Raw genomic sequence first — 57671 nt, 5'->3', positions numbered from 1 at the left:
GTGCCGGGACGTTGGTATCGACATAGTTTTTCAATTCCTCGACCGTCAGCACTCGCTCGGCCACGGTCGCGGCGTCGAACCAGTAAATGTGCTGGCTGCGATACAACTGGTCGAACGCCTGCAGATACTCGCCACGTTGCAGCGCCAGAATCGCGCTTTCACCCTCGACCCGGCACTTGGGCTGCATGCTTTCGAGATTCCAGTCGGCAGTGCGCCGCTCGCCCCAGGACTCGCCCTGCGGGAACGCTTGCGCAGCTTTCGCATAGGCCGCAGCCGCCGCGTTCTTGTCTCCGTCACGCACCGCCAGTTTCGCCCGCAGCCACCACGCCAGACCGCTGTCGCCAGCGTGTTCGAGGAACGCCTTGGCACTGGCGTAATCGCCCTGTTGATAATTCATCGCCGCCAGTCGATCGGCGTTATCGAGGCTGCCGCGCGTGCTCGCTTGCAGGGCCTTGACCAGCTTCTTCTCGTTCGGCGGTTCATCGCCGAACGACCAGCCGATCCGGCTGATCAGCGAGGCGGTCACCAGTTGCTGAACGGCTTTGCCGCGCAGCAACTTCTCCAGTCGATCCTCGGGCTCTTCGGCCAGATCGTTCATCAACAGCTTCAGCGAGGTGTAGCCGACGTTCGAGCCATGCAGGTTTTGCGTGGCATAGAGTTCGATGGCTTTGTCCCAACTGCCCGCCGTGCGCAGCGCTCGCGCCTCTTCGCCGAGGCTGGCCACGCCGAGTTCCAGCGGATCGCTGAAACCGTCGATGCTCAGTTGCCGCGTCTGGCGGAAGGCTTCGATGGCGTTTTCCAATGCTTCAAGCGCATCGCCTGCTTCGCTGCTCATGGCAAAGAACGCCCGGCCCAGCGAATAAGCAGCCCAGGTGCTGCGCAACGCACGTTGATCGGCCGGCAGCGCCAGCAACTGACGGAAATACTCGACAGCCAGTTGATGATCACCGGCACCGAACGCCACGGCGCCCGCCACATACAGACGCAGTTCCGCCGGCAGGCTCACGCCCTGCACCTCGACCTGACGCGCATCGGTCAGGCTGCGCAATTGTTTGACCAGCGCTTGCTGTTCAGGCGTCAGGCCGATCTGCTCGGCCTTGGCGCGCACCTCGGCGGGTTCTGGCGCCTCGGCGTAGATGTCATCCGGATTGTGGGTGGCGGTAGTGACGTTCTTCAGCCCGGCAATGGTTTTGCCGAGGCGACTGATCTCGAACCTGAAGTTGCCCTCCGGCAGTTCCGCCAGCGATTGCCCGCGATCGTCGAGCAGACGCATCGGAAAATCCGGGCCGCAGGCCAGCGCCGAACCCAGCGGCAGGCTGAGGCTCAGGCAAAGCAGATGGCGGGGCCAGTTACGGGTCAACATGCGAACCTCCTTGATCAATATTTGCGCAGCGTGCCCAACCGATCGCACGTTGCCCGCCCGCCGGCAATCGGCCGTCGCGCAGGCGGGTGAAGGTAAGCAGATCCGCCGTCTGTTGCAACGCATAACCGGCGAGCGCATCGGCGCCTTCGCAGCCCCGGGCCTTGAGGGTGATGCGGGCGGGCCAGGCGCTGTCGAGGTTGCCGACGTTACGCAGGGCGATGTCTTGCAGGCCGTTCTGTTCGGTAAACGTCAGGCCAAGCTGGCTGCTCAATGCATCGCCTCGGGCGACCGCGCGCAGCGTACTCAGGCTCCAGGCTCTGCGGTCGTTGGCCAACGGCAGCCGAAACCAGATCAGACCGGCCAGGTGCGCCGGGCGATCCTCGCGTAACTCATTGGCCAACCGGCCCAGTTGTTGCGGATCGGCGAGCAATTCGCGTCGCTGGCCACCCCGTTCGAGTGGCACTTCGCTTTCCACCACCGGAGCGCCATCGGCATCCGCCAACAACGCCACGCCGTAGGCCGGCAGCGCCAGATAAAACGGTTTGTCGGTCACCCGCCCCCAGGCCTTGGCCCAGCGCTGCGCCTGCTCGGGATCGAACAGACCGCGACGCGGATCGCTGACGGCATGGACCTGCAACACACTGCTATCGACGGTCGCCAGCAGCGCCGGCAATTGCGGGCTATCGAGCCAGGCAGGCAGCGCGGTGATGCTCAGGGGCAGATTGGCCGGCAAGGCGCCGCGCAAATGAGCGAGGAATTCGGTATAGGCCGACAGTCGGGCACTGCCGGCGTCATGGTCGATCTCGACGCCGCTCAGGGTCAGTCCCTGGCCTTGCCAGTCAGCGAGCACTTGAAGGATTTGCGCCGTGACCGCTTGCGGGTCGAGCGCCTTGAGCTGGCCGTCGAGGCGAATTACCGCGATCAGCGGCCGGGCATCGCGTTTCAACAACGCAGAATCGACGCGTGCCCGACTCCATCCGGCATTCGGGAAAGCCTGCAACGCCAATACCCGCAACGTCGAAAAGTCGTTGCGACTGTCGTTCAGGGCAAGCTCATGGGCCGGCGTCCATTGCCGTTGCCAGACGTAAAGCTGCTGATCGAGCGGCACTGTGTCCTGTCGTTCACAAGCACACAGCAACAACACAGCCACCAGGGCTGACCACCCGATGATAAAGCGCATACCTTGCAGATCCCTGAGACATCAGGCTGCAAGGTTACACAAAAGCGCTCAGGGCTTGCGGGCAATGATGACCTGACTTTTCGCCACCACCGCATCCAGCGCCTGCTTGATCTGCGCGCCGCGCGGCGAGTCGAGCACCGCTTGCCAGGTATCGGCCCAATGGTTGAGCAGCGGATGATCCGGGTTGCTGAATTCGACCTTGGCTTCCCAGAACAGCATCATCCACATCGACCAGTAAAAGCCGTACTGGCTATGGCTGATGATCTCGAGTCCCGCCTCGCTGACCATCGCCTTGAACTGCTCTTCGCTGATGATGCGAATGTGGTTGGGCTTCTGGAAATACTCCGGCGCGGCAATGTCCTTTTGCAGGTCTTCGGAGCTGGGGTGCGGCACGCTCAGCAAATACAACGCGCCCGACTGGCCGACACGCACCAGTTCGGCAAGGAACTGCGCCGGATCGTCGACGTGCTCGATGACTTCAGTGGACACCACGCGAGTGGCGGTGCCATCGGCGATCGGCAGCGGATTGCAGTCGGTCACATGGCATTCGACGCCACGCGCCGGCGTATCGCTCAGGCGCTGGCGAGTCGCTTCGACCTTGGCGCCGTCGATGTCGGCAATGATGATCTTCGCCCCGCGCATGCCGCAGAAATGCACGTTGCCACCGTCGCCGCAGCCAACGTCGAGCAAGGTGTCATCAGCGGTCACCGGGAAGCCTTTGAACAGCTCACCGGTTTCCTGGTTGAACCAGCCGCTGAGCATCGCGTCGTGCAGGCCGAGCATGTAAGGGTCCACCTTGTCGGCGACCGGTGCGACAGCTTGTGCGGGGGCCGGAGCCGCCGTGAGTTTTTTCAGAAGGCTCAGCATGAGGTGGCTCCAGAGGACGAGACGACGGTTCGCGAGGTGGCGAGGCGTTTCACCAGCGTGGCGCCTCGATTGCGCATGGGCATTTCGATCAAGCGGTAATTGAGTTCGCTGAGCAGCACGATCAGGCCACCGGCTATCAGCAGCGTCACGATCGGATGCCCGGCCGGGTTCGGCAGACCGGCGCCCTGCAAACGGAAGATCAGTTCCCGTACCAGTTGATAGGCCGGGATGTGGATCAGGTAAATGCCGTAGGAGCGGCTGCCGATCCATGCCATCAGTCGTTGCAGGCCACCGGCCGGCAGCAGGTAATTGCGGTCGTACGAAGCAATCCACACCAGTACGGCGCTGAGCACGGCGATAGACCCGATGCGGTAACCGGCAAAAGTGAAACGGTCGGTGGCCATGAAACTCAGCAGCGCTCCGAGGCCGACCAGCGCGAACACTCCGGCCCATGGCCGCCGCAGGAATACCGGCTCCCAACGGCGATAACCCGGCTGCACGCTCCACATGGCCAACAGCACACCCAGCGCCAGCGCATCGGTACGAATCACCATCAGCAGCGGCGTGCGCACGGTGCACAATTGCACCGCCACCAGCGCCAGCAATGCCCACACCAGATGCTTGCGGCACAGCATGATCAATAGCGGGAACAACAGGTAGAACTGCTCCTCCAGCGCCAGGCTCCAGTAGACGAAACTGCTGCCGTATTCGTAATGAAAGAACGCATCGGCAAAGCGGAAATTGGCGTACTGCAGCACCCCGGCCAGGGTGGCCTGGACGTTGGCGGACCACGTGCCGAACGCGCCTGATCGATTCAGAAACACGCACGCCAGCAGCATCAGCGCCAGCCACAGCCAGGCCGACGGCAGAAGACGAAACGCCCGGCGCAGCCAGAAATTGCGCGTCTGCTCCCAGTACTCCTGGCGATTGCTGCAGCCGCGCAGAGCCGGGATCAGGCTGCGGGCGATGACAAACCCGGAGATCGCAAAAAACAGGTCGACACCCCACCACGGCTGCGCCCAGGCATGGATCCTTTCAAGCAGCGGCACCGTGTCGGTGAACAGGCTGCCCTGCAAGTGATGAAACAGCACGCCGAGTACCGCAACAGCGCGCAGGACTTCGATGTCCATGATCCGCTTGCCGCTCATGACACACGTCCTGCATCGAGCGGTTTGCGGGCGATGATCACCTGACTCTTGGGCATGAAACGGTCGAGCATCTGTTTGATCGCCAAGCCATCGGGCTGCGCCAGCAAGTCCTGCCAGGTTCTGGCCCAACTCTCCATCAACGGTGGATACGGCGCCTGGATCCGGTCGCGCACGGCCCCGCCGAGGTCACGTCCGGCAGCCCGTTCGCTGGCCCAGAAAAAGATCATGCCCATGACCCAGAAAAACCCCGTGGCCTGGCGATGCTCGATCACCAGGCCGGCATCCTCCACCAGTGCCGCGAAGCGTTCCGGGGTAAAGATCTGCACATGGTTGGGTGACTGGTAATAACCCGCCGGGGCAATGCCCTGCTGCAAATGCTCGCCCACCGGCGCCGGCACACTGAGCAGGTACAGCGCACCGGGACGGCCCATGCGCACCAGCTCGGCCATGAACGGCTCGGGCTGATCGATGTGCTCCAGCACTTCCATGCACACGACCTTGCTCGCACAGCCGTCGCTCAGCGGCAGTGGCAGACTGTTGCTGACCAGACCGAGGCTGGCCTTGCGGCTCTGCGCTTCGACTTGCCGGGCGAGGTCGCGCACCTTGTCGTGTTCGCTGTCGGTGAAGATCACCGAGGCGCCCTGGCGTACGGCGAACAATGTCGCCACGCCCTCACCGCAACCCACGTCGAGCAGGGTGTCGTCCGCGTCAATGGCAAAGCCCTTGAGCAACTCGCCACTGTCGCCGTGAAACCAGCCGTCGAGCATGGCGTCGTGCAGGCCGACGTCCCGCGGCGACACGCCAGCAGCCAGCGGTTCAGGCGCAGCAACCGGCAAAGCGACCGGCACCGATCGCGCCACCGGACGCAAACGCCTCAGCAATGCGCGGATCATGTGCCCGTGGCTTCCGTTGCAGCGACAGCGCGAGATTCCTGCACTTGAGCGAGGAAATCACGCAAACGCTGCTCGGCCACCGCCTGACTGCAGAACGCCTGGAGACTGGCAACGGCTTGCGCCGACATTTGCGCATAACGCCCGGGATCGTTCTTCGCCACTGCATAGCTGTCGCGATAGGCCACACAGACCGACGCCCAATTAGTCATGTAGCGCAATGTGCGGAACGCCTTGCGCGGGTCGTGAGGCCAGGCGGTGAGTTCATCGGTGGACTCGACCAGGAACGCGTTGTCGGTGCTCAGGTAATCGATCATCGCCGTGGTGCGCGGCGCCACGGCCGGTTTGCCGCAGGACATGAACTCCATCAGCGGCAGGCACTGACCCTCACCGTAGGAAGTGTTCACCACGTAACGGGTGGCCTGCACCAGACGCTCGTAGTCCGCGTCCGCGAGGTAGCCATAAATCAGCACGATGCGGCAGCGGTAGGACTGGTTTTTGTACAGGTGATGAAGAATGTCGCCGAGCGCTTCTTCGGCATCGTGGTGCGTGAGCTTGAGCACCAGCGTCGCGTCTTCGACGTCGCGGAATGTCACGCAGAAAGCGCTGAGCATGTCTTCCCAGTTCTTGCGCCCGTCACCGGGATTGAACACCGATGTGTAGACGACACCGTCCAGCAGCAGCTCCTGCTCGCGCACCGGTGCCTGGAAATCGATGCCCTCGCCACGGCGCAGGTGTTTCGGACCGAACGCGTCGAGATCGAGCTGACGGCTGTCGGCGACCAGCCCCTTGATCGTCAGGCGCACCGGACCTGTCGAGGGCTGCCCCTGAAGCTGTGCGCCCCGGGCCGCAAAACGATCCCACACCGGCGCGGGCACCGCGACAATCGGGTAATCGGCGCCCATGGCTTCGCGCACGGCATTGACCGTGTAGGTGGAATGGGTGATCGCCGCGCCGCAGGCCCGGAGCACTGTGCGCCAGTCATTGCGCGGCTCGTTGTCGAAGGGTTCGTTGGGGATGGTGCTGAATTCCCAGGCGAACACCGGCAGCGTCGGACATGCCAGGTGGATCGGCGTGCGGTGCGGCGGCGAGAACGACAGGAACACGCAGGGCTCGCCACGGGACAGGCATTCCAGATACAGCGCATCGACTTCGCGCGCCGGATCGACGACTTCCACCACACGCCCAAGGCGTTCGAGCACCGGGCGGTACTCCTTGAGCACGAAGTAATAGCTGTACTCCGAACGCCCCAGGTTCTGCGCGATGGTGTGCTGGTTGGTTTCCGAATGAATGATGATCAGCATGAGGCGTTGTCCGTCACGGGGGCGGCATCGGCAGCCAGCGGCACGAGGCCGAAAAAGTCCGCCATGCGCCGCTGCACCGGAGCGAACGCGCAGTAGTCGTGCATGCGTTCGACAGCGGCGGCAGACATGCGCGCGTATTCCTGCGGCTGCGCCTTGGCCATCCGGTAGCTGTGCTCATAGGCGCTTTTGAGCGAAGCCCAGTCCGGCCGATAGCGCAGGGTGCGGTAGAGGATGCGGGTGTCCTGGGGCCAGATCGTCAGCTCTTCGCTGGACTGCACGACGAAGGCCACCGTGTCGTCGATGTAATCTTCCATGGCCGTGTGGTCCGGGGCGATCACCGGTTTGCCGCTGGACATGAACTCCATCAATGGCAGGCACAGGCCTTCGCAACGTGAGGCGTTCACGTAGAAACTCGCAGCCTGGTAGAGCCGCGCGTATTGCGCATCGTCCAGATAACCGTGCATCACCAGCACCCGGCAGGCGAACGGTGTCAGTTGCGCGAGCAGGGTCATCAGTTCGCTGTAGTAGGAGGCCAGATCGTTCTGGGTAATCTTCAGCACCAGCGTCGCGTCAGGCGTTTCGCGAAAGGCCCAGCAGAACGCGGTGATCAGGTGGTGCCAGTTCTTGCGACCGTCCTTGGGGTTGAACACGGTGACGTAGATCACGCCTTCCACCGCGGTCTCGACCACCGAGGAGGTGTCCGGCAGATCCAGCGGGGGTGGCTCGACCACAGCCACCGCAGGCGGAGCGGCGATGGCCGGGAAACGTTTTTCAAGCCAGGCGTGTGCGCTGTCCGACAGCAGATCCTGCACACCTTCCCAGTACCAGTGGTGCAGGAATTCCACCCGTTCTTCACCCGCGCCCAGCATCCACAGACGCAGATAATGGCGGGCAATGACCAGGCGTCGTTTGACCGTCAGCGGTGGCGGGCGCAGTGCCTCGATTTCAGCCAATTGTTCGGCGGTCAGCGGTTTGGGCAGCAAATCGTCGGCAGACAGTCCCAGCGTGCGGCTGTCGAAAATGCAGCCCTTGATCGCCAGGGTCGCGCCTGGATTGATCGGCGCACTGACGTGCTGCTCACGAATGGCGGCGAAGTTTTCCCACAAGGGCGTCGGCAGCACGAGTACCGGAAAGTCCTCGCCCATGGCGCGACGAATCGCGCGGGCGGTGTGGCTCGACAGCGTGATGACCCGTCCCTGTCGTGCGAGCATCTGCGTCCAGTCGTGGCGCGGATCATCGTCCCACGACTCGTCGGGAATCGAATCGAACTCCCATGCGATCACGCAGATCGTCGGGCATTCAAGGTCGGTCGGCGTGTTTTGTGGCGGCGTGAATGACAGGAAAACGCTGCTTTCACCGGCACCGAGCAGTGCTCGATAGAGTGGATCGACTTCGGCGCGGCTGGATACCACATGCACCCGACCCAGGCTTTCCAGCACCGGGCGATAGGCCTTGAGCACGAAGTAGTAGCTGTATTCGGGACGCCCGAGACTCTGGCTGATGGAGCGGTCGTTGACGTCCGAGTAGAGAATGAAATTCATGGCATCCCACGGTGAAACCGCCATCCCGGCAACTTCACGCTATGACGGCCGGGCGTCGGATCGAACCGGTATCAGCGGTGTTCGTCCTGCGTCATCGGGCACGTCTCTGTTCTTGTTTTAATGTTCGGTTTGACCCTGTCGCACGATCCTTGCGAAATGCCGCCGGGGATCGCGACGAGGGGCATTCTAAACACATCCGCCGAGGATTCGGGAACCGCCCGGCGAGAAAAACCCGACTACTCTGACGAGAACTGACCAGTCACGGTTTGGCCGGTTGAAATTGCTGCGCAATTGGCACAGATTGGCAACCAAACAACTACAACAACGACTTCACCCGTCGTTCTGCCGGATTTTTCTCTCGGTCTGACAGACATTCCCTTAAAGCCTGTGGGAAGTGGTGAAAGTTAAAGACCAAGGGGTCGCTGTTTGAAAAAAAGTCTGTTCATCACGGGTCTCAGTGGATTCGTGGGACAACACATCCAGTCACGTCTGCAAGGGGAAGACGCGTCGTGGGAGCTGCTGCCTGCCGCCTCACCCTACGACCTGACAAAACCGGCCAGCCTCATCGACCTGTGGCCTCAGTTGCCCGATGCGGTCATTCACCTGGCTGGCCAGACCTTCGTTCCCGAAGCCTTTCGCGATCCGGCACGTACCTTCGATATCAATCTGCACGGCACCTTGAACCTGTTGCAGGCACTCAAGGCCCGGGGCTTCAAGGGTACGTTCCTGTATGTCAGCTCGGGCGACGTCTACGGCCAGGTTGAAGAACCCGCACTGCCGATCACCGAACAACAACCACCCTGCCCGCGCAATCCTTATGCAGTGAGCAAACTGTCGGCCGAATTTCTCAGCCTGCAATGGGGGTTGAGCGAAGGCTGGCCGGTGCTGGTGGCGCGCCCGTTCAACCACATCGGCACCGGGCAGAAAGAAAGCTTCGTCATCGCCAGCGCCGCGCGACAGATCAATCGCATCAAGCAAGGGCTGCAGGCGCCGCAACTGGAAGTCGGCGACATCGATGTCACCCGCGATTTCCTTGATGTCGGCGACGTGGTTTCGGCCTACTTCGCGTTGCTGGAAAAAGGCACGCCGGGACAGGTCTACAACATTTGCTCAGGTCGTGAGCAAAGCATCCGCAGCCTCATCGAACAGATGGGCGACCTGGCCGAGGTCGAGCTGCAACTGGTTCAGGACCCGGCGCGCATGCGCCGCGCAGATCAGCGTCGCGTTTGTGGCAGCCATCAACGGCTGGCCCGAACCACAGGATGGACGCCGAAAATCACTACACAACAATCCCTGCGGGCGATCCTGTCCGACTGGGAGACGCGAGTACGACAAGAATGACAAAAAGTGCATTGATCACAGGGATCACCGGCCAGGACGGCGCCTATCTGGCCAGACTGTTGCTCGACAAGGGTTACAAGGTTCACGGCCTGGTGGCACGACGCAGCAGCGACTCGCGATGGCGCCTGCGCGAGATGGGCGTTGAAGCCGACATCGTTTACCTGGACGGCGACATGGCCGACGCCTGCTCGGTGCAGCGCGCGGTGATCAAGTCGGCACCGGACGAGGTGTATAACCTGGCGGCCCAAAGCTTCGTCGCGGCTTCCTGGGACCAACCGGTGACCACCGGCATCGTCGATGGCCTGGGCGTGACTCACCTGCTCGAAGCGATCCGTCAGTTCAGCCCGCACACACGTTTCTATCAGGCATCCACCAGCGAAATGTTCGGCCTGATCCAGGCCGAGCAGCAGGACGAGAACACCCCGTTCTACCCGCGCAGCCCTTACGGCGTGGCCAAGCTCTATGGCCACTGGATCACCGTCAACTACCGTGAAAGCTTCAACCTGCACGCCAGCAGCGGCATTCTGTTCAACCATGAATCGCCACTGCGCGGCATCGAGTTCGTGACCCGCAAGGTCACCGATGCGGCGGCCCGGATCAAGCAGGGCAAACAGCAGGAGCTGGCCCTGGGCAACATCGACGCCAAGCGCGACTGGGGCTTCGCTGGTGACTACGTCGAGGCCATGTGGCTGATGCTGCAACAGGACAAGCCTGACGATTTCGTGGTCGCCACCGGCGTCACCACCACCGTGCGCGAGATGTGCCGCATCGCCTTCGATCATGTCGGTCTCAACTACCGCGACTACGTGAAGATCGATCCGGCGTTCTTCCGCCCGGCTGAAGTCGAAGTGCTGCTCGGCAACCCGGCCAAGGCCCAGCGTGTGCTCGGCTGGAAACCCAAGACCGACCTCGACACCCTGATCCGCATGATGATGGATGCGGACATGAAACGCGTCGCCAAGGAGTAGGCCATGCTGATCCCCGTGATTCTGTCCGGCGGTGCCGGCACCCGTTTGTGGCCGGTGTCCCGCGAGGGCCACCCGAAGCCGTTCATGACCCTGCCCGACGGCCAGTCGCTGTTGGGCAAGACCTACCGCCGCGCCGCCGCGCTGCTGGACGGCTGGGGCGACATCGTCACGGTGACCAACCGCGAGTACTACTTCCAGAGCAAGGATCACTATCAGGCCGCGCGCCTGTCCCGGCATCGCGGGCACTTCCTGCTCGAGCCCACCGGACGCAACACCGCGCCGGCCATCGCGGCGGCAGCACTGTCGCTGCAAGCCCTGCACGGTGATGCAGCGATCATGGTGGTAATGCCCGCCGACCATCTGATCGTCAATGAAGACGCGCTCAAAAGCGCGGTCGAACACGCGGTCAATCTGGCGAAGGACGGTTATCTGGTGACCTTCGGCGTAGTGCCAACTACCCCGGAAACCGGCTTCGGCTACATCGAGACCGGCGCCCCGCTGGATGCAAAAGGCGCTGCCAAGGTGCAGCGTTTCGTGGAAAAACCCGATCTGCAAACCGCCACCCATTACCTGGAAAGCGGTAACTTCCTGTGGAACTCGGGGATGTTCTGCTTCACCACCGCGACCCTGATCGCCGAGCTGGAGCTGCACACCCCCGAGCTGCTGGAGCAGACCCGCGCCTGCATGGCCGCCAGCGAACCGCTGGAAACCACGGGTTATCTGCAACAGGAACTGTCGCCGCAGCTGTTCGCCGAGATCACCGACATCTCCATCGACTACGCGTTGATGGAGCGTTCGGAGAAAGTCGTGGTGGTGCCCGCCGGTTTCGACTGGAGCGACATCGGTTCGTGGGGCGCAGTCGCCGCGCTGGTGCCGGCCGACGCGGATAACAACCGTGCGAGCGGCGAAGCGATCTTCATCGACAGCCGCAATAACTTCGTTCAAAGCGAAGGCCGGCTGGTGGCCGCTGTGGGTGTGGAAGACCTGATCGTCATCGACACCGCCGACGCCGTGCTGGTGGCCCATGCCGACCGTGCGCAGGATGTGCGGCGGGTGGCCAAGCAGCTCAAGGACAAATCCCACGAAGCCTATCGCCTGCATCGTACGGTCAGCCGTCCGTGGGGCACCTACACCGTGCTCGAGGAAGGCCCGCGCTTCAAGATCAAACGCATCGTGGTCAAACCCGGCGGCAAGCTGTCGTTGCAGATGCACCATCACCGCAATGAACACTGGGTGGTAGTCGAAGGCATGGCCAAGGTCACCAACAACGGCAGCGGTACGACCCTGGTGGCGAAGAACGAATCAACGTTCATCGCCGCCGGTCACAAGCACCGTCTGGAAAACCCCGGCGTGATCGACCTGGTGATCATCGAAGTGCAAAGTGGCGAATACCTGGGAGAGGACGACATCGTCCGCTTCGAAGACCAATACGGCAGGACGGTGTGAATGCTGCTTTCCCTGTACCGCTCGCTGCACGACTACCGGGGTTTCATCCTCGGTAGCGTCAAGCGGGAGTTTCAAGCGCGGTATCGCAATTCGCTGTTCGGCGCGCTGTGGACGGTACTCAACCCGCTGTCGATGATCATCGTGTACACGGTGATCTTTTCCCACATCATGCGCGCCCGTCTGCCCGGCGTGGACGACGGCATGGCCTACAGCGTCTACCTGTGCGCCGGGCTGCTGACCTGGGGCCTGTTCTCGGAAATCACCCTGCGCAGCCAGAACATGTTTCTGGAAAACGCCAACCTGCTGAAGAAAATCAGCTTCCCGCGTCTCTGCCTGCCGGTGATCGTGTTGCTCAATGCCGGCATCAACTTCGCGATCATCATCGGCCTGTTCCTCGGCTTTCTGTTGATCACCGGACGCTGGCCGGGGATGGCACTGCTGGCGCTGCTACCGCTTCTCGCGCTGCAAGTGCTGTTCTGCGCCGGGCTGGGGATGATCCTCGGCGTGCTTAACGTGTTCTTTCGCGATGTCGGGCAATTGTTCGCCATCTGCCTGCAATTCTGGTTCTGGCTGACGCCGATCGTGTACCCGCTGAGCATCCTGCCCGAGTGGGTGCAGCGCCTGTTGCAGCTCAATCCGCTGACCAACCTGATCGGCAGTTACCAGAACCTGTTTCTCTACGGTCAGTGGCCGGTGTGGAGTTCGCTGGTGCCGATCTTCGTGATCGGCCTGCTGTTGTGCGCGGTCGGCCTGCGCCTGTTCCGCCGCCGGGTCGGTGAAATGGTGGATGAACTCTGATGGGGCACATACGCGTCACCGGCCTGGGCAAGGCCTACAAGCAGTACCCCACTCGCTGGAGCCGTCTGGCCGAATGGCTGATTCCGTTTTCGCCCATGCGCCATCGCCAGCACTGGGTGCTGCAGGATGTGAATTTCGAAATCGCCCCCGGTGAAGCGGTGGGCATTGTCGGGGTCAACGGCGCCGGCAAAAGCACCCTGCTCAAGATGATCACCGGCACCACTCAACCCACCTGCGGCCAGATCCAGCTCGAGGGCCGGGTCGCGGCGCTGCTGGAACTGGGCATGGGTTTTCACCCGGACTTCACCGGCCGGCAGAACGCCGTGATGGCCGGGCAACTGCTGGGCATGCAGGTCGAAGACATCGAAGCACTGATGCCGGACATCGAACGCTTTGCGGAAATCGGCGAGGCCATCGATCACCCGGTGCGCACCTATTCCAGCGGCATGCAGATGCGCCTGGCCTTCAGCGTCGCCACCGCGCGCCGCCCCGACATCCTGATCGTCGACGAAGCGCTGTCGGTGGGCGATGCCTACTTTCAGCACAAGAGTTTCGACCGCATTCGCAGCTTCCGAAAAGCCGGTACCACGCTGCTGATCGTGTCCCATGACCGTTCCGCGATCCAGTCGATCTGCGACTCGGCGATCCTGCTCGAAGGCGGCCACATGGTCATGCACGACAAGCCCGAAGCGGTCATGGATTACTACAACGCCCTGCTCGCCGAACGCGAAGGCCAGACCGTGCGCCAGGAGCTGCTCGACGGCGGCCAGGTGCGGACCGTGTCCGGCACCGGCGAGGCCGGGATCCTCAGCGTGCGCCTGCTCGATGAACGCGAGCGTTCGATCGAAGCCGCCGAAGTCGGTCAGCCAGTCACACTCGAAGTTGAAGTGGAGATTCGCCAGGACATCGAACGGCTGGTGCTCGGCTTCATGATCAAGGATCGCCTGGGCCAGGCCATGTACGGCATCAACACCCACCGCCAGAATCAGGCGCTGGAGGACCTGCGCGCAGGCGAGCGCATCACCTATCGCTTCGCTTTCGTCATGGGCCTGGGCAAGGGCAACTATTCAATCGCCCTGAGCCTGTCGCGGCTGGATTCGCACTTGGACCGCAACTTCGAATGGCGTGACTACGGCCTGGTGTTCCACGTGATCAACAACCGTCGAGAAGATTTCGTCGGCTGTTCCTGGCTGGGCGCCAGCACCTCGATCACCCGCCATGCGGACAGTCTCGCGGAGCGCGCGCCATGACCCGCCTGCTGGTCGAATGCACCCACGTGTTCAAACACCCGAAGGTCAATTCGGGGATCCAGCGGGTGGTGCGCAATGTCATCAAACAGTTGCCGCCGAGCGCCGAAGGCGTCGAATGCGTACCGGTGGTCCTGCTCAAGGGCCAGCTATACCGTGTGAAGCGTCTGGCCCCGCTGGATTCGCCGCTGTTCAATGCCATCGTCACGTTTGGCGAACGCCTGGAACGCCTGGCGCATCGCTTCTGGCAACTGCATCAGCGGCTCGACTCCCGTTGCCGCACAAAACTGGCAAGACGCCTGCTGTACGTCGGCTATCGCCTGACCTCGTTCGGCGCATTCGGGATACCGCTGCGGCTGGTCGGGCAGGTCAATCGCTATCAAATGCCTCAACGCTGCGAGCCGCTGCAACACCAGCCGGGCGATCAACTGGTGCTGCTGGATTCGTCCTGGCACTCGGACTTTTTCCTGCATGCCGAGCGCCTCAAACAGGAAGGCCTGGGCATCGTTGCGGTGATCTACGACCTGATTCCCCTGTCCCACCCGCAGTTCTACGACACGCGACTGGTCGAGGTGTACAGCGAGTGGTTCGACTGGATCGCCCGCAATGCCGACGGCTTCATGGCGATTTCCGCCACAGTGCGCGATCAGGTGCGTGCAGAACTGCAACGTCGTCTCGGATCGGCCCAAGCTGACAAACGCTGGTTCGACTATTTTCACCTCGGTTCGGAGCTGGATCTGCAAAGCGTCGAAGCCGTCGTCGAACCGCGTCTGCAACAGCTGTTCGCCACGCCAGAGCCGGTGTTCCTGATGGTCAGCACCATCGAGCCGCGCAAGAACCACGATTATCTGCTGGATGCCTTCGACCATGCCTGGGCGAATGGCTCAAAAGCCCGTTTGTGCATTGCCGGGCGCATTGGCTGGAAGTGCGACGCACTGCTTGCCCGGATTCGCAGTCATCCCGAGCTGAACCGATGCCTGTTCATGTTCAACGACTTGAGCGACACCAGCCTCGAACACGCCTACGCCCATGCCAGCGCACTGGTGTTTCCGTCGTTCGTCGAAGGTTTCGGCCTGCCGCTGGTGGAAGCCATGCAGCGCGGGCTGCCAGCGATGGGCAGCGACATCCCGGTATTTCGGGAGATCGGCGGCAAGTTCATGGCGTATTTCGATCTGCAATCGCCGCAAAGTCTCGCCGAACTGGTGCAGACCTTTGAGCGCAGCGGTCGATTCCCCGCTGCCCGCGATGTCAGCGACTGGCAATGGATCGGCTGGCGTGAAGCCGCCGTGCAACTGGCCGAGCGTACCGCGCGCCATGTGCTGGAGGCGCCTCAGGTGCCAGCGAGGCAACATGCGCATAGCCCTTAACGCCCGAATCCTCCAGGCGCCGCGCACCGGCATTGGCCATTACGTGGCCGAACTGGTGAATGCCTTGCACGCTGAAACCGATATCGAGATGGCGCTGTTCCATGGCTGGGGCTGGAGCTCGCAACTGCCGGAAGCGGCGATGCCCGGTTATTCGCGCCTGACGCCATTGCTGCGGCAGATCCCCGGCGCCTATCAGGCGCGCCGCTGGCTGGAGCAGAAACGCTTCGATCAGGGCCCTGCGCAACCGGTCGATCTGTATCACGAACCGAGTCTGTGGCCGCTGGCCTTCAACGGCCCGACCGTGATTACCCTGCACGATCTCACGCACCTGCATTTCCCCGAGACTCAGCCGCCGGCGCGGCTGCGGGAAATCGAACGGCGGCTCGCCGACGGCGTACGCCAGGCGCGGATCATTCTGACCGACTCACAAGCCATCGCTGACGAGGCCCGGGAGTATTTCGGATTGCCCGCCGAGCGCTTTGTGGTCGCGCCGCTGGGGGTCGCCGAGCGTTTCCATCCCAGAGAGCCCCAAGACATCGATGCGGTGCTCAAGGCCCATGCGGTCGAGTTCCGGGAGTATTTCCTCTGCGTCGGCACCCTGGAGCCGCGCAAGAACCTGAACCTGGCCCTGCGCGCCCACGCGCTGTTGCCAGACCTGGTGCGCCAGCGTTTCCCGCTGTTGATCGTCGGCATGGCCGGCTGGCAGCGCGACCAGTTCAGTGAAGAATTGCAGCAAGCGCTGGCTTGCGGGCACGTGTGCCTGCTCGGCTACTTGCCCGATGAGCAAGTCGCGCAATTGCTGGCCGGCGCCAGGGCGCTGATTTTTCCGTCGCTGTATGAAGGTTTCGGCCTGCCGGTGCTGGAAGCGATGGCCAGCGGCACACCGGTGGTACTCACCCGCTCTTCGGCCATGCCGGAAGTGGCGGGGGACGCCGGCAACTATATTGAAGCTGACGATGCAGACGGCTTGCGTGATGCGATGAGCCGACTGATCGATGATCGAGCGCACTGGCAGGCATGCCGGGAAGCCGGATTGCAGCAGGCACGGCTTTTTTCCTGGAAGCGTTGCGCGCAGGCCACGGCCGGCGCCTACCACCAGGCCATGGGAGGTTGAATGCGAGTTCTGCATTTTTTCAAAACGTACCTGCCTGACTCGGTCGGCGGTATCGAGCAAGTCATCTTTCAACTCTGCGAGAGTGGCGCCCAGCACGGCATCGACGGCCAGGTGCTGACTCTCAGCGCCAATCCCGAACCAGCCGTGGTACGCCTCGGCCAGCACGAAGTGCATCGGGCCAGACTGGATATCCAGTTCGCCTCCACGGGTTTTTCCTGGAGCGTGTTCAAGCAGTTTCGCGAACTGGCCGCCGAAGCCGACGTGATCAACTATCACTTCCCTTGGCCATTCATGGATCTGGTGCACTTCGCCAGCGGCGTGAACAAACCGACGGTGGTGACGTACCACTCGGACATCATTCGCCAGAAGCACCTGCTCAAACTCTATCGCCCGCTGATGAACCGCTTCCTCGCCAGTGCCGACCGGATTGTCGCGGCTTCGCCGAACTACCTGCACACCAGCGATGTATTGCAGCAATTCCAGGACAAGACCCGCGTCATCCCGTATGGCTTGAACAAGGCCGGTTATCCACAGCCCGACGTCGAGCGCATGAACCGCTGGCGCCAGCAGCTTGGGGATAAGTTTTTCCTGTTTGTCGGGGTGATGCGCTATTACAAAGGCCTGCACATCCTGCTCGATGCATTGAAGGATGTGGACTACCCGGTGGTGATCGTCGGTGCCGGCCCATTGGAACAGGAACTGCACGCCCAGGCCGCCGCGCTGGGCCTGCGCAACATTCACTTCCTCGGCCGTTTGAGCGATGAAGACAAGGTCGCCCTGCTGCAACTGAGCTACGCGATCGTCTTCCCGTCGCACCTGCGCTCGGAAGCGTTCGGCATTTCGCTGCTGGAAGGCGCGATGTACGGCAAACCGATGATCTCCAGCGAGATCGGCACCGGCACCAGCTACATCAATATCCACAACGAGACGGGACTGGTGGTGCCACCGAGTCATCCACAGGCGTTTCGCGAAGCGATGCGCACCCTGTGGGAAAACCCGGCCCGCGCCGCCGAAATGGGCCTCAAGGCTGAGGCCCGCTATCGGCATTTATTCACAGCCGACGAAATGGGCCGCAAGTGGACCGAGTTGTATCAGGAGCTGCTGGAGGAAAAGGCGTTGTCCTACGCCTGATCCGTTACAGATCCAGCACCAGCGGCTGGGCACTCTGCGCCGGCACCGCGCAGCAAATCAGTACCTGCCCCTCCTCCGGCACTTCCGCCGGAGGCTGTGGATAATTCACCGCGCCGCTGATCAGCCGCGTCTTGCAGGTGCCGCACGAACCACCGCGGCAACTGAATTCCGGGCGCAGGCCGCGGCTTTCCGCCAATTCCAGCAAACTGCCGCCGTCGGGCTGCCAACGCGCTTCCTTGGCCGAACGCTCGAACAGCACCGGCACCGACGTGGTCGCGGCGGGCAATTGCTCGATCACGATCGCATCCGGATCGGGCTGGCGCTTGAGGGTCGAAGGGCCAAAGGTTTCCGCATGGATCTGTCCATCCCGCACATCCAGTTCACGCAACGTGTCGTAGAGACCCTGGGTAAAACCGCCGGGGCCACAGAGCACGAAGTCGACCTGATCAAAATCTTCCAGCGTCAGCAGGTTTCGCAACAGGTCGCCATCAATGCGACCACGAATATCGTAATCCTCGCCTTGCACCAGATCGTCCTCCGGCTGGCTGAGCACTCGCAGCACCTTCACGGCGTCACCGGCATCTTCCAGCAACCGGTCCAGCTCCGCGCGAAACGGCTGATCGGCGAGGCTGCGGGAACTCTGAACAAACAATGTCGGACGAATCCGCCGTGTCCGCAGGCCCTGATACACCACCTCACGCAGCATCGACAGCAACGGCGTGATGCCGACGCCGGCGGCGAGCAGCACCAATGGCTTGCGCTCCAGCGCGGCCACGGTGAAATGCCCCTGGGGCGATCGCGCCTCCAGCACATCACCGACGCTAATCTCCTCATGAAGGTGCGTCGATACCCGCCCTTCGCGTTTCACGCTGATCCGGAAGAAATCATCCGACGGCGCGCCCGACAAGCTGTAAGTGCGGATGTGCATCTCGCCATCGAGGTTGAACCGCAGCGGCAGATGCTGCCCGGCCAGAAACACCGGAAGACCCGCGCCATCGTCCGGCTCCAGATAAATCGAGCGGATGTGGCGGCTTTCTTTTTCAATCCGTGTCACGCGCATCGGACGCCAGGCATCGCCCAGCGCCTGCGCCTGTAACCGTGCATCGGCCTGGGCCCAGGTGCCGGTCAGCAGGCTGGTGGGCGACATACCGTCGAAGCGCCAGCGCAGAGCCAGTGCCGCCGGACGTCGAACCAGTTTCTCCACTTCAAATGTCCACAACCGTTCGGCGCCCTGGAAGGCTTCGATTTGCGGCCCCTCGAGAATCACCTCGGTACGGCCGCTGAGCTGCAACACGTCGCCTGTGGAAAAGTCGATGAACAGCAACCCGGCCAAGGGGTTGAGCAACAAATTGCCGAGGGTATTGAAGTGCAGGTTGCCGGCAAAATCCGGGATCGTCAGGCGATTGCCTTCGATCCGCACAAAACCGGGCTGACCGCCACGGTGGGAAACATCGACTGAACGCTCACCGTCGACATCAACATAACTGGCGACGAAGAAGGTGTCGGCGCTTTCGATCATCGCAATGGCGGCGTCATCGAGGCTGTCACGGTGTTCGGCCTTTCGGGTCTGCGGATCCGTCAGAGGCACCCGCTGAAACTGGCGCAGCTGAATGTACTGCGGGCAGTTGCCGAACGACTGATCCACTGTCAGCGAAAAACCGTCCGCCCCAAGGCTGCCGATGTGGCCATTGAGCCGATTGCGCCGGCGGGTGTGCAGCTCGATGCCAAGCAAACCGATCGCGGCACCGGCCTGCAACTGCGCCGGGTCATCGGCAGCCGGCAGGCTTGCGAACTGCAATTGCGTCGGCTCGGGAGAGTGGGCGAACCCCGGTTCGCCCTCCAGCATACTGGCCCAGGGACGACCCTCGGCATCCACCGCGCCGTACAGCATGAACGGCAATTGCTGATAGAACTGACGGTGCTGATCCGGCATCCAGGTGCGAATCACCTTACGCCCGAATTCCGCCATTCGTTCGGCAACGCCGACATGGGCCTGCAACTGTTGCTCGCCAGCGTGCCACGGTGAACGTTCCATCTCGGCCTCTCCCCTGCACCGTCGGCGCAGTGTGGATGATCAAAGTCAGGCAGTGGTTTGCAGGCCGGCGACGGTGCGCGGCATGCCGACAAAACCGGGCAACGCTTCGATGCGCGCCAGCCAGGCGCGAACGTTGGCGTAGTCGTCCAGCGACACATTGCCTTCCGGCGCATGGGCGATGTAACTGTAGGCCGAGACATCGGCGATGGTGGGCTCAGTGCCGGTCAGGTACGGGGTTTTGCCCAGTTCCGCATCCATCACCTTGAGAAAGTTGTGCGCACGGGTGATGACTTCTTCGGCGTTGAACTTCGCCCCGAACACCGTGATCAGGCGTGCGGCGGCGGGCCCGAAAGCAATCGGCCCGGCAGCCGCCGACAACCAGCGCTGCACGTGCGCTGCGCCGACCGGATCGGTCGGCAACCAGCGACCGTTGCCGTATTTCTGAGCCAGGTAGACGAGAATTGCATTGGAGTCGGCCAGCACCACGCCGTTGTCATCGATGGCCGGCACTTGCCCGAAGCTGTTGATGGCCAGGTAACCGGGCTGTTTGTGCTCGCCTTTGGCGAGATCGACAAACACCAGCTCGGTCGGCAATTGCAGCAGGGACAGCATCAGTTCGACGCGATGGGCGTGGCCGGAACGCGGGAAGTTGTAGAGTTTGATCGCTTGCATGGTCGACTCCGCTGAACGAATGCGCCGTTCAGGATGGACGGCGGCCGTGGCAGCCATCTTCTACCCATCGCGAAAACAACAGAATCACCAGCAAATGCAATCCATTATTTCTTGGTATGAAATAAAGCTGCATTTTTCAGCGCTGGATGCTCACGCAATGCGTTCGCCATGAAGTCTACGAAACTGCGCACCCGCGCCGGTGCCTTGCGCCCGCCCTGATACACCACGTGGATCGGCAGCGCAGGCAGTTCGAATTCGGCGAGGACGATTTCCAGCTCGCCGCAAGCCACCTTGCTGGCCACCTGATAAGACAGCACCCGGGTCAGCCCCAGGCCCAGAGACGCCGCAGTGATTGCAGCCTGATTGGCCGTGACCACCAGACGCGGCTCCGGTTTTACGCCAATCAGTTCACCGTGTTCCATGAACGGCCAACTGCGCTGCTGGCCGATGGCCGACGTCGCCACCACCGGCGCCCCGGCCAGGGCCTGTGGATGAGTCGGGCGGCCATGAACCGCAAAGTATTCCGGCGAGCCGCAAATCACCCGCCGCACCTCACCGACCCGGATCGCATGCTGATTGCTGTCCGGCAACTCGCCGATACGCACCGCGACATCGACGCCCTCCTCGACCATGTTAACCACCCGGTCGAGCAACAGGGCATTGATGGAAACGTCCGGGTATTGCGTCAGATAACGCGCCATCACCGGCGTGACAAACTGTTCTCCGAATAAAACCGGCGCCGTCACCGTCAACTGCCCACGGGGCTGGGTATGACTGCCGGCAGCGGAATCTTCCGCTTCCTGCACTTCGGCGAGAATTCTCCGACAGTCTTCCAGATAACGCAAACCCGCTTCGCTCAAATGCACGCTGCGGGTGGTACGGATCAACAACTGCGTACCGATCCGCTGCTCCAGCGCCGCCACCGCCCGGGTCACGCTGGCTGCCGACAAACCCAGACGCCGCGCCGCAGCGGAGAAGCCCTGCTCCTGGGCGACGATGGCGAAAACCTGCATTTCCTGGAAGCGATCCACTTTTCAACTCCTAAACCGCGGCGTTCATCCGCTGATGCAAGTCCAGTCCAAGCAGAATCACGGATTTTTCCGCGGATTCAAGGCTACGTTCGAAGCCTTTAGTTACCTGGCTTTGAGTGCCGTAAGGAATTCAATTATCAGGCGTAGTTCGCGGATTTTTATGAGGACCGTTGAAGACCAAACGACTCTGCGATGCGACTGATAATGGTCGGAAGATCGCCCCGCATCTTCAGTGTTTTGAGGTCGATGTTTTCAGCTGCCATAAGCTCAAGGAACTGTGCCATATCTACGGTGAGGCTTTCGGGCAACTCGAACACCTCGCCGGTCAGTAGGCCGGAAAGGCGCAGGGCATCGTTTCGGTGCTTTTTAATGTCCCGGCTATCGATCCCACTTTCTCCGCTTTCTTTGCGCTGAGAAAGGTCGAGCCAGGCTTTGGCCTTGAAGGGGATGAGCCGATCAGCGCTGATGTAGGTAAGCTCCTTGCTCTGCTGGCGGCCCGCTAGAAGGAAAGTGTAGTAGTCCTGATTTAGAAGGATGGCACTCAAGCTCGAAACCGACTCACCTGCGGGGATCGGAGTCAGCGTTGCGTTCTCCTCGTGCTCCAAACCTTCAGGTGCACGCGAAAAGAGTTCGATCATGACCGGGTACGCTTCGTCTTTCGGGCCCTGGAATCGATAAAAAACAGGGTTAGGACGATCGCCGCCTCTCTGCCTGATCTCATAACCGCCCGCTTTGATGAAGTCCCAGAAATGCGCGACGAATTCAGCATCCAGGGCTTCGATCACCAGGACGATGTCCAAGTCCTTGGTGGCCCTGAAGCTTTCACCCGCGTCTTCCATTGCCAGAGCGGAGGCAACGCCACCGATCAGGACGTAGCGATCGCGGTATTCGCTAAAATGCCGACCGAATACGTCTAGACCTCTCACGCTAACCATTCAACTTGCTCCTTGAGTTCATCCAACGCAATCTGAATGCGTTCGTCAGGATTATCTTCCAAGCTCAAAAGCAGCGACGCTGCATCTGCTATGTAGCGTCTTTCAGTGAGCGACGGATACGCCCAAATCTCCACCCATTCCTTGATCGCATCCACCGACTCGACTACCTCGAACGCATCAAGCGCCAGCATGTCGTCAAACACTTTCTTGGTCATGCCCCATACGGCCTGCTCGGGCTCCGCCAGCATCGTGCACTTCGCCAGAGCAGTTTCTCCTGCGAGACATACACCGGGCGCCATGGGAATAGTGTTGCGAGTGATGCCAACTCTTTTTTTGACGGGTGAGCGCAGGTATTGCTTGGCTTTTCGGAACACCTCAGAAGGAGATCCGCTGAAAGCGTAGGTTCTCCAGTGCAGTTGGCTTTTCACTGGGATAATCACCTCCAGCGAGGTCAGTTGCTCCACTGCTTTCGACAAGGTCACACGGCTGTATCCCAGATCACCCAGCAAAGCGTTGGTCGTGAAGTAGGTTTTGTCGGGGATGCCCGCATAAAGGCACGACAGAAGCATGGCTTGGGCGGCGGGAAGGAGGGCAATAACCTCGCTTCGCTCTCGCCGCTGGCGGAAACTTTCGCGTAGGTCTAGCGCCATCTCCGGTATGAACATCTGGAAGCCGGGCTGGATAAAATTGATCTGATGCGTGATCAGGCTGCGCCGGTCTTGGATCGTCAGAGATCTGCAGACGAAAGCTATTACCTGGTTGGTAGCTTTGCGCACAAGCTCGACGTGCTTCTGCAGCTTCACGATGCCTGGGTAATCAACGTCGTCACGGGTGACTAGCAGCATCATGGTAAGCGCTGAGAGATGCCCCATAGGGATGCTCAGTTCGTAGGTTTTGTAGTTATCCCGGATGTTGAAAGGAACGCTAGGATGCGCCAGCTCAAGTCGCGCAGTCACGCCGAGCACAGACTCGATGTAGGCCTTGGCTTCGTCTTGTAAATTCGGCATGTCCTGGCTTCTTGTTAACCATATTTTTCAAATGTAAACCACAGTAGTTTACACGTCAAAAAAATGGTTAACAGCGCAGTATTTACCGGAAGAAAATGGATAATGTGCCATCTATAGGGAATTTGAGGCAGCGCGCATCTCAGCATGCACGCTGGGTGCACGGCCCCCTACTAGAGGCCGTGGTCACGCATGACAGGTTTTATTGCCGCAATACCGCTTGTTTCGGAAACCCAAATCAACCGCAGTACAACCTCAATCACTCCACCGTCACCGACTTCGCCAGGTTACGCGGCTGGTCAACGTCAGTGCCCTTGAGCACAGCAACGTAGTACGAGAGCAATTGCAGCGGAATGGTGTAAAGGATCGGTGACAGGATGTCGTGGATGTGCGGCATCTGCACCACGTGGGTACCTTCGCCGTTGGTCATACCGGCCTTCTCGTCAGCGAATACGATCAACTCGCCGCCACGTGCACGGACTTCCTGCAGGTTGGACTTGAGCTTCTCCAGCAGTTCGTTGTTCGGAGCCACGGTCACGACCGGCATGTCGTTATCCACAAGCGCCAGCGGGCCGTGTTTCAGTTCGCCAGCCGGGTAGGCTTCGGCGTGGATGTACGAGATTTCCTTGAGCTTCAACGCCCCTTCCATCGCCACCGGGAATTGCGCGCCACGGCCCAGGAACAGCGTGTGGTTCTTCTCGGCGAACAGCTCTGCGATTTTTTCGACTGTGCTGTCCATGGCCAGCGCTTCGCCCAGACGGGTTGGCAGACGACGCAGTTCTTCGACCAGCGTGGCTTCGACGCCATCGGCCAGAGTGCCGCGTACCTGGCCCAGAGACAGAGTCAGTAGCAGCAGACCGACCAGTTGCGTAGTGAAAGCTTTGGTCGAAGCCACGCCGATTTCACGACCGGCCTGGGTCAGCAGAGTCAGGTCGGATTCGCGTACCAGCGAACTGATGCCGACGTTGCAGATCGCCAGGCTTCCCAGGAAACCCAACTCCTTGGCGTTGCGCAGGGCGGCCAGGGTGTCGGCGGTTTCACCGGACTGGGAGATGGTGACGAACAGGGTGTCCGGCTGCACCACCACCTTGCGGTAGCGGAACTCGCTGGCGACTTCGACCTGGCAAGGAATGCCGGCCAGCTCTTCGAGCCAGTAACGGGCAACCATGCCGGCGTGGTAGCTGGTGCCGCACGCCACGATCTGCACGTTGCGCACTTTGGCGAACAGTTCGGCCGCTTGCGGGCCAAACGCCTGCACCAGCACCTGATCCGAACTCAATCGACCTTCCAGGGTGCGCTGCACCACGGATGGCTGCTCGTGGATTTCCTTGAGCATGTAGTGACGGAACTCGCCTTTGTCGGCGGCTTCGGCGCCATCGGTGTACTGAACGGTCTGGCGCTCGACGGCTTTGCCGGTCACGTCCCAGATCTGCACCTTGTCACGCTGGATTTCGGCGATATCGCCCTCTTCCAGGTACATGAAACGGTCGGTGACCTGACGCAGGGCCAGTTGGTCGGAAGCGAGGAAGTTTTCGCCCAGGCCCAGACCGATCACCAGCGGGCTGCCGCTGCGAGCAGCAACCAGGCGATCCGGCTGTTGCGCGTGGATAATTGCCAGACCGTAAGCGCCATGCAGTTCCTTGACCGCGGCCTTCAGAGCGTCGGTCAGGTCAGGCAACGCCTTGAGTTTTTCAGTCAACAGGTGGGCGATGACTTCAGTGTCGGTATCGGAACTGAACACGTAGCCCAGCGCCTTGAGTTGTTCACGCAGCGCCTCATGGTTTTCGATGATGCCGTTGTGCACGACGGCAACGTCACCGGAGAAATGCGGGTGGGCATTGCGTTCGCTCGGCGCACCGTGCGTGGCCCAGCGGGTGTGGGCAATACCGAGACGGCCGACCAGCGGATGTTCGGCGAGCGCCGCGTCGAGTTCGCTGACCTTGCCGACACGACGGGTGCGCTCCAGAGTGCCGTCATTGGTGTACACCGCCACACCGGCACTGTCATAACCCCGGTATTCCAGGCGCTTGAGGCCTTCGACCAGAATGGCGGTGATGTTACGTTCAGCTACCGCGCCGACAATTCCACACATGCTTATTTCTCCTGACTGACAGTCGCGCAAATCAAGTTGATACCGCGAGCCTGAATCTGAGCGCGTGCCTCAAGGGGCAGGCGATCATCGGTAATTAGGGTATGGACGCTGCTCCATGGCAGCTCCAGGTTGGGAATCTTGCGGCCGATCTTGTCGGCCTCGACCATGACGATCACTTCCCGCGCCACTTCCGCCATCACCCGGCTCAGGCCGAGCAATTCATTGAATGTGGTGGTACCACGCACCAGGTCGATGCCATCGGCACCGATAAACAACTGGTCGAAGTCGTAAGAGCGTAGTACCTGCTCGGCGACCTGGCCCTGAAAGGATTCCGAATGCGGATCCCAGGTGCCGCCAGTCATCAGCAGCACAGGCTCGTGTTCGAGTTCGCTCAGGGCGTTGGCCACGTGCAGGGAGTTGGTCATCACCACCAGTCCCGGCTGTTGGCCAAGCTCGGGGATCATGGCGGCAGTGGTGCTGCCGCTGTCGATGATGATGCGGGCATGCTCGCGGATGCGTGAGACGGCAGCGCGGGCGATCGCCTGTTTGTATTTGGAAACGTTGAGGCTGGTGTCTGCCACCAGCTCATGCGGCATGGTGATGGCTCCGCCGTAGCGACGCAGCAGCAAGCCATGACTTTCCAGAGCAGCGAGATCCTTGCGAATCGTAACTTCCGAAGTTTCGAAGCGCTTGGCCAGTTCATCCACACTCACTTCGCCCTGCTCATTGAGCAAAGCCAGAATGTTATGACGGCGCTGAGGTGTGTTGCGTTTCGACATGGCTGATTAAGTTTCGGTTCGAAAGATAACGGAAGCAATCAAAACCTATCAGCTGCAAATCGTCAAGCTGTGCCCAATAAAAAAGACCGCCGGCGGCGGTCTCTTTCATACTTCGAGCACTGTGGATAACTCAGCTCTTCTTGATCTTCTCCGGCCGCTTCCAGCCGTCGATGTTCTTCTGCCGCGCACGGCCAACGGCCAACTGGGCGTTATCCACATTCTGGGTAATGGTCGACCCGGCTGCAGTGGTTGCACCGGCGGAGATATCCACAGGCGCCACCAGCGAGTTGTTGGAGCCGATGAACACGTCCTCTCCCAACACGGTTTTCCACTTGTTGGCGCCGTCGTAGTTGCAGGTGATGGTGCCGGCGCCGATGTTGGTGCGGGCACCGATCTCGGCGTCGCCCAGGTAAGTCAGGTGTCCAGCCTTGGCGCCCTCGCCCATGCGCGCGTTTTTCAGTTCAACGAAGTTACCCACATGGGCGCGGGCCTCCAGCACAGTGCCCGGACGCAGACGGGCAAACGGGCCGGCATCGCTGCCTTCACCCAACACCGCACCTTCGATGTGGCTGTTGGCCTTGACCACCACGCCTTTGCGCAGGGTGCTGTCCTTGATCACGCAGTTCGGGCCGATCACTACATCGTCTTCGATGACGACTTTGCCTTCGAGAATTACGTTGATGTCGATCAGCACGTCGCGACCCACGGTCACTTCGCCACGTACATCAAACCGGGCCGGATCGCGCAGAGTCACACCCTGAGCCATCAAGCGACGGCCAGCGCGCAACTGATAGTGGCGCTCCAGTTCGGACAGTTGCTTGCGATCGTTGGCGCCCTGCACTTCCATCGGATCATGGGGTTGTTCGGTCGCAACTACCAGGCCATCACCGACCGCCATTTCAATCACGTCGGTCAGGTAATACTCACCCTGGGCGTTATTGTTCGACAGACGACTCATCCAGTCAGCCAGATGGCTGGCAGGCACGGCGAGAATGCCGGTATTGCCCTCGGTGATCGCACGTTGCGCTTCGCTGGCGTCCTTGTGCTCGACGATCGCGGCGACCTTGCCGCTGGCGTCACGCACGATGCGGCCGTAGCCGGTCGGGTCGTCCAGTTCGACGGTGAGCAATCCCATTTGGCCGGGCACGACGTGCTTGAGCAGACGCTGCAGGGTCTCGACTTCGATAAGCGGCACGTCACCGTAGAGAATCAGAACGGTATCGGCGGTGATGAACGGCACAGCCTGGGCAGTCGCATGACCGGTGCCCAGCTGCTTGTCCTGCAATACGAAATTGAGATCATCGGCGGCCAGACGTTCGCGCACGACATCGGCACCATGGCCGATGACGACGTGAATGCGCTGGGGATCAAGTTGGCGGGCACTGTGGATAACATGGCCGAGCATGGAGTCGCCGGCAATCGGGTGCAGCACTTTTGGCAGCGCGGAACGCATGCGGGTGCCTTGACCGGCCGCGAGGATAACGATTTCAAGAGACATGACTGGCTACCAATCCTGGGTGGTCAGCAACTGCGACCGGGTTTCGGGAATTCTGAAAAGAAAAAAGGGTAGCCGAGGCTACCCTTTTTTATCAATCGCACAACAAGTGGCTGACGGATTAACCGCCAAACTTCTTGCGGATCTGCTGGACGGTGCGCAGCTGAGCTGCAGCCTCGGCCAGACGTGCGGACGCAGCTCCGTAGTCGAAATCTGCGCTCTTCTCATGCAGAGCAGCTTCGGCAGCCTTGAGAGCTGCTTGAGCCTGAGCTTCATCCAGGTCGGCGGCACGTTGCACGGTATCGGCAAGCACCTTGACCATGTTCGGCTGAACCTCGAGGAAACCACCGGAGATGTAGAACACCTCGGCTTCCCCGCCTTGCTTGATCAGGCGGATCGGACCTGGCTTCAGATTAGTGATCAGCGGCGCGTGGCCCAGAGCGATACCAAGATCACCCAGAGCACCGTGCGCAATCACCATCTCGACCAGGCCGGAAAAGATTTCTCCTTCCGCGCTGACGATGTCGCAATGGACTGTCATAGCCATCTGATTGCCTCAACCTAAATTAGCGCCCGTTGCCGGGCGCCTGGATTACAGTTTCTTGGCTTTCTCGATCGCTTCTTCGATGCCGCCGACCATGTAGAACGCTTGTTCTGGCAGGTGGTCGTAGTCACCGTTGAGGATGCCTTTGAAGCCAGCAATGGTGTCTTTCAGGGAAACGTATTTACCCGAAGCACCGGTGAAGACTTCAGCCACGAAGAACGGCTGCGACAAGAAGCGCTGGATCTTACGAGCACGGTTTACCAACTGCTTGTCGGCTTCCGACAGCTCGTCCATACCCAGGATCGCGATGATGTCCTTCAGCTCTTTGTAACGCTGCAGCACGTACTGAACACCACGAGCGGTCTCGTAGTGATCGTTGCCGATCACGTTCGGGTCCAGCTGACGCGAAGTCGAGTCCAGTGGGTCTACCGCCGGGTAGATACCCAGGGAAGCGATGTCACGGGACAGAACGACGGTGGCGTCCAGGTGAGCAAACGTGGTCGCTGGCGACGGGTCAGTCAAGTCGTCCGCTGGTACGTATACGGCCTGGATCGAAGTGATCGAACCTTGCTTGGTCGAAGTGATGCGCTCTTGCAGCACGCCCATCTCTTCAGCCAGGGTCGGCTGGTAACCTACTGCCGAAGGCATACGGCCCAGCAGTGCGGATACTTCGGTACCGGCCAGGGTGTAACGATAGATGTTGTCGACGAACAGCAGAACGTCGTTACCTTCGTCACGGAACTTCTCGGCCATGGTCAGACCGGTCAGCGCTACGCGCAGACGGTTTCCCGGTGGCTCGTTCATCTGACCGTAGACCAGGGCTACCTTGTCGAGAACGTTGGAGTCCTTCATCTCGTGGTAGAAGTCGTTACCCTCACGAGTACGCTCACCCACACCGGCGAACACGGAATAACCGCTGTGCTCGATGGCGATGTTACGGATCAGTTCCATCATGTTTACGGTCTTGCCTACACCGGCACCACCGAACAGACCGACTTTACCGCCCTTGGCGAACGGGCAAACCAGGTCGATAACCTTGATGCCTGTTTCCAGCAGCTCGTTGCCACCGGCCTGTTCAGCGAAGGAAGGAGCGGCGCGGTGGATACCCCAGCGCTCTTCTTCGCCGATCGGGCCAGCTTCGTCGATCGGGTTGCCCAGTACGTCCATGATTCGGCCCAGAGTCGCTTTACCGACCGGTACGGAGATGGCTGCGCCAGTGTTGTTGACGTCCAGACCGCGCTTCAAGCCTTCGGTGGAGCCCATCGCAATGGTACGAACCACGCCGTCGCCCAGCTGCTGCTGAACTTCCAGAGTGGTTTCGGCGCCTTGAACCTTCAAGGCGTCGTAGATGCTCGGTACGCTGTCGCGTGGAAATTCCACGTCGATAACGGCGCCGATGATTTGAACGATACGTCCGCTACTCATAGCTGGATCCTCTGAATATTTGAACCGTTAAACCGCGGCAGCGCCGCCGACGATTTCCGAGATCTCTTGGGTGATCGCAGCCTGACGCGCCTTGTTGTAGATCAGCTGCAAATCGCTGATCAAATCACCGGCGTTGTCGGTAGCGTTCTTCATCGCGATCATCCGCGCAGCCTGTTCAGCCGCGTTGTTCTCGACCACCGCCTGGTACACCTGCGACTCCACGTAACGCACCATCAAGCCGTCAAGCAGCTCTTTGGCGTCTGGTTCGTAGAGGTAGTCCCAGTGGTGCTTGAGTTCTTGATCCGGGGTCGCCACCAATGGAATCAACTGCTCCACGGTAGGCTGTTGCGTCATGGTGTTGATGAACTTGTTGGATACCACGGACAGGCGGTCAATACGGCCGTCCAGGTAGGCATCCAGCATCACCTTGACGCTGCCGATCAGATCATTGATCGACGGCTCTTCACCCAGGTGGCTGATAGCTGCAACGACGTTACCGCCGAAGTTGCGGAAAAAGGCCGCACCCTTGCTACCAACGACACACAGATCGATCTCGACGCCGTTTTCGCGGTTTACCGCCATGTCCTTGACCAGGGCCTTGAACAGGTTGGTGTTCAAGCCGCCGCACAGACCACGGTCACTGCTCACCACGACATAACCGACGCGCTTTACTTCGCGATCGATCATGAACGGGTGGCGGTACTCCGGGTTGGCGTTGGCCAGATGCCCAATTACCTGGCGGATACGCTCCGCATAAGGACGGCTAGCAGCCATGCGCATTTGTGCCTTGCGCATTTTGCTGACCGCCACTTTTTCCATGGCGCTGGTAATTTTTTGCGTGCTTTTGATGCTCGCAATCTTACTGCGAATCTCTTTTGCGCCTGCCATGTAACACCTATCAGGTTAGCAAGCGGGAGCCTTGCGGCTCCCGCTGCGGCTTACCAGGTTTGGGTGGCCTTGAACTTCTCGATACCAGCCTTCAGGCCAGCGTCGATTTCGTCATTGAAGTCACCTTTAACGTTGATCTTGGCCATCAAATCGGCGTGATCGCGGTTGAAGAAAGCGATCAGCGCTTGTTCGAAGCTGCCGATCTTGGTGATTTCGATGTCAGTCAGGAACCCACGCTCAGCGGCATACAGCGACAGCGCCATGTCAGCGATCGACATCGGTGCGTATTGCTTCTGCTTCATCAGCTCGGTAACGCGCTGACCATGCTCAAGTTGCTTGCGGGTCGCTTCGTCCAGGTCAGAAGCGAACTGGGCGAATGCCGCCAGTTCACGGTACTGAGCCAGAGCGGTACGGATACCACCGGACAGCTTCTTGATGATCTTGGTCTGAGCGGCACCACCCACACGGGATACCGAAACACCGGCGTTCACTGCAGGGCGGATGCCCGAGTTGAACATGGCCGATTCCAGGAAGATCTGACCGTCGGTGATGGAAATCACGTTGGTCGGAACGAACGCGGAAACGTCGCCAGCCTGGGTTTCGATGATCGGCAGTGCGGTCAGGGAACCGGTTTTGCCGGTCACTGCGCCGTTGGTGAACTTCTCTACGTACTCTTCCGAAACGCGGGATGCGCGCTCCAGCAGACGGGAGTGGAGATAGAACACGTCGCCTGGGTAAGCTTCACGGCCTGGTGGACGGCGCAGCAGCAGGGAAATCTGGCGGTAAGCCACTGCTTGCTTGGACAGATCGTCATAAACGATCAGCGCGTCTTCACCGCGGTCGCGGAAGAATTCACCCATGGTGCAACCGGAGTACGGAGCCAGGAATTGCAGTGCTGCAGATTCCGAGGCGCTCGCTGCAACGATGATGGTGTTAGCCAGTGCACCGTTTTCTTCCAGCTTGCGAACCACGTTGGCGATGGTCGATTGCTTCTGACCGATTGCCACGTAGACGCAGAAAATGCCGCTGTCTTTCTGGTTGATGATCGCGTCGATCGCCAGAGCGGTTTTACCGATCTGACGGTCACCGATGATCAGCTCACGCTGGCCACGGCCGACAGGGATCATGGCATCGACAGCCTTGTAGCCAGTCTGTACAGGCTGGTCTACCGACTTACGCCAGATCACGCCCGGAGCAACTTTCTCGACCGCGTCGGTCTCGGTGTTGCCCAGTGGACCTTTGCCGTCAACAGGGTTACCCAGTGCGTCGACAACGCGACCCAGCAGTTCCTTACCAACCGGAACTTCGAGGATGCGGCCGGTGCACTTGGCGCTCATGCCTTCAGCCAGAGTCGTGTATGCGCCCAGTACAACGGCACCTACGGAGTCTTGCTCCAGGTTGAGGGCCATACCGTAGACGCCGCCCGGAAACTCGATCATCTCGCCGTACATGACGTCGGCCAGACCGTGAATCCGCACGATGCCGTCAGATACGCTGACGACAGTGCCTTCGTTACGGGCTTGGGAGGTCACATCGAGCTTTTCGATGCGGCCCTTGATAATTTCACTTATTTCGGAAGGATTGAGTTGCTGCATTGCTCTGCTGCCCCTTCAAACTCAAGATTTCAATGCTTCGGCAAGTTTCGCGATTTTGCCGCGAATCGAGCCATCGATAACCAGGTCGCCGGCGCGGATAACGACACCACCTATAAGGGCAGCATCCTCCGCAACTTGCAGGCGCACTTCCCGGTTGAGTCGTGCACTGAGAACCTTGGCGAGTTTGTCTTGCTGTTCTTGGTTCAATGCAAAAGCACTGGTCACTTCAACGTCTACCGATTTCTCTTGTTCGGCCTTGTACAGGTCGAAAAGAGCGGCGATCTCCGGCAGAAGCGGGAGACGGTCGTTTTCGGCAACGACATTGATGAAGTTCTGTGCCTTGGCATCAAACTTGTCGCCGCACACGTCAATGAACGTGGCGGCCTTTTCTGCGCTCGTCAGTCGCGGGGCCTTGAGCACGCGCTGCATGGTGTCATCTTGTGACACCGCTGCAGCCAGGCCGAGCATGGCTGACCAATTGGCCAGTTGCTGGTGGGCCTGAGCGTGCTCGAAGGCCGCCTTAGCGTAAGGTCGGGCCAACGTGGTCAGTTCTGCCATGATCGCCCTCGCTTAGATTTCAGCAGCCAGTTGGTTAACCAGCTCTGCGTGCGCGTTTTGATCGATTGTGGCACCCAGGATCTTCTCGGCGCCGCCGACAGCCAGCAAGCCCACTTGGGCGCGCAGCTTGTCTTTGACACTGTTCAGTTCCTGTTCGATCTCGGCTTGAGCCTGAACCTTCACACGGTCAGCGTCGACACGGGCCTTTTCAACGGCCTCTTCGACAATCTGGTTACCGCGTTTCTTGGCTTGCTCGATGATTTCAGCTGCCTGAGCTTTCGCTTCGCGCAGTTGCTGACCCGCTTTCTCTTGGGCCAACTCCAGGTCGCGAGCTGCACGGCTGGCAGCGTCCAGACCATCAGCGATCTTCTTTTGACGTTCGTGCAGAGCTGCGATGACCGGAGGCCATACGAACTTCATGCAGAACAGTACAAAAATCAGGAACGCAACGGACTGGCCAATCAGGGTCGCATTAATGTTCACGCCAACACCTCGCAGTTACGTTGTCCATCACACCAAATCACTCGGAAAATCCGAATGATTAGCCAGCGATTTGACCAACGAACGGGTTCGCAAAGGTGAAGAACAGAGCGATACCAACACCGATCATGGTTACGGCGTCGAGCAGACCGGCAACGATGAACATTTTAACTTGCAGCATTGGGACCATTTCTGGCTGACGCGCTGCGCCTTCCAAGAACTTGCCGCCCAGCAGGCCGAAACCAATTGCGGTACCCAGTGCGCCCAGGCCGATCAACAGTGCAACAGCGATAGCGGTTAGACCAACTACAGTTTCCATCTTTCCTCCCGACTTTTACGTCGTATGGTTTAGGTTTTTTAGATTAAAGCGGTAAAACAAATCGTTTCATGGTGCCCCGTGAGGAGCCCCTTCCCGTTTGACCGGGAAGGACATCAGACTAGTCGAGACTGGTCTTAATGGTTTTCTTCGTGCGCCATCGACAGGTAGACGATGGTCAGCATCATGAAGATGAACGCCTGCAGGGTGATGATCAGGATGTGGAACACAGCCCACGCCCACTGCAGGACAACACCCAGGCCGCTCAGCCAGAGCAGGCCGCTGCCAAACATCACAGCGATCAGGATGAACACCAGCTCGCCGGCATACATGTTGCCGAACAGACGCAGAGCCAGAGAGATCGGTTTGGCGATCAGGGTCACGAATTCCAGCAGGAAGTTCACCGGGATCAGCAGGGCCTGAACGAAGATGTTCTTGCTGCCGAACGGGTGCAGGGTCAGCTCGCCGATGAAACCGCCGAGACCCTTGACCTTGATGCTATAGAAAATGATCAGTGCGAAAACCGAGAACGCCATGCCCAGGGTCGCGTTCGGGTCGGTAGTCGACACGGCGCGGAACGGGATGTGGTGGTCGCCGGAGATCAGGATGGCCAGCTGAGGAATCCAGTCGACCGGTACCAGGTCGACGGCGTTCATCAGGAACACCCAGACGAAGATGGTCAGTGCCAGCGGTGCGATCACCGGGCTACGGCCATGGAAGCTGTCTTTCACGCTGCCATCGACGAATTCGACCAGGACTTCAACGAAGTTCTGCAGTGCACCCGGCTGACCGGAAGTCGCCTTCTTGGCCGCCATGCGGAAAAGAAGAACGAAGATCAGACCCAGCGCGACCGACCAGCCGAGAGTATCGACGTGGAAAGCCCAGAAGCCCATTTCCTTGGCTTCTGCTGCGGTGTGGGCAAAGCCCCAGCCGCCGTTGGGTAGCTGACCGAAGGTCAGGTTCTGCAAGTGGTGCTGGATATAGCCCGAAGCGGTTGTTTCTGCCATGGTTGCCTCAAACGCCCTAAGGTCTCGAAAGTCTTGTTCTCATCAGCAGGGGAGCGAACCAGCTGACCGACTGAGTCAGCACGAAGGCGCCGAATACAGCGATCGGCGCCAGTGGCTTCACACCTGCAAACACCAGTGCAAACAGCACTGCCGTCAAAATCAGTTTGCCTGCCTCGCCGGCATAGAAAGACCGGACGATGGACTGGGCTGCTCGGGCGCCGGAAAACCGAAATGCCTTGTGAGCGAAATAAACATTGGGCAGCAAGGCTATCAGGCCTCCGCAAAGTCCCGAGTATCCGGCAACGACTCCGTGCCATTGCCAAAGCGCCAAAGCGGCAATGAGCAAAATGACAAATTGAGCCATCAACACCGGAAAAACCGCCAGGCGATGGAACGGCAGGCGGTTTGGCTTGCGGGTTTCCATCACTATTGCTCTCCAATGGTCGGCTGCCGAAATTCAATAACTTGGCATAATTTGTGCCGACAAAATGCGCGCAGAGTATAGGGGCGGTTCTGCCCCTATTCAACTGTCAGGTAGTGATTTCCGACTGCGCGCTACAAGAGGAATTGTTTCAGCGGATGTGTGCGAGCACACCTTGAAGCTCGTCGAGGGAGTTGTAACCGATCACCAACTGACCCTTTCCCTTCTTGCCGTGGCGAATCTGCACCGCAGAGCCTAGGCGCTCGGCCAGACGTTGCTCGAGCCGGGCGATATCCGGGTCGGGTTTGGACGGTTCGACCGGCTCCGGTTTGCCACTCAACCACTGACGAACCAGTGCCTCGGTTTGGCGCACGGTGAGGCCGCGTGCGACAACATGTCGCGCCCCTTCCACCTGCTGATTGTCAGGCAGACCGAGCAATGCACGGGCATGACCCATTTCCAGGTCACCGTGGGACAACATGGTCTTGATGACTTCCGGCAGCGCAATCAGGCGCAAAAGGTTGGCCACGGTGACGCGGGACTTACCCACAGCCTCGGCGACCTGTTGCTGGGTGAGCTGGAATTCCTGCTGCAAGCGCTGCAGGGCCACCGCTTCTTCGATCGGGTTCAGATCTTCGCGCTGGATGTTCTCGATCAGCGCAATGGCGATCGCGGTTTCATCCGGCACGTCGCGGACCATCGCAGGAATGGTTTCCTGGCCGGCCTGCTGACTGGCGCGCCAGCGACGTTCGCCAGCAATGATTTCAAAACGGCCACCGCCAATCGGGCGAACCACGATCGGCTGCATCACGCCCTGGGCCTTGATCGACTGCGCCAGCTCTTCCAGCGCCTGCGGATCCATGTCCCGGCGCGGCTGGTACTTGCCGCGCTGCAGCAGGTCCAGCGGCAGGTGCTGCAACTCACGGCTGTCAGCCTGCGCCGCTTGTTCTTCCAGCGCGCTGACAGTCGGACCGCTCAGCAGTGCATCCAGTCCTCGTCCGAGACCTCGTTTCTTGACGGCCATGGGGATTCCTTAAGTTGGCTGGGCAGCGGCGATGCGTGAATTTTTGCGCTGACGGCGAACCATCTCGCCCGCCAGGGCCAGATAGGCCAGCGCGCCACGCGATTGCTTGTCGTAGGCCAGCGCCGGCATGCCGTAGCTTGGCGCTTCGGCCAGACGGATGTTGCGCGGGATCACCGTGTCGTACAACTGATCGCCAAAGTGTTCCTTGAGCTGGGCCGAAACGTCGTTCATCAGGCTCAGCCGCGGGTCGTACATGGTCCGCAGCAGACCTTCAACTTTCAGGTTCGGATTCAACAGCTCGGCGATGCGCTTGATGTTATCCACAAGATCGCTCAGACCTTCGAGCGCAAAGTACTCGCACTGCATGGGGATAATGACCCCGTCAGCGGCGACCAGTGCGTTCAATGTGAGCATCGACAGCGACGGCGGGCAGTCGATCAGAATGTAATCGTAGTTTTCACGGATCGGCGCCAGCGCACTGCGCAGACGGCTTTCCTTCATCTGCATTTCCAGCAGTACCACTTCGGCCGCCGTCAGGTCGCGGTTGGCCGGCAACAGTTGATAACCGCCGTGTTCAGAGTAGTGCATGGCCTGAGCCAGATCGCATTCGCCGATCAGCAGGTCGTAGACCGAGTTTTCCAGGCCATGTTTATCCACACCGCTACCCATGGTGGCGTTGCCCTGTGGATCGAGATCGATCAACAGCACCCGGCGCTTGGTCGCGACCAGGGATGCTGCGAGGTTGATGCAGGTGGTGGTCTTGCCCACACCACCCTTCTGGTTCGCTATCGCGAATACCTTAGCCATTCTTGCTTGTGTTCCCAATCATGCCGTGCGGCGCAGTATCAGCAGATGGCGTTGGCCTTGGCAACCGGGTACGGCCAGGGCGTGTTCGCTATCGAGTTTGAAGTCTGCCGGCAATGCTACCAGCTCATCGGCCGGATGGACGCCCTTCATTGCCAGCCAGCGCGTATCGGCGTCGCCGAGGTGGCGAGTCCAGTTGGTGAAGTTCTCCATGCTGCTGAACGCCCGGGAAATGATCCCGTTGAACGGCTGTGCAGGCTGGAACGCTTCGACGCGACTGTGGATAACTTGCAGGTTATCCAGTTTGAGTTCGAGTTTGACCTGGGTCAGGAAGCGGGTTTTCTTGCCGTTGCTGTCCAGACAGGTCACTTGCGAGTCCGGATACAGGATCGCCAAAGGGATCCCCGGCATGCCGCCGCCGCTGCCGACATCCAGCCAGCGGCCGTTTTCGATGAACGACATCACGCTGAGGCTATCGAGCAAGTGACGGGAAACCATTTCGTCCGGATCGCGGACGGCGGTCAGGTTGTAGGCCTGGTTCCATTTGATCAACAGGGCCAGATAACCCAGCAGCAATTCGTGCTGGGTTTCAGTGAGATTGACACCGAGCTCGCGGGCTCCTGTGGATAACTCTTCGGCGTGTTGCGAAGTGACCTTAGAACTCAAGCGCTTTGCTCCAACTGACGGCCCGCGCCGCGTTTTTTCAAATGAATCATCAACAGCGAAATCGCTGCCGGGGTCACACCCGGGATCCGCGAAGCCTGGCCAAGCGTCTCGGGACGAGTCGCGCCAAGCTTGCTCTGGATCTCCTTGGAGAGACCGGAAATGTTGGTGTAATCGATATCCACAGGCAGTTTCGTGTCTTCGCTTGCACGCAGACGGGCGATTTCGTCCTGTTGACGGTCGATGTAACCGGCGTATTTGGTCTTGATCTCGACCTGTTCGGCGACCTGTGGATCTTCGGCGCCCTGCCCGGTCACTTCGACCAGACCAGCGTAGTCGATTTCCGGACGGCTCAAGAGATTGAGCAGGTTGTATTCGTGAGTCAGCGGCGTGCCGAATTTCTCGGCAATCGCATCGCCCTGCGGAGTGCCCGGGCGAACCCAGGTGCTTTTCAGGCGCTGCTCTTCGAGTTCGATGCTTTCGCGTTTCTTGCAGAACGCCGCCCAGCGCGCGTCATCGACCAGACCCAGCTCGCGACCTTTTTCGGTCAGACGCAGATCGGCGTTGTCCTCACGCAGGATCAGGCGGTACTCGGCACGGGAAGTGAACATGCGGTACGGCTCTTGAGTACCGAGGGTGATCAGATCGTCGACCAATACCCCGATGTACGCTTCATCGCGACGCGGGCACCAGGCTTCTTTGCCTTTCGCACGCAGTGCAGCGTTCGCGCCAGCCAGCAAACCCTGGGCGCCGGCTTCTTCGTAACCGGTGGTGCCGTTGATCTGACCAGCGAAGAACAGACCGCCGATGACTTTGGTTTCCAGGCTGTACTTCAGGTCGCGCGGATCGAAGTAGTCGTACTCGATCGCATAACCCGGACGCACGATGTGCGCGTTTTCCATGCCGCGGATCGATTGCACGATCTGCAATTGCACGTCGAACGGCAGGCTTGTGGATATCCCGTTCGGATACAGCTCATGGGTGGTCAGGCCTTCCGGCTCGATGAACACCTGATGGCTTTCCTTGTCGGCAAAGCGGTGGATCTTGTCTTCGATCGACGGGCAATAACGCGGACCGATGCCTTCGATCTCGCCGGCAGCGGAATACATCGGCGAACGGTCGAGGTTCGCGGCAATGATTTCGTGGGTGCGGGCGTTGGTGTGAGTAATCCAGCAACTGACTTGCCGTGGATGTTGTTCCTTGTTGCCCATGAACGACATCACCGGGATCGGCGTATCGCCTGGCTGCTCGGTCATCACCGAGAAATCCACAGACTTGCCGTCGATACGCGGTGGCGTACCGGTTTTCAGGCGACCGACACGCAGCGGCAGTTCACGCAGACGATGCGCCAGGGCGATCGACGGTGGGTCACCGGCACGACCGCCGGAAAAATTCTGCAAACCGATGTGGATAAGTCCGCCGAGGAACGTACCGGTGGTCAACACCACGGAATCCGCGAAGAAACGCAGACCCATTTGTGTGACGACACCACGTACTTGTTCCTGCTCGACGATCAGGTCGTCAGCAGCTTGTTGAAATATCCACAGGTTCGGCTGGTTTTCCAGAATTTCGCGGACAGCGGCTTTGTACAAAATCCGGTCGGCTTGCGCACGGGTCGCCCGTACGGCCGGGCCTTTGCGGCTGTTCAACACGCGAAACTGGATACCGCCCAGATCGGTGGCCATGGCCATCGCGCCGCCGAGGGCGTCGATTTCCTTGACCAGATGGCTTTTGCCGATGCCACCGATAGCCGGGTTGCAACTCATGGCACCGAGGGTTTCCACGTTGTGCGTCAGCAGAAGGGTTTTTGCACCCATACGTGCTGAGGCCAGTGCTGCCTCGGTACCGGCATGACCGCCGCCGATGACGATCACTTCAAAACGGGAAGGGAAATCCACCACGCACCTCGTGCCTGCTTAAGTAGGTAATTCAGGAATAGTTTGAGATCAGGTTTCTGGACCTGGTCGGCAAGTATAGGGACTTCGCCCTTCCTAAAGAACCCTTTGCACAAAATTTAACCAGCTGTGGAGAACTCGCGGTTAAAAGAATAAAAAAGAGAGAAATTTATAAAACCTTTGTTTTAAAGCTTATTCTTACTGCCCATGGTTTCTGTGGATAGATTTCTGCAGGCCTTTATTTTCAATGTGTACAGAGATTCAAAACCCTGTGGCCATGTCGCCATGAGGCCCTTGGATAACCGGTGTAAGCCTGTGGATGAATGAGGTGGTTATCCACAGAGGCAGTTATGTTCAGTTTTCAGGCCCTGTTATCAACTGCCCTCAGCGGCAGTTATTCACAGGGCTTAATCCACAGAAATCAAGTGAATGAAGGAATCGCGGACACGGAAAATCCGCTCAGGAACAGGAATCTGTCCGGCACTGGAGGAAGGAAATACTAGAAGGGGGGACAGACAGGTCGCGAACGGACCTGTCTGTGGACAACGGAAGGGTTATTTACCGATGCAGAAGCTGGAAAAGATTCGTCCCAGCAAATCATCTGAACTGAAGGCGCCGGTGATTTCCCCAAGAGACTGTTGGGCCTGACGCAGGTCTTCGGCCAGTAGCTCGCCAGCACCCGCCAACGTCAGTTGGGCACGTCCATGTTCCAGGGCACCACTGGCATGACGCAGGGCTTCGAGGTGCCGGCGGCGTGCGCTGAAGCTGCTTTCCGAAGTTTGTTCGTAGCCCATGCAGGCTTTGAGGTGATCGCGCAGCAGATCCAGGCCCTCACCGGCGGATTTGGCGCTCAGACTGATCGTCACGTGGCCATCGTCACTGACTTCCAGGGCAATGGCTTCACCGGTGAGATCAGCCTTGTTACGAATCAGGGTGACCTTCGCCGGATCTGGCCGGGTTTCAAGGAATTCCGGCCACAGGGCGAATGGATCGGCGGCCTCTGGCGCAGTGGCATCGACGACCAGCAGCACTCGGTCAGCCTCGCCGATGGCTTTCAACGCTCGTTCAACGCCGATCTTTTCCACATGGTCATCGGTATCACGCAGACCGGCGGTGTCCACAACGTGCAGCGGCATGCCATCGATGTGGATATGTTCGCGCAGGATGTCCCGAGTGGTGCCGGCTATTTCGGTCACGATCGCGGCTTCACGACCGGCCAGTGCGTTCAGCAGGCTGGATTTGCCGGCATTCGGACGACCGGCAATCACCACGGTCATCCCGTCACGCAGCAACGCACCCTGCCCGGCTTCGCGCAATACAGTGGATAACTCGTTACGAACCTTGTCGAGCATGCTCAGGACATGGCCATCGGCGAGGAAGTCGATTTCTTCTTCCGGGAAGTCGATAGCCGCTTCTACATAGATCCGCAGGCCGATCAGCTGTTCGGTAAGGTTGTGCACGCGTTGGGAAAATGCACCCTGCAATGAACGCAGGGCATTGCGCGCGGCCTGTGCGGAACTGGCTTCGATCAGATCGGCGATGGCCTCGGCCTGAGCAAGGTCGAGTTTGTCATTGAGGAAGGCGCGTTCGCTGAATTCTCCTGGACGGGCCAGACGGCAACCCAGTTCCAGACAACGCTTGAGCAACATGTCGAGGACGATCGGGCCACCGTGGCCCTGCAGTTCCAGGACGTCTTCGCCGGTGAACGAGTTCGGTCCGGGGAAATACAGCGCCAGACCTTCATCCAGCACCTGTTGATCGTCACTGAAGAACGGGCCGTAGTGGGCAAACCTTGGTTTCAGTTCACGGCCGCTGATGGCTTTGGCCGCAACGCTGGCCAGCGGCCCGGAAATTCGAACGATGCCCACGCCGCCACGGCCCTGGGCGGTAGCGACGGCAGCGATGGTTTCACGAGGTGCGCTCATAAACCGGTATCCAGACAAAAATGGCAGATAGCAAAACGCCCCACTAGGGGGCGTTTTGAGTGGTGTTATCCACAGAGTAAGTTACGCCTCGGCTTTTTTCGTCGCCGCTTCGATCTTACGCGTGATGTACCACTGTTGGGCAATCGACAGGCAGTTGTTCACAACCCAGTACAGCACCAGACCCGCCGGGAACCACAGGAAGAAGAAGGTGAAGATGATCGGCATCATTTTCATCACCTTGGCCTGCATCGGATCCGGAGGTGTAGGGTTCAGACGCTGCTGGATGAACATGGTCGCGCCCATGATGATCGGCAGGATGAAGAACGGATCCTTGATCGACAGGTCGGTAATCCACAGCATGAACGGCGCCTGGCGCATTTCCACGCTTTCCAGCAGAACCCAGTACAGCGAAAGGAAAACCGGCATCTGCACCAGGATCGGCAAGCAGCCACCCAGCGGATTGATCTTCTCTTTCTTGTACAGCTCCATCATGGCTTGCGACATTTTCTGCCGGTCATCGCCATGTTGCTCTTTCAGTGCAGCCAGTTTCGGAGCCACGGCGCGCATGCGGGCCATCGACTTGTAGCTGGCGGCCGACAGCGGGAAGAAGATCCCTTTGATCAGCATGGTCAGGAAGATGATCGACCAGCCCCAGTTGCCGACGATGCTGTGGATATGTTGCAGCAGCCAGAAGATTGGCTGGGCAATGAACCACAGAATGCCGTAGTCGACAGTCAGTTCCAGACCTGGGGACAACTCTTTCAGCACCGCCTGGCTTTTCGGACCGGCGTAAAGAACAGCGCTGGTCTCGACTTTCGCACCCGGTGCAGCGGTCAACGAAGGACCGGTGTAACCGATGATGTAGTTGCCTTTGCTGTCTTTACGGGTCTGGACGATGTTGTTTTCGCCCTTCGGAGCAACCCATGCAGTCACGAAGTAGTGTTGCAGCCAGGCTACCCAGCCACCAGTGACGGTTTCCTTGAGCTGACCTTTGTCCATGTCCTTCATGGACACTTTCTTGTACGGCTCGGAACTTGTCCACAGGGCGGCGCCCAGGTAAGTCGCGGTACCGGTAGCAGTTGTCGACGAAGGATCGGCGCTGGCATCGCGTTTCAGCTGGGCGAACATCGAACCGGACCAAGGCTGAGCGCTCTGGTTGTCGATCAGATAAGTAACGGTCACGTCATACAGGCCACGTTTCAGAGTGAAACGCTTGATGTAATTGACGCCGTCCTTGCTGAATTTCAGGTCGACGACCAGTTGGTCCTGACCGTCAGCCAGTTGATAAGTCTTCTTCTCCGAGGAGTAGATCGGGCGACCGGCCGGGTTTGCATCCGGACCGTTGGTGCCAATCAGACCGCTCTGTGCCAGATAAGTACGTTCGCCACCGTTGTCGAACAGCTGGAACGGAACGTCCGGACGATCCTGACGACGTGGATACAGCGGCAAGGTCAGCTGTGCAACGTCACCACCTTGTGGATCGATCGCGAGATCGAGCACGTCGGTCTTAATCTGGATCAGATCCTTGCTGACGGCGACCGGCGTTTCGGCAGGTGCGCTGGTATCGCTTGCGGCGCGCGGAATATCGTCACTGGCAGCAGCATTATTGCCAGTGGCGGTGTCCGGCAAACCGGATGTAGTCGTACTGGAAGCAACATTCTGAGTCGGCAGGGCAGCCTGGCCATAGTCCTGGTTCCATTTAAGGACCATGACGTAGGACACGATTGCCAGGGCGACGATCAGGATCGTGCGTTTGATATCCATGATTACTCGGCCATCGAAGAAGAACGGGAGGTAGGGATAGGTGGAACCGGGTCATAACCACCGGGATTCCACGGATGACAGCGACCTAAACGACGAAAGGTCAGCCAGCCACCGCGCAGAAGGCCATGATTTTCGATGGCTTCATACGCGTAGCAAGAACAACTGGGGTAGAAACGACAGTGACTGGCCATCAGGGGACTAATGGCGTAGCGATAAAACTGGATCGGAACGAGTGCCAGTTTACGCATCTGGACTGTCTACCCCTACAGTTTCGGTTTTGACTGCTGGTACCGGCTTGTTGCGTGCCAGACGTTTCCAGAGTTTGCCGAAATGCTGAATCAATTCGGGGTTTTCTACGTCACCCAAACCTTTGCGCGCGACGATAACGATGTCCCAGCCGACCAGTGAATCCTGGTGCAGGCGAAACGATTCGCGCATAAGACGTTTGAGGCGATTGCGCTCGACGGAGAGCTTGACGCTCTTTTTCCCGATAACCAGCCCGAGACGGGGGTGATCGAGATCGTTGTTGCGCGCAAGGAGCAGGAGATTTTTCCCCGGAACCTTGCCGGTAGGGGAGTCAAAGACTGCCTTGAAATGCCGGGGAGTAAGCAGACGCTTTTCCCGACTGAAGTCCTGACTCACCTCCAGTGCCGGATTATCAAACTGCCAGACGTGCGCGGCCTTTGGCGCGACGACGCGACAGTACGGCACGACCGTTCTTGGTAGCCATGCGAGCACGGAAACCGTGGGTACGAGCGCGTTTGATAGTGCTTGGTTGGAAAGTACGTTTCATGTCGTGTTACCTGGTTCGTCCACAACGGGCCGGAATGGCCCCCGTTTTAAGAGACCGGGGATTCTAGAGAAAGCAAGCCAATAGGTCAATTTCCAACCAACGTTTCCTTATAAATAGATCTTCGGAGCTGACAGAACCTGATTACCCGGTTTGCCAAAGATAAAAATAAAGAAGGGAATTATTTAAAGCTTTTCTGTAAAGCTTGTAAAAGCTAGGTACACGGTTCTCTGTGGATAACTGGCTCAAGGCCTTGTTTCAAGCGATGTACAGAGAATGACAACTACAGTGGAAAACCGTGTTCAGCCTGTGCTGCGCTGTCGGATAACCTGTGTGTGAAATAGGTGGTTATCCACAGGCTGGTTATCCACCGACTTTCGCCCCCAGTTGTCCAGTGTGCTCAGATAGGGTTATCCACAGAGCTTATGCACATACCGTCGGTCGCCTTTTTCGCGTTTAACGCATTGATAAATCATGTCCACCGGGCAACCTGCATGTGGATAAGTGGACGACTGGCCGCTACAATGGCCGCTTGTTTTTGCCTCACCGGCTTTCAACTTAGGGGATATCCGTGTCAGTGGAACTTTGGCAGCAGTGCGTGGAGCTTTTGCGCGAAGAGCTGCCTGCCCAACAATTCAACACCTGGATCCGTCCACTACAGGTCGAAGCCGAAGGCGACGAGTTGCGCGTCTACGCACCGAACCGTTTTGTTCTGGACTGGGTCAACGAAAAGTACCTGGGGCGCGTCCTTGAACTGCTGGATGAGCATGGCAACGGTCTGGCACCGTCGCTCTCCTTATTAATAGGCAGCAAACGCAGTTCGGCGCCGCGTGCCGCACCGAATGCGCCATTGGCTGCTGCGCAAGTGTCCCAGGCTCAGGCCAATACCGCGCCGGCCAGTGCGCCAGCACCAGCTCCGACGCCTGCGCCGACCAAGCGCTCGACGCAGAAAACCGAAGAAATCAGTGAAGAGCCGTCCCGCGACAGCTTCGATCCGATGGCCGGTGCCGCGTCGCAACAGGCCCCGGTGCGCGCCGAACAGCGCACCGTGCAGGTCGAAGGCGCGCTCAAGCACACCAGCTACCTCAACCGCACCTTCACCTTCGAGAACTTCGTCGAAGGTAAATCCAACCAGCTCGCCCGCGCGGCGGCCTGGCAGGTGGCAGACAACCCGAAGCACGGCTACAACCCGCTCTTCCTTTATGGTGGCGTGGGTCTGGGTAAGACTCACTTGATGCACGCGGTGGGTAACCATCTATTAAAGAAGAACCCGAATGCCAAGGTCGTGTACCTGCATTCCGAGCGTTTCGTGGCCGACATGGTCAAGGCACTGCAACTGAACGCGATCAACGAGTTCAAGCGTTTCTACCGTTCGGTGGACGCTCTGCTGATCGACGACATTCAGTTCTTCGCCCGCAAGGAACGTTCCCAGGAAGAGTTTTTCCACACCTTCAACGCCCTGCTTGAAGGTGGCCAGCAGGTCATTCTCACCAGTGACCGCTACCCGAAAGAAATCGAAGGCCTTGAAGAGCGCCTCAAATCCCGCTTCGGCTGGGGCCTGACGGTTGCCGTCGAGCCGCCGGAGCTGGAAACCCGCGTCGCGATCTTGATGAAGAAGGCCGACCAGGCCAAAGTCGAGTTGCCACACGATGCGGCGTTCTTCATTGCCCAACGCATTCGCTCCAACGTCCGTGAGCTGGAAGGCGCGCTGAAACGCGTGATCGCCCACTCGCACTTCATGGGCCGCGACATCACCATCGAGTTGATTCGCGAATCCCTGAAAGACCTGTTGGCGCTGCAGGACAAACTGGTCTCTGTGGATAACATTCAGCGCACCGTCGCCGAGTACTACAAGATCAAGATCTCCGACTTGCTGTCCAAGCGCCGTTCGCGTTCGGTCGCTCGTCCGCGTCAGGTGGCCATGGCATTGTCCAAGGAACTGACCAACCACAGCCTGCCGGAAATCGGCGATGTGTTTGGCGGCCGCGACCACACGACCGTGTTGCACGCCTGCCGCAAGATCAACGAACTTAAGGAATCCGACGCGGACATCCGCGAGGACTACAAGAACCTGCTGCGTACACTGACCACTTGATGAACACCAGCGCAGCTTATTAAGGCAAGGGACTAGACCATGCATTTCACCATTCAACGCGAAGCCCTGTTGAAACCCCTGCAACTGGTCGCAGGCGTCGTCGAGCGCCGACAGACCTTGCCGGTACTGTCCAACGTGCTGCTGGTTGTCGATGGCCAGCAACTGTCGCTGACCGGTACCGACCTGGAAGTCGAGCTGGTCGGTCGCGTGCAACTCGAGGAGCCGGCTGAAACAGGTTCCATCACCGTGCCGGCGCGCAAGCTGATGGATATCTGCAAGAGCCTGCCGAACGATGCGCTGATCGACATCAAGGTCGACGAGCAGAAGCTGGTGGTGAAAGCCGGTCGTAGCCGTTTCACCCTGTCGACCCTGCCGGCCAACGATTTCCCGACTGTGGAAGAAGGCCCGGGTTCGCTGACCACCAGCCTGGAACAGAGCAAGCTGCGTCGCCTGATCGAACGCACCAGTTTCGCCATGGCCCAGCAGGACGTGCGTTACTACCTCAACGGCATGTTGCTGGAAGTGTCGACCGGTGTGATCCGTGCCGTCGCCACTGACGGTCACCGTCTGGCCATGTGCTCGATGCAGGCCGACATCGGTCAGCAGGAACGCCATCAGGTGATCGTGCCGCGTAAAGGCATTCTCGAACTGGCACGTCTGCTCACCGAGCCGGACGGTAACGTCAGCATCGTCCTGGGTCAGCACCACATCCGTGCGACCACCGGCGAATTCACCTTCACCTCGAAACTGGTCGACGGCAAGTTCCCGGACTACGAGCGCGTTCTGCCAAAAGGCGGCGACAAGCTGGTTCTGGGCGATCGTCAGGCGCTGCGCGAAGCGTTCAGCCGTACCGCGATTCTGTCCAACGAGAAGTACCGCGGTATCCGTCTGCAACTGGCCAGCGGTCAGTTGAAAATCCAGGCCAACAACCCGGAGCAGGAAGAAGCGGAAGAAGAAGTAGGCGTGGAATACAACGGCGGCTCCCTGGAAATCGGCTTCAACGTCAGCTATCTGCTGGACGTGCTGGGCGTGATGACCACCGAGCAGGTTCGTCTGATCCTGTCCGACTCCAACAGCAGTGCGCTGGTGCAAGAGTCCGACAATGACGATTCGGCTTACGTTGTCATGCCGATGCGTCTGTAATCAGCTGACTCTGGATGTCGCTAAGTCGCGTCTCGGTCACCGCGGTGCGCAATCTGCACCCGGTGACCATCTCCCCCTCTCCCCGAATCAACATTCTTTACGGCGCCAACGGCAGCGGCAAAACCAGTGTTCTGGAAGCCATTCACCTGCTGGGGCTTGCCCGTTCGTTTCGTAGCACGCGGCTGTTGCCGGTCATCCAGTACGAGCAACTCGCTTGCACCGTATTCGGTCAGGTCGAGCTCGCCGAGGGTGGCCACAGCGCATTGGGGATATCCCGCGACCGTCAGGGCGAGTTCCAGATCCGCATCGACGGTCAGAACGCTCGTAGCGCTGCGCAACTGGCGGAGATCCTGCCGCTGCAGTTGATCAACCCCGACAGCTTTCGCCTGCTGGAAGGCGCGCCGAAGATTCGCCGGCAGTTCCTCGACTGGGGGGTGTTCCACGTCGAGCCGCGGTTCATGGCCACCTGGCAGCGTTTGCAGAAGGCCTTGCGCCAGAGAAACTCCTGGCTGCGGCATGGTACACTTGACGCCGTTTCGCAAGCGGTTTGGGACAGGGAACTGTGCCAGGCCAGCGCTGAAATCGATGAATACCGCCGCGCTTACATCAAAGCCTTGAAACCAGTCTTTGAACAAACCTTGAGCGAACTGGTTGAGCTCGAAGGTTTGACGCTCAGCTATTACCGAGGCTGGGACAAGGACCGGGAATTGAGCGCTGTACTCGCCGGATCCGTGCAACGGGACCAGCAAATGGGTCATACCCAGGCCGGGCCACAACGGGCTGACTTGCGTCTTAGATTGGGCGCACACAACGCCGCGGACATCCTGTCCCGGGGTCAGCAGAAGTTGGTGGTCTGTGCGTTGCGGATTGCCCAGGGGCATCTGGTGAGCCAGGCCCGACGCGGCCAGTGTATTTATCTGGTGGATGACTTGCCGTCCGAACTGGACGAGAGCCACCGTCGCGCGCTGTGCCGCCTGCTGGAAGACTTACGCTGCCAGGTTTTTATCACCTGTGTAGATCACGAATTATTGAGGGAAGGCTGGCAGACGGAAACGCCAGTCGCTCTGTTCCACGTGGAACAGGGCCGTATCACCCAGACCCACGACCATCGGGAGTGAAGGCATTGAGCGAAGAAAATACGTACGACTCATCGAGCATTAAAGTGCTGAAAGGCCTGGATGCCGTGCGCAAACGTCCCGGTATGTACATTGGTGACACCGACGATGGCAGCGGTCTGCACCACATGGTGTTCGAGGTGGTCGACAACTCGATCGACGAAGCCCTCGCCGGCCACTGCGACGACATCAGCATCATCATCCACCCGGATGAGTCCATCACCGTTAAAGACAACGGCCGTGGTATCCCGGTAGACGTGCACAAGGAGGAAGGCGTTTCCGCCGCCGAGGTCATCATGACCGTCCTCCACGCCGGCGGTAAGTTCGACGACAACTCCTACAAGGTATCCGGCGGTCTGCACGGTGTAGGTGTTTCGGTTGTGAACGCGCTGTCCGAAGAACTGGTACTGACCGTGCGTCGCAGCGGCAAGATCTGGGAACAGACCTACGTCCACGGTGTACCTCAGGCACCGATGGCGATCGTTGGCGACAGCGAAACCACCGGTACCCAGATTCACTTCAAGGCTTCCAGCGAAACCTTCAAGAACATTCACTTCAGCTGGGACATCCTGGCCAAGCGTATTCGTGAACTGTCCTTCCTCAACTCCGGTGTCGGCATCGTCCTCAAGGACGAGCGCAGCGGCAAGGAAGAACTGTTCAAGTACGAAGGCGGACTGCGTGCGTTCGTTGAATACCTGAACACCAACAAGACTGCGGTCAACCAGGTGTTCCACTTCAACATCCAGCGTGAAGACGGCATCGGCGTGGAAATCGCCCTGCAGTGGAACGACAGCTTCAACGAGAACCTGTTGTGCTTCACCAACAACATTCCGCAGCGCGACGGCGGCACCCACCTGGTGGGCTTCCGTTCCGCACTGACGCGTAACCTGAACAACTACATCGAGCAGGAAGGTCTGGCGAAGAAGCACAAAGTCGCCACCACCGGTGACGATGCCCGTGAAGGCCTGACCGCGATCATCTCGGTGAAGGTGCCGGATCCGAAGTTCAGCTCCCAGACCAAAGACAAGCTGGTGTCTTCCGAAGTGAAGACCGCGGTCGAACAGGAAATGGGCAAGTACTTCTCCGACTTCCTGCTGGAAAACCCGAACGAAGCCAAACTGGTCGTCGGCAAGATGATCGACGCTGCCCGTGCCCGTGAAGCGGCGCGCAAGGCCCGTGAGATGACCCGCCGCAAAGGCGCGCTGGACATCGCCGGCCTGCCAGGCAAACTCGCTGACTGCCAGGAAAAAGACCCGGCGCTGTCCGAACTGTACCTCGTGGAAGGTGACTCCGCGGGCGGCTCTGCCAAGCAGGGACGTAACCGCAAGACCCAGGCCATCCTGCCGCTGAAGGGCAAGATCCTAAACGTCGAGAAAGCACGTTTCGACAAGATGATCTCGTCCCAGGAAGTGGGCACCCTGATCACCGCGCTTGGCTGCGGTATCGGTCGCGAAGAGTACAACATCGACAAGTTGCGCTATCACAACATCATCATCATGACCGATGCTGACGTCGACGGTTCGCACATCCGTACCCTGTTGCTGACCTTCTTCTTCCGTCAGTTGCCGGAGCTGATCGAGCGCGGCTACATCTACATTGCCCAGCCGCCGCTGTACAAGGTCAAGAAAGGCAAGCAAGAGCAATACATCAAAGACGACGACGCCATGGAAGAGTACATGACGCAGTCGGCCCTGGAAGATGCGAGCCTGCACCTGAACGAAGACGCCCCGGGCATTTCCGGTGAAGCGCTGGAACGTCTGGTGAACGACTTCCGCATGGTGATGAAGACCCTCAAGCGACTGTCGCGCCTGTACCCGCAGGAGCTGACCGAGCACTTCATCTATCTGCCGGCCGTCAGCCTGGAAATGCTCGGCGACCACGCGAAGATGCAGGATTGGCTGGCCCAGTACGAAGTCCGTCTGCGCACCGTCGAGAAGTCGGGCTTGGTCTACAAGGCCAGCCTGCGTGAAGACCGTGAACGTGGTGTATGGCTGCCGGAGGTCGAACTGATCTCCCACGGCCTGTCGAACTACGTCACCTTCAACCGCGACTTCTTCGGCAGCAACGACTACAAGACCGTCGTCACCCTCGGTGCTCAACTGAGCACCCTGCTCGACGACGGCGCGTACATCCAGCGTGGCGAGCGCAAGAAAGCGGTCACCGAGTTCAAGGAAGCCCTGGACTGGCTGATGGCCGAAAGCACCAAGCGTCACACCATCCAGCGATACAAAGGTCTGGGCGAAATGAACCCGGATCAGCTGTGGGAAACCACCATGGACCCAAGTGTGCGCCGCATGCTGAAAGTCACCATCGAAGACGCCATCGGCGCAGACCAGATCTTCAACACCCTGATGGGTGATGCGGTCGAACCTCGCCGTGACTTCATCGAGAGCAATGCCCTGGCGGTGTCCAACTTGGACTTCTGATCCCTTTGCACGCATAACCGAAGTCATACCAAGCCCGGTGGATCTCTGATTCATCGGGTTTTTTTATGTTCGAATGCACCACTAAACCGACGGTCTTTTTCCGACAACAATGTATGCATTTGTAAGCCACCATTGATTCTATGGAGGTGTCAGTGTGAATCTCTTCCATGTCAAAGGAAGGATTCAGATCACCTCAATCCGCGGAGGATTTACCTTGAGCGAGCAGCACCGGTCTTTCGAAGACCTGAAGCACCAATCGGAAGATGGCTTTGAATTCTGCTCCGCCCGAGAGCTCGCCCCTCTGCTGGAGTACCGTGATTGGCGAAACTTCGAAAACGTCATTAGCAAAGCCGTGCAAGCCTGCGAACACAGTAATCATCGCATCACGGACCATTTTGTTGACGTCACCAAAATGGTTTTGTCGGGGTCCGGCTCCCTGCATTAAAGAGATTGAGTCCGCAGCCAAGAAATTACAGTGAACTCTTCGTTCCAGGTTTACTCGCTGCCTGCCGCCACACTCTCCAACCGATACCCATACCCATAAATCGTCAGCAACTGCCAACCCCGATCCGCCGTCAGCCCGAGCTTGTTGCGCAGGCGATAGATATGGGTGTCCAGCGGTCGCGATGTCGACATCTCTTCATGGGGCCAGAATCGTTCGTACAGATAGTCCCGTGACAGCGGTCGTCCAAGGTTACTGAACAGGCAATGGGCGAGACGATATTCACGTTCGGTCATGACGATCGGTTTCCCGTCGCGGGTGACGGTGAGTTCGGCGTCGTCGAACACCAGGTCGTTGAAACGCAGGACTTCCGCCGGGGCGCTACGTTGCAGGCTGTGCCGGCGCAGTACCGCCGCCACGCGGGCCTTCAGTTCATTGGGCCGAAACGGCTTGCTGACATAGTCGTCGGCCCCGGCATTCAGGGCCTGAACGATGTCGCTTTCACCGTCGCGGCTGGTGAGCATGATGGCCGCCGGCGGGGCTTCCATGTGTTCGCGGGTCCAGCGCAGCAGCGCCAGGCCAGTGAGGTCGGGCAGTTGCCAGTCGAGGATCAGCAGGTCGAAGGTTTCCCGGCGCAACTGTCGCAGCAGGTCTTCACCGCTTTCGAAGCTGTGCAGTGACCAGGGCTGTCCTCCGGCTTCAGCCATTTGTTGCAGGGTCTGCTCGACCCGGCGCAGTTCGGCGGGTTCATCGTCCAGTATCGCAACGCGCATACGCGGTGGTTCCTTGTCGCTCGGGCAATGGGTGCCGACCGGATCGGCTCACTCCATGCAGTGAAAGTAAGCGGCACGCCGTGGGGTGAGCCGCTATGATTCTTCGGGTCTACGTCCTCAGACCGGCCGCCTATGAAACCATTCAACCCGCCCTGCCCTGTTTCCCATGAATAACCAGCGCCGACACGAAAGCCGCGTACCCAGCCAGGTTCAGCGTTTGTTCCGGCAACTGGTGCGCGAGTGGGTGTGGATAAGTCTAGTGCTGTTGCCGCTGACTGCACTGCTTTCCTGGCGCGCGCAGATCAATTTGCATGATCCGGCGCCGTTGATGGGCGCGGGACTCTCGGTAGCCATGGTCGCGTGCGTACTTGGATTGCTGCTGTGGCGTCCGCGTCTGGCGCTCTGGCTGACATTGGGCGGAATTGCCTGCGTGCTGTTGACCAGTGCAGGCCTGGCTGAAATGCGGCGTTGGTGGTCGCCGACGCCTGCGGCGCTCGGCATGCTGTTCGGCTATCTGATCTGGAACTGGCGGCGCCTGAGCGTGGTGCTCACCTACTTCGGCTGGGAGCTGGCGCGGCTGGACAGTGAACCGAAAGTCTTTCCCGAACGACGTCGGGCGCAGTTTCCCAGCGCCGACCGCTTGCAGGGGCAGATCATGGCACTTGAGCAAGCCATGAGCCGCACCCGCGATACCCGCCGATTCATTGCCGACGGGCTGGAATATCTGCCCGTCGCGACCCTGATCAGCGATCCACGAGGGCAAGTCTTGCTGGGTAATCGCAAGGCCCGGAGCCTGTTCGATCACAATCTGGTGGGCGAGGATGTGCTCGATCAACTGGCGAGCCTGGGCTATCCGGAGTTGTCCACAGAGTCGCGCCCGCCGCTATCCGAGCTGCCTCTGCTGGAGTTTCGTGATCACAAGGAGCGTAGCCTGCGCCTGGAGCGCGCCGCGTTGTTACCGGTCGATGGCGACCTTCCGATCGGCTGGCTTCTGAGTCTCACTGACCTGAGCGCCGAACGCGCCGCCGAGGAACAGCGCGGTGTGTTGCTGCGCTTTCTGTCCCATGACCTGCGTGCCCCTCATTCGGCGATTCTTGCCCTGCTCGAGGTACACCGGCATCAAACGGGAACGGATTCGCCGCTGTTCGAACAGATTGAGCGCCAGGTACGCCGGGCGCTGGAACTCACCGACGGCTTCGTTCTGTTGGCCCGGGCCGAATCCGAGGCGTATCAGTTTCAACCGAGCCTGTTCGGGATGCTGGTCATGGACGTGCTGGATCAGGCACTGCCCATCGCCCAGCAAAAACGCATCGAGCTCTCGAGTGACATGGACGAACAATCCCAGGAGCGCTTGATCCTGGCAGATCAGGGCTTGCTGACCCGTGCACTGTTCAACCTGCTGGAAAATGCAATCAAGTACAGCCCTGCCGGATCCACGGTTGATATGCGTGTCAGCTGCCACGATGACTGGCTGAGTTGTGAACTGACCGATCAAGGCAAAGGCATCGCTGCAGAGGAACTGCCCGATCTGTTCAGCCAGTACCGGCGCTTTTCTTCTGCACAGGGCATCGACGGTGTGGGCCTTGGATTGTCGATGGTCAAAGCCGTGGTGGATCACCATGGCGGCCGGATCGAGTGCCTGAGCGTGGTCGATCAAGGCACTACGTTCCGTCTGGAGCTGCCGCTGATCGCCGAAGAGCAGGCATAAAAAAACCGGCTATATCAGCCGGTTTCCTTACTTCCGAAAAAAACTTATGCACCTTTTACGGCGTTTTATCAGTTTCGGAAATATATAAGTAAATCAGTCACTTAATTTGATAATTCGGGACTTTTCGAACAAACCGTACACAGGTTATCCACAAATCTCAGACAGCGATCTGATCGTTCGCAGCCGGTGCCTCAGGGGCCGGAGGCAGCGAGCCCATTTCCCGTTGAGTCTTCTCGTTCCACGCCTGCACCCGGTCATTCAGATCGGCGATGGCACGGGGGCCACTGCCCTCGGCATACATCGGCTCTCCGATCACCACAGTGATTACGCCGGGCTTTTTACCCCAACCGATTTTCGGCCAGAACTTGCCGGCATTGTGCGCAATCGGCAGCACCGGAAGCGCCGCATTCACCGCCAATGCGCTGCCACTGCGGGAGAACTTGCCGATGGTGCCGTGGGGAACGCGAGTGCCTTCGGGGAAGATCAGCACCCAGACATTGTCCTTGAGCAGCTCGTCACCCTTCGCCGCGACCTGCTTGAGGGCGGCTTTCGGGTTGTCGCGGTCAATCGCGATCGGCCGCAGCATGGCCATCGCCCAGCCGAAGAACGGCACATACAGCAATTCGCGCTTGAGCACCTGGCTCAAGGGCGAGAAATAAGCGGAGAGAAAGAACGTCTCCCAGGTGCTCTGGTGGTTCGACTGAATCACGCAGGGCTGGTCAGGCACGTTTTCCGCGCCTTTGATTTCGTAACGGATACCGAGGAACACCTTGGTCAACCACAAGGCGCAACGGCACCAGTACACGTTGATGAAGCGATAGCGCGCCTTGAACGGCAGAAAGGGCGCGATAAAAAAGCTCAGGCTGCACCACAGCAGAGCGGTGGTGCCCAGCAGCAGGTAAAAGAGGAAGATTCTGATGGCCTGCAGTATCGACATGGCGACGTTTACCGTTACGGGCAATGCCCGACTGTTCAAGCGCACTCCCGATCAATCCCTGGTCAGGAACTTCAGAAGTACTCTAGTTGTGGATAAGTTCTGCGGCAATCGCCGCGAGATCGTCAAAAATCAGGGTGCCCACCGGCAAGGTCTTGGCCTGAGTCTTTTCGCCTTTCCCGGTCTTTACCAAAACGGGCTGTGAATCGACGGCTTTGGCGGCCTCCAGGTCACCAAGGCTGTCGCCGACGAACCAGACATTCGTCAGCGAGACGTTGTAATGCTGCGCGATGGTTTTCAACATCCCCGGTTTCGGCTTGCGGCAGTCGCAACCTTCGTCCGGCCCATGCGGGCAATACACGATCAGCCCGACTTCACCGCCCTGCTCCGCCACCAGTTCGCGCAGGCGCGCGTGCATGGCATCCAGGGTGGCGAGGTCGTAGTAGCCGCGAGCAATGCCCGACTGGTTGGTGGCGACTGCCACCGTCCAGCCGGCCTTGCTCAACTGCGCAATCGCTTCGATCGAGCCGGGCAGTGGAATCCACTCTTCCACCGACTTGATATAAGCGTCGGAGTCGTAATTGATCACTCCGTCCCGATCGAGAATCAGCAGTTTCAACAGCAATCCCTCAACCCAGCAGCGAAATGTCGGCAACGCCCAGGAACAGGCCACGCAGACGCGCCAGCAGCGCGTAACGGTTGGCCCGCACATTGGCGTCTTCGGCATTGACCATCACCGCGTCGAAGAACGCGTCCACCGGCTCGCGCAGGGCGGCCAGGCGTGCCAGCGATTCGTTGTACTGACGCGCCGCAGCCATTGGCTGTACAGCCTGGTCCGCTTGCTGGATCGCCGAGTACAGCGAGAACTCGTTGGCGTTGTCGAAGTACTTGGCCTGGACTTCGGTCGGAACCGAGCCTTCCACCTTGCTCAGCAGGTTCGACACACGCTTGTTCACCGCCGCCAGCGCTGCCGCTTCCGGCAGTTTGCGGAAGGCCTGAACCGCTTGCACACGCTGGTCGAAGTCCAGCGCCGAACCCGGCTTCAGGGCACGTACCGACAGGTAGGTGGCGACATCTACGCCTTCGTCTTCGTATCGTGCACGCAGACGGTCGAAGATGAACTCCAGCACCGCGTCGTTCAGGCCGGCAGCCTTGACCTTGGCACCGAACGCATTCACGGCGAACGCCACGGCGTCGTTCAGGTCCAGATCCAGTTGTTTCTCGATCAGGATCCGCAACACGCCCAGTGCCGCACGGCGCAGGGCATACGGGTCTTTGCTGCCGGTCGGCAGCATGCCGATGCCGAAGATGCCGACCAGGGTGTCGAGCTTGTCGGCAATGGCCACGGCCGCACCGGTCAGGGTGGCTGGCAGTTCAGCGCCGGCACCGCGCGGCATGTACTGCTCGTTCAGCGCCAGGGCAACGTCTTCCGGCTCGCCGTCATTGAGGGCGTAGTAGTAGCCGGCGACACCTTGCATCTCCGGGAACTCGCCGACCATTTCGGTGGCCAGGTCGCACTTGGACAGCAGGCCTGCGCGGGCAGCCCACGAAGCGTTGCCGCCGATGCGTGCGGCGATGTACGCCGCCAGTTTCGACACGCGCTCGGCCTTGTCGTAGACGCTGCCGAGTTTTTCCTGGAACACCACGTTCTGCAGGCGATCGTTGAACGCTTCGAGCTTCTGCTTCTTGTCCTGCTTGAAGAAGAACTCGGCGTCCGTCAGACGTGGGCGAACCACCTTCTCGTTACCGGCGATGATCTGCTGCGGGTCTTTGGATTCGATGTTGGCCACAGTGATGAAACGTGGCAGCAACTTGCCGTCGGCATCCAGCAGGCAGAAGTACTTCTGGTTGTCCTGCATGGTGGTGATCAGCGCTTCCTGCGGCACGTCGAGGAAACGTTCCTCGAACGAGCACACCAGCGGCACTGGCCACTCGACCAGCGCGGTCACTTCGTCGAGCAGCGCCGGCGGCACGATCGCAGTGCCTTCCTGACGGGTCGCCAGCTCTTCGGTGCGCTTGCTGATGATCTCGCGACGCTCGTTGGCGTCGGCCAGCACGTACGCGGCACGCAGGTCGGCCAGGTAGCTCGACGGCGAACCGATGCGCACGCTTTCCGGGTGGTGGAAACGGTGGCCACGGGATTCACGGCCAGCCTTCTGCGCGAGGATCGTGCAGTCGATGACCTGGTCGCCGAGCAGCATCACCAGCCACTGGGTCGGACGCACGAACTCTTCCTTGCGCGCACCCCAACGCATGCGTTTCGGGATCGGCAGGTCGTTCAGCGAGTCTTCGACGATGGTCGGCAGCAGGCTGGCGGTCGGCTTGCCGGCGATGTTCTGGCTGTAGCGCAGTTTCGGACCGCTCTGGTCGATTTCGCTCAGCTCGACGCCGCATTTCTTGGCAAAGCCCAGTGCCGCTTGAGTCGGGTTGCCTTCGGCATCGAATGCAGCCTGACGCGGCGGGCCGTCGAGGTTGATGCTGCGATCCGGCTGCTGGGTGGCCAGCGCGGTGATCAGCACAGCCAGACGACGCGGCGCGGCGTAGACGGTTTTGGTCTCGTAATTCAGGCCGGCAGCTTGCAGGCCCTTGTCGATACCGGCCAGGAACGCTTCGGCCAGGGTGTTCAGGGCTTTGGGTGGCAGTTCTTCGGTGCCCAGTTCAACCAGAAAATCTTGAGCACTCATTGTGCAGCCTCCAGCTTGGCCAGTACTTCGTCACGCAGGTCCGGGGTTGCCATCGGGAAGCCCAGCTTGGCGCGAGCCAGCAGGTAGGCTTGGGCGACGGAACGCGCCAGGGTGCGAACGCGCAGAATGTATTGCTGACGCGCGGTCACCGAGATCGCCCGGCGTGCGTCCAGCAGGTTGAAGGTGTGCGAAGCCTTCAGGACCATTTCGTAGCTTGGCAACGGCAGCGGCTGGTCGAGCTCGATCAGGCGCTTGGCTTCGCTTTCATAGAAATCGAACAGTTCGAACAGCTTGTCGACGTTGGCGTGTTCGAAGTTGTAGGTGGACTGCTCCACTTCGTTCTGGTGGAACACGTCGCCGTAGGTCACTTTACCGAACGGACCGTCAGCCCAGACCAGGTCGTAGACCGAGTCCACGCCCTGCAGGTACATGGCCAGACGCTCGAGACCGTAGGTGATCTCGCCGGTCACCGGGTAGCACTCGATGCCGCCCGCCTGCTGGAAG

52 protein-coding genes (2 of these 52 cut by a window edge) are annotated in these 57671 nt (G+C 59.7%); 14 read left to right on the top strand and 38 right to left on the bottom strand.

Translation table 11 applies throughout. The annotated features are described in order from the left end of the window. The 7 genes in view from PMI24_RS12065 to PMI24_RS12035 are tightly spaced (at most 48 nt apart) and all read right to left on the bottom strand, a layout consistent with a single transcriptional unit that may run on beyond the window. Positions 1 to 1363: the 5' portion of a hypothetical protein gene (locus PMI24_RS12065; RefSeq protein WP_007954203.1), read on the bottom strand. Its footprint begins 776 nt before the window's first position; only the first 1363 of its 2139 coding nucleotides appear in the window; it begins with the start codon at positions 1361 to 1363; its stop codon lies off the left edge, out of view. After that, positions 1350 to 2543, bottom strand: coding sequence for a DUF3142 domain-containing protein (locus PMI24_RS12060; RefSeq protein WP_007954202.1), 1194 nt, complete (start codon positions 2541 to 2543; stop codon positions 1350 to 1352). The genes PMI24_RS12065 and PMI24_RS12060 overlap by 14 nt, the downstream gene beginning before the upstream one ends. Positions 2544 to 2591: 48 nt before the next feature. Beyond that, positions 2592 to 3410 carry a class I SAM-dependent methyltransferase gene (locus PMI24_RS12055; protein ID WP_007954201.1) on the bottom strand — a complete coding sequence of 273 codons (819 nt, stop codon included), beginning with the start codon at positions 3408 to 3410 and terminating at the stop codon, positions 2592 to 2594. Further along, positions 3404 to 4558 carry an acyltransferase family protein gene (locus PMI24_RS12050; RefSeq protein ID WP_007954199.1) on the bottom strand — a complete coding sequence of 385 codons (1155 nt, stop codon included), beginning with the start codon at positions 4556 to 4558 and terminating at the stop codon, positions 3404 to 3406. The genes PMI24_RS12055 and PMI24_RS12050 overlap by 7 nt, the downstream gene beginning before the upstream one ends. Beyond that, positions 4555 to 5451, bottom strand: coding sequence for a class I SAM-dependent methyltransferase (locus tag PMI24_RS12045; RefSeq protein ID WP_007954197.1), 897 nt, complete (start codon positions 5449 to 5451; stop codon positions 4555 to 4557). The genes PMI24_RS12050 and PMI24_RS12045 overlap by 4 nt, the downstream gene beginning before the upstream one ends. Next, positions 5448 to 6752: a glycosyltransferase gene (locus PMI24_RS12040; protein WP_007954195.1), complete on the bottom strand. Its 1305-nt coding sequence runs from the start codon at positions 6750 to 6752 to the stop codon at positions 5448 to 5450. The genes PMI24_RS12045 and PMI24_RS12040 overlap by 4 nt, the downstream gene beginning before the upstream one ends. After that, positions 6746 to 8293, bottom strand: coding sequence for a glycosyltransferase (locus tag PMI24_RS12035; protein WP_007954193.1), 1548 nt, complete (start codon positions 8291 to 8293; stop codon positions 6746 to 6748). Before PMI24_RS12035 ends, PMI24_RS12040 begins: the two co-directional genes overlap by 7 nt. Before the next feature lie 426 nt (positions 8294 to 8719). Between PMI24_RS12035 and PMI24_RS12030 the strand changes: the two genes are divergently transcribed. The 8 genes from PMI24_RS12030 to PMI24_RS11995 are packed head-to-tail and all read left to right on the top strand — an operon-like array spanning position 8720 to position 17705. Beyond that, positions 8720 to 9634 (top strand): GDP-mannose 4,6-dehydratase, encoded by a 915-nt coding sequence (locus PMI24_RS12030; RefSeq protein WP_007954191.1) that lies wholly within the window; start codon positions 8720 to 8722, stop codon positions 9632 to 9634. Then, positions 9631 to 10602 carry a GDP-mannose 4,6-dehydratase gene (gene gmd, locus PMI24_RS12025; protein WP_007954189.1) on the top strand — a complete coding sequence of 324 codons (972 nt, stop codon included), beginning with the start codon at positions 9631 to 9633 and terminating at the stop codon, positions 10600 to 10602. Before PMI24_RS12030 ends, gmd begins: the two co-directional genes overlap by 4 nt. Before the next feature lie 3 nt (positions 10603 to 10605). Next, the gene (locus tag PMI24_RS12020) at positions 10606 to 12048 is read left to right on the top strand and encodes a mannose-1-phosphate guanylyltransferase/mannose-6-phosphate isomerase (protein ID WP_007954187.1); all 1443 of its coding nucleotides are present in this window, start codon (positions 10606 to 10608) and stop codon (positions 12046 to 12048) included. Then, positions 12049 to 12846, top strand: coding sequence for an ABC transporter permease (locus PMI24_RS12015; protein WP_007954181.1), 798 nt, complete (start codon positions 12049 to 12051; stop codon positions 12844 to 12846). It abuts the gene before it with no gap. After that, positions 12846 to 14096 (top strand): ABC transporter ATP-binding protein, encoded by a 1251-nt coding sequence (locus tag PMI24_RS12010; protein ID WP_007954179.1) that lies wholly within the window; start codon positions 12846 to 12848, stop codon positions 14094 to 14096. The genes PMI24_RS12015 and PMI24_RS12010 overlap by 1 nt, the downstream gene beginning before the upstream one ends. Beyond that, positions 14093 to 15460 carry a glycosyltransferase family 4 protein gene (locus tag PMI24_RS12005; RefSeq protein ID WP_007954178.1) on the top strand — a complete coding sequence of 456 codons (1368 nt, stop codon included), beginning with the start codon at positions 14093 to 14095 and terminating at the stop codon, positions 15458 to 15460. Before PMI24_RS12010 ends, PMI24_RS12005 begins: the two co-directional genes overlap by 4 nt. Continuing rightward, on the top strand, positions 15444 to 16574 hold the full coding sequence (locus PMI24_RS12000) for a glycosyltransferase family 4 protein (RefSeq protein WP_007954177.1): 1131 nt from the start codon (positions 15444 to 15446) through the stop codon (positions 16572 to 16574). Before PMI24_RS12005 ends, PMI24_RS12000 begins: the two co-directional genes overlap by 17 nt. After that, a complete protein-coding gene (locus PMI24_RS11995) occupies positions 16575 to 17705 on the top strand; it encodes a glycosyltransferase family 4 protein (protein ID WP_007954176.1) in 1131 nt (376 codons plus the stop codon). 4 nt (positions 17706 to 17709) lie between these two features. Here PMI24_RS11995 and PMI24_RS11990 read toward each other — a convergent pair whose 3' ends face one another. The 26 genes from PMI24_RS11990 to rpmH form a co-directional block, all read right to left on the bottom strand. Further along, complete coding sequence (locus PMI24_RS11990; RefSeq protein WP_007954175.1) at positions 17710 to 19740, bottom strand: 2Fe-2S iron-sulfur cluster-binding protein; 2031 nt, start codon at positions 19738 to 19740, stop codon at positions 17710 to 17712. A gap of 45 nt (positions 19741 to 19785) precedes the next feature. Further along, positions 19786 to 20412, bottom strand: coding sequence for a glutathione S-transferase family protein (locus tag PMI24_RS11985; RefSeq protein WP_007954174.1), 627 nt, complete (start codon positions 20410 to 20412; stop codon positions 19786 to 19788). Positions 20413 to 20516: 104 nt separating this feature from the next. After that, positions 20517 to 21443: a LysR family transcriptional regulator gene (locus PMI24_RS11980; RefSeq protein ID WP_007954172.1), complete on the bottom strand. Its 927-nt coding sequence runs from the start codon at positions 21441 to 21443 to the stop codon at positions 20517 to 20519. A 158-nt stretch (positions 21444 to 21601) separates the two neighbouring features. Then, positions 21602 to 22378 carry a hypothetical protein gene (locus PMI24_RS11975; protein WP_007954170.1) on the bottom strand — a complete coding sequence of 259 codons (777 nt, stop codon included), beginning with the start codon at positions 22376 to 22378 and terminating at the stop codon, positions 21602 to 21604. Further along, positions 22366 to 23385 carry a hypothetical protein gene (locus tag PMI24_RS11970; protein WP_007954168.1) on the bottom strand — a complete coding sequence of 340 codons (1020 nt, stop codon included), beginning with the start codon at positions 23383 to 23385 and terminating at the stop codon, positions 22366 to 22368. Before PMI24_RS11970 ends, PMI24_RS11975 begins: the two co-directional genes overlap by 13 nt. Before the next feature lie 256 nt (positions 23386 to 23641). Beyond that, positions 23642 to 25474, bottom strand: a complete 1833-nt coding sequence (glmS, locus tag PMI24_RS11965; RefSeq protein ID WP_007954167.1) for a glutamine--fructose-6-phosphate transaminase (isomerizing) — start codon at positions 25472 to 25474, stop codon at positions 23642 to 23644. A 2-nt stretch (positions 25475 to 25476) separates the two neighbouring features. Continuing rightward, a complete protein-coding gene (locus PMI24_RS11960) occupies positions 25477 to 26253 on the bottom strand; it encodes a DeoR/GlpR family DNA-binding transcription regulator (RefSeq protein WP_007954166.1) in 777 nt (258 codons plus the stop codon). Between the two features lie 130 nt (positions 26254 to 26383). After that, the gene (glmU, locus tag PMI24_RS11955) at positions 26384 to 27751 is read right to left on the bottom strand and encodes a bifunctional UDP-N-acetylglucosamine diphosphorylase/glucosamine-1-phosphate N-acetyltransferase GlmU (protein WP_007954165.1); all 1368 of its coding nucleotides are present in this window, start codon (positions 27749 to 27751) and stop codon (positions 26384 to 26386) included. 118 nt (positions 27752 to 27869) lie between these two features. Then, positions 27870 to 28295 (bottom strand): F0F1 ATP synthase subunit epsilon, encoded by a 426-nt coding sequence (locus PMI24_RS11950; RefSeq protein ID WP_007954164.1) that lies wholly within the window; start codon positions 28293 to 28295, stop codon positions 27870 to 27872. Between the two features lie 45 nt (positions 28296 to 28340). Then, on the bottom strand, positions 28341 to 29717 hold the full coding sequence (gene atpD, locus PMI24_RS11945) for a F0F1 ATP synthase subunit beta (protein WP_007954162.1): 1377 nt from the start codon (positions 29715 to 29717) through the stop codon (positions 28341 to 28343). A 27-nt stretch (positions 29718 to 29744) separates the two neighbouring features. After that, complete coding sequence (gene atpG / locus PMI24_RS11940; RefSeq protein ID WP_007954161.1) at positions 29745 to 30605, bottom strand: F0F1 ATP synthase subunit gamma; 861 nt, start codon at positions 30603 to 30605, stop codon at positions 29745 to 29747. 50 nt (positions 30606 to 30655) lie between these two features. Then, the gene (gene atpA, locus PMI24_RS11935; RefSeq protein WP_007954159.1) at positions 30656 to 32200 is read right to left on the bottom strand and encodes a F0F1 ATP synthase subunit alpha; all 1545 of its coding nucleotides are present in this window, start codon (positions 32198 to 32200) and stop codon (positions 30656 to 30658) included. A gap of 21 nt (positions 32201 to 32221) precedes the next feature. Next, positions 32222 to 32758, bottom strand: a complete 537-nt coding sequence (locus PMI24_RS11930) for a F0F1 ATP synthase subunit delta (protein WP_007911956.1) — start codon at positions 32756 to 32758, stop codon at positions 32222 to 32224. Positions 32759 to 32770: 12 nt separating this feature from the next. Further along, on the bottom strand, positions 32771 to 33241 hold the full coding sequence (locus tag PMI24_RS11925; RefSeq protein ID WP_007954149.1) for a F0F1 ATP synthase subunit B: 471 nt from the start codon (positions 33239 to 33241) through the stop codon (positions 32771 to 32773). Between the two features lie 58 nt (positions 33242 to 33299). Continuing rightward, positions 33300 to 33557, bottom strand: coding sequence for a F0F1 ATP synthase subunit C (atpE, locus tag PMI24_RS28835; RefSeq protein ID WP_003097235.1), 258 nt, complete (start codon positions 33555 to 33557; stop codon positions 33300 to 33302). A gap of 134 nt (positions 33558 to 33691) precedes the next feature. Beyond that, positions 33692 to 34561 carry a F0F1 ATP synthase subunit A gene (gene atpB / locus PMI24_RS11915; protein ID WP_007954148.1) on the bottom strand — a complete coding sequence of 290 codons (870 nt, stop codon included), beginning with the start codon at positions 34559 to 34561 and terminating at the stop codon, positions 33692 to 33694. Between the two features lie 16 nt (positions 34562 to 34577). Then, entirely contained in the window at positions 34578 to 34985 is a 408-nt protein-coding gene (locus tag PMI24_RS11910) for a F0F1 ATP synthase subunit I (protein WP_003229783.1), read from the bottom strand. Positions 34986 to 35133: 148 nt separating this feature from the next. Continuing rightward, positions 35134 to 36006 (bottom strand): ParB/RepB/Spo0J family partition protein, encoded by an 873-nt coding sequence (locus PMI24_RS11905; protein WP_007954145.1) that lies wholly within the window; start codon positions 36004 to 36006, stop codon positions 35134 to 35136. A 9-nt stretch (positions 36007 to 36015) separates the two neighbouring features. Beyond that, positions 36016 to 36813, bottom strand: coding sequence for a ParA family protein (locus PMI24_RS11900; RefSeq protein ID WP_007954142.1), 798 nt, complete (start codon positions 36811 to 36813; stop codon positions 36016 to 36018). Positions 36814 to 36831: 18 nt separating this feature from the next. After that, complete coding sequence (gene rsmG / locus PMI24_RS11895) at positions 36832 to 37476, bottom strand: 16S rRNA (guanine(527)-N(7))-methyltransferase RsmG (RefSeq protein ID WP_007911906.1); 645 nt, start codon at positions 37474 to 37476, stop codon at positions 36832 to 36834. Continuing rightward, complete coding sequence (gene mnmG / locus PMI24_RS11890) at positions 37473 to 39371, bottom strand: tRNA uridine-5-carboxymethylaminomethyl(34) synthesis enzyme MnmG (RefSeq protein ID WP_007954140.1); 1899 nt, start codon at positions 39369 to 39371, stop codon at positions 37473 to 37475. Before mnmG ends, rsmG begins: the two co-directional genes overlap by 4 nt. A 551-nt stretch (positions 39372 to 39922) precedes the next feature. Further along, positions 39923 to 41293 (bottom strand): tRNA uridine-5-carboxymethylaminomethyl(34) synthesis GTPase MnmE, encoded by a 1371-nt coding sequence (gene mnmE, locus PMI24_RS11885; protein ID WP_007954138.1) that lies wholly within the window; start codon positions 41291 to 41293, stop codon positions 39923 to 39925. An 81-nt stretch (positions 41294 to 41374) separates the two neighbouring features. Then, positions 41375 to 43057 carry a membrane protein insertase YidC gene (gene yidC / locus PMI24_RS11880; RefSeq protein WP_007954136.1) on the bottom strand — a complete coding sequence of 561 codons (1683 nt, stop codon included), beginning with the start codon at positions 43055 to 43057 and terminating at the stop codon, positions 41375 to 41377. 2 nt (positions 43058 to 43059) lie between these two features. Further along, positions 43060 to 43305, bottom strand: coding sequence for a membrane protein insertion efficiency factor YidD (yidD, locus tag PMI24_RS28825; protein ID WP_010465488.1), 246 nt, complete (start codon positions 43303 to 43305; stop codon positions 43060 to 43062). Next, entirely contained in the window at positions 43298 to 43699 is a 402-nt protein-coding gene (rnpA, locus tag PMI24_RS11875) for a ribonuclease P protein component (protein ID WP_011336726.1), read from the bottom strand. The genes yidD and rnpA overlap by 8 nt, the downstream gene beginning before the upstream one ends. Positions 43700 to 43715: 16 nt before the next feature. After that, entirely contained in the window at positions 43716 to 43850 is a 135-nt protein-coding gene (gene rpmH, locus PMI24_RS28820; RefSeq protein WP_003213577.1) for a 50S ribosomal protein L34, read from the bottom strand. A gap of 568 nt (positions 43851 to 44418) precedes the next feature. On the opposite strand from rpmH, the gene dnaA reads away from it, so the two are divergent. From dnaA to PMI24_RS11850, 5 genes are all read left to right on the top strand, one after another. Then, the gene (gene dnaA / locus PMI24_RS11870) at positions 44419 to 45942 is read left to right on the top strand and encodes a chromosomal replication initiator protein DnaA (RefSeq protein WP_007954132.1); all 1524 of its coding nucleotides are present in this window, start codon (positions 44419 to 44421) and stop codon (positions 45940 to 45942) included. A 39-nt stretch (positions 45943 to 45981) separates the two neighbouring features. Continuing rightward, on the top strand, positions 45982 to 47085 hold the full coding sequence (dnaN, locus tag PMI24_RS11865) for a DNA polymerase III subunit beta (protein ID WP_007954131.1): 1104 nt from the start codon (positions 45982 to 45984) through the stop codon (positions 47083 to 47085). A gap of 14 nt (positions 47086 to 47099) precedes the next feature. Next, positions 47100 to 48203: a DNA replication/repair protein RecF gene (recF, locus tag PMI24_RS11860; RefSeq protein ID WP_007954130.1), complete on the top strand. Its 1104-nt coding sequence runs from the start codon at positions 47100 to 47102 to the stop codon at positions 48201 to 48203. A gap of 5 nt (positions 48204 to 48208) precedes the next feature. After that, complete coding sequence (gyrB, locus tag PMI24_RS11855; protein ID WP_007954129.1) at positions 48209 to 50626, top strand: DNA topoisomerase (ATP-hydrolyzing) subunit B; 2418 nt, start codon at positions 48209 to 48211, stop codon at positions 50624 to 50626. Between the two features lie 154 nt (positions 50627 to 50780). Further along, positions 50781 to 51071, top strand: a complete 291-nt coding sequence (locus PMI24_RS11850; RefSeq protein WP_007954128.1) for a hypothetical protein — start codon at positions 50781 to 50783, stop codon at positions 51069 to 51071. Positions 51072 to 51121: 50 nt separating this feature from the next. On the opposite strand, the gene PMI24_RS11845 is transcribed toward PMI24_RS11850, so the two are convergent. After that, on the bottom strand, positions 51122 to 51841 hold the full coding sequence (locus PMI24_RS11845; RefSeq protein WP_007954125.1) for a response regulator transcription factor: 720 nt from the start codon (positions 51839 to 51841) through the stop codon (positions 51122 to 51124). A 166-nt stretch (positions 51842 to 52007) separates the two neighbouring features. Between PMI24_RS11845 and PMI24_RS11840 the strand changes: the two genes are divergently transcribed. After that, positions 52008 to 53549 (top strand): sensor histidine kinase, encoded by a 1542-nt coding sequence (locus PMI24_RS11840; protein WP_007954123.1) that lies wholly within the window; start codon positions 52008 to 52010, stop codon positions 53547 to 53549. Between the two features lie 157 nt (positions 53550 to 53706). Here PMI24_RS11840 and PMI24_RS11835 read toward each other — a convergent pair whose 3' ends face one another. The 4 genes from PMI24_RS11835 to glyQ all read right to left on the bottom strand — a co-directional run. Then, a complete protein-coding gene (locus PMI24_RS11835; protein ID WP_045121723.1) occupies positions 53707 to 54486 on the bottom strand; it encodes a lysophospholipid acyltransferase family protein in 780 nt (259 codons plus the stop codon). A gap of 82 nt (positions 54487 to 54568) precedes the next feature. Beyond that, positions 54569 to 55108 (bottom strand): D-glycero-beta-D-manno-heptose 1,7-bisphosphate 7-phosphatase, encoded by a 540-nt coding sequence (gmhB, locus tag PMI24_RS11830; RefSeq protein WP_162831792.1) that lies wholly within the window; start codon positions 55106 to 55108, stop codon positions 54569 to 54571. A gap of 4 nt (positions 55109 to 55112) precedes the next feature. After that, complete coding sequence (glyS, locus tag PMI24_RS11825; RefSeq protein ID WP_007954113.1) at positions 55113 to 57167, bottom strand: glycine--tRNA ligase subunit beta; 2055 nt, start codon at positions 57165 to 57167, stop codon at positions 55113 to 55115. Beyond that, positions 57164 to 57671: the 3' portion of a glycine--tRNA ligase subunit alpha gene (glyQ, locus tag PMI24_RS11820; RefSeq protein WP_003187265.1), read on the bottom strand. It continues 446 nt past the right edge of the window; the window shows 508 of its 954 coding nt (coding positions 447-954); the start codon falls outside the window, past its right edge; its stop codon occupies positions 57164 to 57166. The genes glyS and glyQ overlap by 4 nt, the downstream gene beginning before the upstream one ends.

This window comes from Pseudomonas sp. GM25 (assembly GCF_000282255.1).
GTDB lineage: Bacteria > Pseudomonadota > Gammaproteobacteria > Pseudomonadales > Pseudomonadaceae > Aquipseudomonas > Aquipseudomonas aphyarum.
Note: the sequence above shows the minus strand (reverse complement) of the source record. Positions and strands in the feature narration are given on the sequence as shown.

Coding starts and splice junctions, on each gene's coding strand:
- PMI24_RS12060 (WP_007954202.1), bottom strand. CDS start 2,543: ATGCGCTTTATCATCGGGTGGTCAGCCCTGGTGGCTGTGTTGTTGCTG.
- PMI24_RS12055 (WP_007954201.1), bottom strand. CDS start 3,410: ATGCTGAGCCTTCTGAAAAAACTCACGGCGGCTCCGGCCCCCGCACAA.
- PMI24_RS12050 (WP_007954199.1), bottom strand. CDS start 4,558: ATGAGCGGCAAGCGGATCATGGACATCGAAGTCCTGCGCGCTGTTGCG.
- PMI24_RS12045 (WP_007954197.1), bottom strand. CDS start 5,451: ATGATCCGCGCATTGCTGAGGCGTTTGCGTCCGGTGGCGCGATCGGTG.
- PMI24_RS12040 (WP_007954195.1), bottom strand. CDS start 6,752: ATGCTGATCATCATTCATTCGGAAACCAACCAGCACACCATCGCGCAG.
- PMI24_RS12035 (WP_007954193.1), bottom strand. CDS start 8,293: ATGAATTTCATTCTCTACTCGGACGTCAACGACCGCTCCATCAGCCAG.
- gmd (WP_007954189.1), top strand. CDS start 9,631: ATGACAAAAAGTGCATTGATCACAGGGATCACCGGCCAGGACGGCGCC.
- PMI24_RS12020 (WP_007954187.1), top strand. CDS start 10,606: ATGCTGATCCCCGTGATTCTGTCCGGCGGTGCCGGCACCCGTTTGTGG.
- PMI24_RS12015 (WP_007954181.1), top strand. CDS start 12,049: ATGCTGCTTTCCCTGTACCGCTCGCTGCACGACTACCGGGGTTTCATC.
- PMI24_RS12010 (WP_007954179.1), top strand. CDS start 12,846: ATGGGGCACATACGCGTCACCGGCCTGGGCAAGGCCTACAAGCAGTAC.
- PMI24_RS12005 (WP_007954178.1), top strand. CDS start 14,093: ATGACCCGCCTGCTGGTCGAATGCACCCACGTGTTCAAACACCCGAAG.
- PMI24_RS12000 (WP_007954177.1), top strand. CDS start 15,444: ATGCGCATAGCCCTTAACGCCCGAATCCTCCAGGCGCCGCGCACCGGC.
- PMI24_RS11995 (WP_007954176.1), top strand. CDS start 16,575: ATGCGAGTTCTGCATTTTTTCAAAACGTACCTGCCTGACTCGGTCGGC.
- PMI24_RS11990 (WP_007954175.1), bottom strand. CDS start 19,740: ATGGAACGTTCACCGTGGCACGCTGGCGAGCAACAGTTGCAGGCCCAT.
- PMI24_RS11985 (WP_007954174.1), bottom strand. CDS start 20,412: ATGCAAGCGATCAAACTCTACAACTTCCCGCGTTCCGGCCACGCCCAT.
- PMI24_RS11975 (WP_007954170.1), bottom strand. CDS start 22,378: ATGGTTAGCGTGAGAGGTCTAGACGTATTCGGTCGGCATTTTAGCGAA.
- PMI24_RS11970 (WP_007954168.1), bottom strand. CDS start 23,385: ATGCCGAATTTACAAGACGAAGCCAAGGCCTACATCGAGTCTGTGCTC.
- glmS (WP_007954167.1), bottom strand. CDS start 25,474: ATGTGTGGAATTGTCGGCGCGGTAGCTGAACGTAACATCACCGCCATT.
- PMI24_RS11960 (WP_007954166.1), bottom strand. CDS start 26,253: ATGTCGAAACGCAACACACCTCAGCGCCGTCATAACATTCTGGCTTTG.
- glmU (WP_007954165.1), bottom strand. CDS start 27,751: ATGTCTCTTGAAATCGTTATCCTCGCGGCCGGTCAAGGCACCCGCATG.
- PMI24_RS11950 (WP_007954164.1), bottom strand. CDS start 28,295: ATGGCTATGACAGTCCATTGCGACATCGTCAGCGCGGAAGGAGAAATC.
- atpD (WP_007954162.1), bottom strand. CDS start 29,717: ATGAGTAGCGGACGTATCGTTCAAATCATCGGCGCCGTTATCGACGTG.
- atpG (WP_007954161.1), bottom strand. CDS start 30,605: ATGGCAGGCGCAAAAGAGATTCGCAGTAAGATTGCGAGCATCAAAAGC.
- atpA (WP_007954159.1), bottom strand. CDS start 32,200: ATGCAGCAACTCAATCCTTCCGAAATAAGTGAAATTATCAAGGGCCGC.
- PMI24_RS11930 (WP_007911956.1), bottom strand. CDS start 32,758: ATGGCAGAACTGACCACGTTGGCCCGACCTTACGCTAAGGCGGCCTTC.
- atpE (WP_003097235.1), bottom strand. CDS start 33,557: ATGGAAACTGTAGTTGGTCTAACCGCTATCGCTGTTGCACTGTTGATC.
- atpB (WP_007954148.1), bottom strand. CDS start 34,561: ATGGCAGAAACAACCGCTTCGGGCTATATCCAGCACCACTTGCAGAAC.
- PMI24_RS11910 (WP_003229783.1), bottom strand. CDS start 34,985: ATGGAAACCCGCAAGCCAAACCGCCTGCCGTTCCATCGCCTGGCGGTT.
- PMI24_RS11905 (WP_007954145.1), bottom strand. CDS start 36,006: ATGGCCGTCAAGAAACGAGGTCTCGGACGAGGACTGGATGCACTGCTG.
- PMI24_RS11900 (WP_007954142.1), bottom strand. CDS start 36,813: ATGGCTAAGGTATTCGCGATAGCGAACCAGAAGGGTGGTGTGGGCAAG.
- mnmE (WP_007954138.1), bottom strand. CDS start 41,293: ATGAGCGCACCTCGTGAAACCATCGCTGCCGTCGCTACCGCCCAGGGC.
- yidC (WP_007954136.1), bottom strand. CDS start 43,057: ATGGATATCAAACGCACGATCCTGATCGTCGCCCTGGCAATCGTGTCC.
- yidD (WP_010465488.1), bottom strand. CDS start 43,305: ATGCGTAAACTGGCACTCGTTCCGATCCAGTTTTATCGCTACGCCATT.
- rpmH (WP_003213577.1), bottom strand. CDS start 43,850: ATGAAACGTACTTTCCAACCAAGCACTATCAAACGCGCTCGTACCCAC.
- dnaN (WP_007954131.1), top strand. CDS start 45,982: ATGCATTTCACCATTCAACGCGAAGCCCTGTTGAAACCCCTGCAACTG.
- recF (WP_007954130.1), top strand. CDS start 47,100: ATGTCGCTAAGTCGCGTCTCGGTCACCGCGGTGCGCAATCTGCACCCG.
- PMI24_RS11845 (WP_007954125.1), bottom strand. CDS start 51,841: ATGCGCGTTGCGATACTGGACGATGAACCCGCCGAACTGCGCCGGGTC.
- PMI24_RS11840 (WP_007954123.1), top strand. CDS start 52,008: ATGAATAACCAGCGCCGACACGAAAGCCGCGTACCCAGCCAGGTTCAG.
- PMI24_RS11835 (WP_045121723.1), bottom strand. CDS start 54,486: ATGTCGATACTGCAGGCCATCAGAATCTTCCTCTTTTACCTGCTGCTG.
- glyS (WP_007954113.1), bottom strand. CDS start 57,167: ATGAGTGCTCAAGATTTTCTGGTTGAACTGGGCACCGAAGAACTGCCA.